The sequence below is a fragment of the Pedococcus sp. P3_C7 genome, from assembly GCF_056402615.1.
Genome location: NZ_JBFUHC010000008.1, coordinates 112,463 through 168,820 on the forward strand (window position 1 = coordinate 112,463; position 56,358 = coordinate 168,820).

Genomic DNA, 56,358 nt, shown 5'->3' on the forward strand with positions numbered 1-56,358 from the left:
TGCCGATGCCCCGGGTCGGTCCCGCGACCGACCTGGCACCCCAGCCGATCCGCGTGGTCCTCAACTGGGGCCGCCGCTACTCGCTGTGGGTCTTCAACTTCGGCCTCGCGTGCTGTGCGATCGAGTTCATCGCCGCCTCGATGGCCCGGCACGACTTCATCCGGCTCGGGGTGATCCCGTTCGCCCCCGGCCCGCGACAGGCCGACCTGATGGTCGTGTCGGGCACCGTGACCGACAAGATGGCTCCGGCCGTGCGACGGCTCTACGACCAGATGCCCGAACCCAAGTACGTCATCTCGTTCGGAGCCTGCTCCAACTCCGGCGGTCCCTACTGGGACTCCTACTCCGTCACCAAGGGCGTCGACACCATCATCCCCGTCGACGTCTACGTCCCTGGCTGCCCGCCCCGGCCCGAGGCTCTCCTCCAGGGCATTCTCAAGCTGCAGGAGAAGATCGCAGCCGAGACGTTGTCCACCAAGGGAATTCGCGCGAAGTATGCCGGGCACCGCCTCGCGTCCGCAGGCGAGGTCAAACGACCGTTGGTGCAGCCCCCGACGAAGGACGCCTCGTGAGCAGCCCGAGCGACCTGACCGGTGTGAGCGAACCCACCGCCCTGGAGCGCGCCGAGGTCGACCCGGCCGACTGGGTGGCGACGATCACCGCGGCCCGCGACGCTGGCTACACCTTCTTCGACTGGCTCACCGCCGTCGACCAGAGCGACGACGAGGCGGCACCCGGTCTCGACGTGGTGTGCCACCTCATGGACGGGTCCACGCCAAGGGCGTTGCGGCGCAAGCTGTTCCGCACCCGCGTCCCCAGCGGTGCCAGCCTCGAGAGCCTGACGGGAGTGTTCCGCGGGGTCGCGTGGCACGAGCGCGAGACGCACGAGATGTTCGGCCTCGACTTCGAGGGGTTCGACGACGGCACCGGTCTGGGGCTGCGCCCGCTGCTGCTCCCCGACGGGTTCGAGGGCACGCCGCTGCGCAAGTCCTTTGTGCTCGCGGCTCGAGCCTCCAAGCCGTGGCCCGGAGCCAAGGAGCCGGGCGAGTCCGAGCACGCCAGGCCGACCGGGCGACGCCGGGTGTCAGCGCCCGGTGTGCCGGACCCCGAGTGGGGGCCGCGATGAACGACGCCGTCGAGGTGACCCTGCGGGCGGTGGGGGTGCTGGCTGCCTTCCTCGTGCTGCCCCTCCTGGTGGGCCAGACCGAACACAAGGTGATGGCGCACATGCAGGGCCGCCTCGGCCCGATGTATGCCGGTGGCTTCCACGGGTGGGCGCAGCTGGTGGCCGACGGGGTCAAGTTCGTGCAGAAGGAGGACATCACCCCTGCAGCTGCCGACAAGAGGATCTTCCGGTTCGCGCCCGCGGTGGCGCTGGTGCCCTATCTCGTTGCGCTGGCTGCGATTCCGCTCAGCCCCGACTTGGTCGCCGCGGACCTCCCCGCGTCGGCCGTCTTCGTCCTGGCGGTGACCGCGGTGGGCATCCTCGGCACGCTCATGGCCGGCTGGGCCAGCGCCAACAAGTACTCGCTGCTCGGTGCGATGCGTGCCGCGGCGCAGCTGCTCTCCTACGAGCTGCCGATGGTGCTCGCCGTCGCCAGCGTCTGCCTGGCGGCCGGCTCGCTGTCCCTCTCCGGGATCGCTGCCGCCTGGTCTCCCTGGTGGCTGGTCTTCCAGCTGCCCGGAGCCATCGTGTTCCTCGTGTCGGCCGTCGCAGAGCTCCAGCGACCGCCGTTCGACATGCCGGTGGCCGACTCCGAGATCGTCTTCGGCGCCTACACCGAGTACACCGGGCTGCGGTTCGCGTTCTTCCTGCTGAGCGAGTACGCGGGGATCGTCGTCATGTCGCTCCTCTTCGCCGTGCTCTACCTCGGTGGCTGGCAGGGGCTGTTCAGCGACCAGCTCGGGTGGCTGTGGACTCTGCTCAAGGGGTTCTGCATCGCCGTTGTCGTCATCTGGCTCCGCGTCGCCTGGCCCCGGCTTCGTGAGGACCAGCTGCAGCGACTGGCGTGGCTGGTCCTCGTGCCCCTCGCCCTGGCCCAGCTGGCCCTCACCGGTGTCTGGGTGGTGACCACCGCATGAGCGAGCAGGAGAAGAAGCCGGGAGGCATCGGCATACCCGGCATCCTCAAGGGGTTGGCCACCACCGCTCGCACCATGTCGAGACCGACCCACACCGCCGAGTACCCCGACGCGCAGCCGCACCTGCCGCCGCGCAGCCGCGGGGTCATCGCGCTGCTCGAGGAGAACTGCACCTCCTGCATGCTCTGCGCCCGCGAGTGCCCCGACTGGTGCATCTACATCGACTCGCACAAGGAGACGATCCCCGCCACCACGCCTGGTGGCCGTGAGCGCCAGCGCAACGTCCTCGACCGGTTCGCGATCGACTTCAGCCTCTGCATGTACTGCGGCATCTGCATCGAGGTCTGCCCGTTCGACGCGCTGCACTGGAGTCCGGAGTTCGAGTACGCCGAGCTGGACATCCGGGACCTGCTGCACGAGAAGGACCGCCTCGGCCAGTGGATGCCCACTGTGCCCCCACCCTCGGCCCTGGACGAGCACTCGGCCGAGCCGGCCGAGATCGGAGCCACCACCCGACCCGGACGGCTGGTGCGCACGGCGCCGGCGCGTCCCGCTCCCACGCGGGTCACGCCGACCGGGCCGACCGAGCAGACGCAGCCCGTCACGGAGCCAGCGCCGGAGTCAGCCGCGAAGCCAAGCCCGGAGCCGGCCCCGAAGCCAAGTTCGGAGCCAGCCCCCGAGACGGCGCCGGAGACCGGGGAATGACGGCTCTGGACGTGGCCTTCGCCGCGGTCGGACTGATCACGGCGGCCAGCGGGCTGCTCGCCGTGACGACGCGCCACGTCGTCCATGCCGCCCTGTGGCTGGTGGTCTGCCTCGGAGCCGTGGCCGGCTGCTACCTCGTCCTGGGGGCGGAGCTGGTGGCACTGGTGCAGCTCCTGGTCTATGTCGGCGCGATCGTCGTGCTCGTGCTGTTCGCCCTCATGCTCACCCGCGCGCCGATCGGGCCCAACAGCGAGATCAGCACCAGCCGCCTGCACCGGGTGCTCGCGGCGGTGCTGGGGGCCGGCGTCACGGCGCTGCTCGCCGCCGCCCTCCTCCCCATCGCGGGCCCCGCGGTGGAACGGCACGAAACCTCGACCACGCGGGTCGCAGAACAGCTTTTCGGTACCTGGGTCTGGCCCTTCGAAGTCCTCTCACTGCTGCTCCTCGTCGCCCTCATCGCGGCCATGGCGGTGTCGCGGATGACCCGCCCCGACCCCGCCGCTGACCCGCTCGGCTCCGACCAGGCGGCCAGGGAGTCGGCATGATCCATCTCGCCGGGCCGTACCTGCTCTGCGCCGTGCTCGCCGGCATCGGGGCCTACGGCGTGCTGGCGCGACGGAACGCCGTGCTCGTCCTGATCGGGGTCGAGCTCATCCTCAACGCGGCCAACGTGCTGCTCGTGTCGGTCGCCGCCGCGGGTGCTGACCGCTGGGCCGCAGGCAACGTGCTCACGCTGTTCGTCATCACGATCGCTGCCGCGGAGGTCGTCGTGGCGCTCGCGGTGGTCCTCGCGGTCTACCGGCTGCGGGGCGACGTCGACCTGAGCGACCCCACCCTCAGCGACGCCACGGTCAGCGACCCCACGGTGAGCGAGGCTCCCCGATGAGCGCCGCTGCCGCCCGGCTCGTCGTCCTCATCCCTGCCGTCGCCGCATTCCTCGGGCTCCTGCTGGCCCGTCGCACCGACCCACGGCCGGCCCGCTTCGTCGCCGTCGGCACCTCCCTGCTCGCGGTCCTCGCGGCCCTCCTCCAGGTCGTCGCCGTGCACGGCTCGTCGAGGGTGACCATCGCCCGCACCATCCCCGCCCTCGACGCGGGCGAGCTGCGAATTCCCTTGCAGCTGCAGGCGACTACCGCGACTGCCCTCATCGCCCTGGTCGTCGCGATAGTCGGCTGGGCGGTGCAGGCCTTCGCCGGCTGGTACCTGCGCGAGGACGACCGCTACGGCATCTTCGCCGCCACGGTCTCGCTGTTCACAGCAGGCATGCTCCTCGTCGTGCAGTCCGCCGACCTCGTGCTCACCCTGGTCGGTTGGGAGGTGATGGGCTGGTGCTCCTACCTGCTCATCGGGCACTGGAGCCGCAAGGAGTCCGCCCGGCGGGCCGCGCTCAAGGCCTTCCTCGTCACCCGCCTCGCCGACGTCGGCTTCGTGCTCGGGGTGGTGATCCTCGCCGCGGGGGCCGGCTCCACGGCATACCCGCAGGTGCTCCAGGCGTGGGCCGCCACGGACTGCCCGGACGCCGGTGCATGTGCGGCGCCCAACGCAACCCTGCGCACGGCGGCGATGGTGCTGCTCGTGATCGGCATCCTCGGCAAGTCCGGCATGGTGCCGTTCCACGACTGGCTCCCCGACGCCATGGAGGGCCCGACCCCCGCGTCCGCCCTGATCCACGCGGCGACCATGGTCGCGGCCGGCACGTTCGTCCTCGCGCAGCTGTTCGACGTCCTCGCGGCCAGTGACGGTGCTCGCTGGGTCCTCGCGCTGAGCACCGCCGTGACGATGGTGTATGCCGCGGGGCTGGCGTTCGGGCAGAGCGACCTCAAGCGGCTGCTCGCCTACTCGACCCTCAGCCAGGTCGCCCTCATGCTCTCGGCGCTGGCGGTCGCCCCCGTCGACGAGGGACCGGGCGCCGGAGTGCTTCACCTCTACTCGCACGCGTTCTTCAAGGCGCTGCTCTTCCTCGCGATCGGGTGGCTGAGCGTGACGGTCGGCGGCACCGCGGCCGCGACGATGCGCGGTGGCCTGCGAGGACACCTGTTCATCAGGCCGGCAATGTTCGTCGGGCTGCTGGCGCTGGCCGGGGTGCCTCCGCTCGTCGGCTTCGTCTCCAAGGAGCACGTGCTCGCCGCAGCCGAGGCGGGCGCGGCCGACGGCCAGGCGCGGGCCTGGATCGTCCTGCTCGCAGGCCTGCTGACCGTCGTCCTCACCGCTGCCTACTGCATGCGCGCGTGGATCGTCCTCGACGACCTGGCCGCCGCGGACATCGAACGTCACGAGGCCGACACCGCCGGATTCCCCGTGACTGCGGCGGTGACGGTCCTGGCCATCCTGACCGTTGCCGGCGGGCTGGTCGCCTTCACCCCGCTGATCGACCTCGGCGGCCACATCGGGTGGCTGGTGGCGCTGCTGAGCATCCTGCTGATCGTCGGCGCCGGCCTGGCCGTGCGTTCACTGGCCCACGGTGCGGATCCCGCTGTGCGGATCGTCGGGGCACGGATCCCGTCGTTCGACAACGGTTTCGGGGTCGATCGCCTCTACGTCGACTACGTGGCGCGACCGGTCGTCGCCCTCGCGCACCTCGTCGTCTTCCTCGACCGCGAGGTCGTCGACGCCTACGTGCGCGGCGCGGCAGCCGCAACCCGGTTCGGTGGCGCGGGTGGCCAGCGGGCCCACCGGGCCGAACGCGCGGCGTCCGGGCTGGCCTGGGTCGTGGCCGGTGTCGTCGCCGTCGCCCTCGCGGGGGTGGCGCTGTGGTGACCGGAAGGCGTGGTGGAGGCAAGACCGCGGTGGAGGCGAGACCGTGGTGATCCTGTTGAGCCTCGTGGTCCCGGCGGCGGTGGCGGTCTGGCTGCTCACCGGTGGCCGCGCCGTCTCCCACCGCTCAGCCAACCTGCTCGCCAGCGCCGCGAGCGTGGTCACGCTGGCCGCCGTCATCGTGGCCGTGATCGCGCGTCCGACGGTCGACCGCGCGTGGGTGCCCTCACTCGGACTGCGCTGGCAGCTCGCTGTCGACGGGATCAGCGCGCCGCTGCTGCTGCTCACCGCTGTCCTGGGGGTGGGCGTGGTGCTGCACACCCTCGACCGACCTCCGCTGGGCGGGACCACCGCCGCCTTCCACGCCTGCCTGCTCCTCGTCGAGTTCGGAGCCCTGGCGACGTTCTACGCCCGCGACGCGGTCCTGTTCTTCGTCGCCTTCGAACTGGTCCTCGTGCCTATGTGGGTGCTGATCACCAGGTTCGGCGACCCCCACGATGCTGACGCCCGCGCCGACGCCGGTGGCCGGTTCGTCCTCTACACCGCGTTCGGCTCGACGCTGATGCTCGTCGGGATCCTGGCGCTCGTCGCCAAGGCGGGCACGTCCGACCTCGACGTCATCGCCCAGGGTGGCGGCCACGGCATACCCGTCGGCACCCAGACCCTGGTCGCGGCGCTGCTCGTGGCGGGGCTCGCGGTGAAGGTGCCGGTCTTCCCGGTCCACACCTGGCTCCCACCGGCACACACCACGGCTCCCACGGCCGGGTCGGTCCTGCTGGCGGCGGTGCTGCTGAAGATGGGCACCTACGGCCTGGTGCGGCTGCCGCTCGCCTCGGTCCCCGACGGATTCGCGAGGGTGGCGCCGGTGCTGGCCGTCCTCGGCGCCGTCGGCATCATCTGGGGAGGCTTGGCCTGCCTCGTCGAGCGCGACCTCAAACGGCTGATCGCCTACTCCTCGGTCGCGCACATGGGTTTCGTCGTCCTCGGCCTGTCCAGCGGCACGCGCACCGGACTCCAGGCGGCGTTGTTCGCCAACGTCGCCCACGGTGTCATCTCGGCCCTGCTGTTCGTCGTCGTCGGCGGGCTCAAGGAGCGGTGGGGCAACGCCGACCTCGAGACCGCCCGGGCCGCCTTGCGCGAGGTCACCCCGCGGCTCGGGTTCGCCCTCATCGTGGGCCTCGCCGCATCCCTCGGCCTGCCTGGCCTGGCAGGTTTCTGGGGCGAGTTCCTCAGCGTGTATGCCGCGTGGTCCCCGGCCGCCGACCGTCCCGAAGGGCTGTTCCGCACCCTGGCCGTCGTCGCCGCCGTCGGCACCGTCCTGGCTGCCGCCTACGCGCTGCGGGTGGCCCGCGCCGTCTGGGCGGGGGAGCGCACGACGCCCCCCATCGAGGACAGCCGCGACAGCGAGTGGGACGTCATCGCCGTCCTCGTCCTCGGGGTGTTGCTGCTCGGCATCGCACCCGGACCCCTGTTGGCCATGACCAGCGGTGCGGTCTCCACGATCATCGGGGCCGCACCATGATCGCCGCGATCGCGCACACGGCGGCGGCTCTGCCCACGGTGGTGCCCACGGTGGTCCCCGCGACGGTGCTGGCCACGACCGGCCTGGTGAGCTTCGACTGGGCAGTCCTCGGGCCGGTGCTCGTCCCCGCCATCGGTGCGGTGGCCGTGCTGGTCCTGGACGTCATCGCCCCGCGCCTGGTCCGGTTGCACGCCGCGATGGGCGTGTTCGCCCTCGCCGCCGGGTTCGCCCTGGCCGTCCCGGGCGCCCTGCGTTCCGGCGACGACCCGCTCCGATCGCTCTGCCTGCCGGCGCCCGACGGTGCCTGCCTCTTCGAAGCCGGCCCCCTCGCCAGTGCCCTGCAGCTCGGCGCCCTCGGGGCCGCGCTCGTGGTGCTGCTGCTGAGCTGGCCGGGCACCGATCCTCGAGAGGACCTGCGGGGTGGTCCGGCTGTCCTCGTGTCCCTCGTCCTGGCGGCCACGGCGGGCGCCGCAGGGGTGGCCGCGGCCCACGACCTCGGATCCTGGCTGGTCTGCCTCGAGCTCGCCACGTTGCCCGCCATAGCCCTGGTCGCCCTTCGGGGCGACGCCCCCGCGGGCCGCGGCGCGCTCGCGCTGCTCACCACGTCCCTGGTGTCGTTCGCGATGGTGGTGCTCGGCGCTGCCCTGTGGCTGGTGTCGACCGGCGAGGCGGTGTTCGCCCCTGGTGCCGCCGCCGATGCGCTGTCCCAGCCGGACCGGCGAGTGGTGCTGCTCCTCGCGGCCCTCCTGCTGCTCTCAGGGGTGGGCTTCAAGCTCAGCCTCGTGCCCTTCCACGTCTGGACACCGCAGGCCTATGCCGGCGCCACCGAACCGGTCGCGGCCTTCCTCGCTGCCACCTCCAAGGTGGCGGCGCTGGCCGCCCTGCTCGTCGTCGTCCAGGCCCTGGTGGGGGCCGGAGCCCCCGTCATCGTGGGCATCGGCCTCCTCGCAGCGGTGTCCATGACGCTCGGCAACGTCCTCGCCCTCGTGCAGGACGACCCGGTGCGGCTGTTGGCCTGGTCCACGGTCGCCCAGGCAGGGTGGGTGGTGCTGCCACTGTCGGCCCTCAACGGCAGGGCCACGGCCGCGTCAGGTGGCTATCTGCTGGCCTACGTCATCGCCACCCTCGTCGCCTTCGTCGTGGTGCACGTCGTGACGTCGACCCCCCGCCTTCGTGGCGCCGCGGACCTCGGACGCACGCTCACGGCATACACCGGCTTGTTGCGGGCCCACCCGCTGCTGGGCGGGGCGCTGGGGCTGGCCCTGCTCTCTCTCGCCGGGCTCCCGCCGGGCGTGGTCGGCCTCATCGCCAAGGTGGTCGCCCTGCGCCCCGTGGTCGGGGCGGGACAGTGGGCGCTGGCCGTGGTGGCCGTGCTCAACGCGGTGATCGGCGTCGCGGTCTACCTGCGCTGGTTCGCCGTGCTGCTGCGCGACCCCGAGGAGGGTCCCGCACGGCCGGTCATCCGCACCATCCCGCGTCCCGCGCTCGCCGCCCTGGTGCTCGCCGGACTCGCGCTCGTGGCCACCAGCGTGATGCCCCAGCTGCTGTTCGGCCTGCTCGGCTGAGCGGCGGGATGACGGGCTGACTGACGGGCAGGATGACGGGCAGGATGACGGGCCGGCTGGCCGGCCGGACGGCGCTGGATCGGGAACGCGAGCACGGAAGGGAGCGTTGAGGCAGGCATGCACAACCATTTCAACGGGCTCAAGACGGCAGCCCTCTTCGGCGGCATCTTCGCCCTCCTCCTGGCCATCGGCGGCGTCATCGCCAGCTCCACCGGCAGCCCGGCCTTCATCTGGCTGTTCGCCCTCCTGGGCGTCGGCATGACCGCCTACGGCTACTGGAACTCCGACAAGCTCGCGATCAAGGCGATGCACGCCTATCCGGTCAGTGAGGCCCAGGCGCCCGTGATGTACCGGATCGTGCGCGAGCTCTCCACCGCCGCCGGCAAGCCGATGCCCAAGCTGTACATCAGCCCCACCGCGGCGCCCAACGCCTTCGCCACCGGCCGCAACCCCGAGAACGCCGCCGTGTGCTGCACCGAGGGCATCCTCGGGCTGCTCGACGAGCGTGAGCTGCGCGGGGTCCTCGGACACGAGCTCATGCACGTGTACAACCGCGACATCCTCACCGGCTCGGTGGCTGCCGCAGTCGCCGGTGTCATCACGTCGGTGGCCCAGATGCTCATGTTCGCAGGCATGTTCGGCGGTGGCGGCAACGACGAGGACCGTCCCAACCCGATCGCCATGCTGGCCATGGCCCTGCTCGCGCCGTTCGCCGCGGCGATGATCCAGATGGCGATCAGCCGCACCCGCGAGTACGACGCGGACGAGGACGGCGCCAAGCTCACCGGCGACCCACTGGCGCTCGCGTCCGCCCTGCGCAAGCTCGAGACCGGGGTGGCCAAAGCCCCGCTGCAGCCGACCCCGGCCATCCAGAACTCGAGCCACATGATGATCGCCAACCCGTTCCGCCCCCAGGACGTGTCGCGCTTCTTCTCGACCCACCCCCCGATGACCGAGCGGATCGCCCGGCTCGAGGCCCAGGCCTACGGCTTCCGCCAACGCTGAGACGGGCCCTCCGCGTGCTCGGGAACGGGGTCTGGACGACCTCCTCCCGAGACTCGCGGAGGGCTGGGAATGAAAGTCGGCGCGATAGGCGTTACGATGGTCAGCAGTTGCAGTTCCTCGTGTGAGTGGGCCCGCCAAGCGCGGGCCTTTTCCGTAAGCGGTGTATTCCGTGTCGTGGTGATGTCGCAGCTGGTGGTCCGCATCCGCGGCCACATCGGCCAATTAGGAAAAGAGTTATCCCATGGCACAGGGAACAGTGAAGTGGTTCAACGCTGAGAAGGGCTTCGGCTTCATCGAGCAGGACGGCGGCGGCGCCGACGTCTTCGTGCACTACAGCGCGATCGAGTCCGGCGGCTACCGCTCGCTCGACGAGGCGCAGCGCGTGGAGTTCGACATCACGCAGGGCCCGAAGGGTCCCCAGGCGGAGAAGGTCACGGTCATCTGACCTGCCCCACCCTCTGAACAAGATCGAAGCCCCCGGCCATCTCGGCCGGGGGCTTCGGCGTTCTCCCCAGAGCGCAGCGAGGTATGCCGCGCGGCCGAGCCGGCCACGCGGCATACCAACGGTGTTGGTCTGTGCAGGGTCAGAGGCCGAGGGCCACCATCGCGCGCTTGGCCATCGCCGCCTCGCCGAGGGCGTTCGGGTGCACCGGCACGGTGTTGGTCCCGAACAGGATCGGCTCGACCCACCGCGTGCCGATCGGCTGGCACGCGTCGCGGCCGGTCGCCGACATGTCGACGAAGGTGGTGCCGGTCTCGGCGGCGGCTCGCCTGACCACCGCGTTCACGTGCGCCTGGATGTTGTAGACGTAGGGAACGTCGCCGTAGGCGATCGGCATCTGGGCGAAGCACCCCCGGGTGGGCGGAAGGATCGTGGGGTAGCCCAGGATCGCGACCTCGGCGTTCGGGGACTTGGCGTGGATGTCCCGCAGGGCCTTCTTCACAGCCGGGTGGGTCCTGGTCTCGATCAGGTCGTCGTAGTAGCTGCCGAACCAGTTCTTGCACGGGCTGCCGAAGCCGAGGGTCAACATGCCCTTGGTCCCGCAGGACACGATCGCGCCGAGGAAGACCTGGCTGTCGTTGCCACCGATGGTGAGGGTGACCAGGTCGGTGTCGGACCTCAGGGCGTTGAGCTGCGCCGGCACGCCGAGGTACTGCGAGGTGTAGAAGTGCCGGGTCTCGGCAGCCGAGCAGGTGACGTCCCTGAGGGATGCTCCCGTCGCCGACGCGATGAGGCGCGGATAGTTCTTGGTCGTGCGGATGCACAGCGGCGACGCCGAGAGGTCCTTGGGCAAGATGCCGGCCCCGGCGGAGTAGCTGTCCCCGAGAGCTACGTAGTGCAGTGGGTCGGTGATGCTGGAGGTGGCCGCGCTCGCTGGTGTGGCGGTGGCGACGACGGTGAGAGCGGTGGCAAGAGCGGCAGCCCCTGCCAGTCCCCGGCTCAAGGTAGGACGCATCGAGACAACTCCTTTGTTGTTACTGTTGGTAGGTTACTTTTGGGTAGGACCCTGGCGACGCCGCGCAAACCGGCAAGCAGTGCGGCTGGTTGAATCGGTCCCATGCCTTCCCTCACCCGGGCCGATGCCCGAGAGCGTTCTGCCCTCATCGACGTGACGCGGATGGAGGTCGATCTAGACCTCGACCGCGGTGAGCAAAGCTTCGGGTCGCGAGTTCGGATCTCGTTCTCCTGCAACACCCCCGGGCGCTCCACCTTCCTCGACGTCCATCCCTTGGAGCTGCGGTCGCTGACGCTCAACCGCACCCCCGTCGATGGTGAAGGCCTCCGGGACGGGCGCATCGAGCTCGCGGGTCTCGCGGCCGAGAACGTCCTCGAGGTAGAGACGCTGATGGCCTACAGCCGTGACGGTCAGGGGCTGCACCGTGCGGTCGACCCTGCCGACGGGGAGCACTACGTCTACGGTCACCTCTTCCTCGACGCCGGTCCGCGGGTGTTTGCCTGCTTCGACCAGCCCGACCTGAAGGCGCCCTATGTCGTCAAGGTCAGCGCCCCCGAGGAGTGGATCGTGCTGGGCAACGGCGCGGCTACGCGGGTGGGGCCGGGGAGGTGGGAGCTGGCCGAAACCCAGCCACTGGCAACGTATTTCGTGACGATCTGCGCCGGTCCCTACGCCTCCGTGCGCGACGAGCACGACGGCATACCGCTCGGGGTCCATGCGCGGGCCTCGCTCAAGGAGCACTTGGAGCGAGAGGCGCCGCAGATGCTCGAGGTGACCAGGGCGAGCTTCGACTACTACCACTCGTTGTTCGGGATCCGCTATCCCTTCGGGGAGTACCACCAGGTGTTCGTGCCGGAGTTCAACGCCGGAGCCATGGAGAACCCGGGCTGCGTGACGTTCCGCGACACGATGATCTTCAGGGGGGCTGCCGCGCGCGACGAGGTGCTGTCCCGCACCAACACCATCACGCACGAGATGGCACACATGTGGTTCGGCGACCTCGTCACCATGCGGTGGTGGGACGACCTCTGGCTCAACGAGTCGTTCGCCGAGTACATGTCGCACCGCACCTGCGTGGACGCCACGGAGTTCACCGATGCCTGGATCGACTCGACGATGGCCCGCAAGGGGTGGGGGTATGCCGCGGAGCGCACCCCCTCGACGCACCCCGTCGCCGGGTCTGCCGCGTTGGACACCCAGGCGGCGCTGCAGGACTTCGACGGGATCTCGTACGCCAAGGGAGCAGCCACGCTGCGCCAGCTGATCGCCCACATCGGTGACGACGCCTTCATCGCCGGGGTGTCGGCCTACCTGCGCGAGCACTCGTTCGGCAACGGGACGCTCGCCGACTTCCTGGGCTTCATGGAGCGGGCGTCCGGTCAGTCGCTCACCGCCTGGACGAAGGCCTGGCTGCTCACGGCCGGCCTCGACGTGATCTCGGTCGACCCGGTGACCGGGGTCGTCGACAGGGACGTGCCACCACGGTTTCCGGCGGACCGACCGCACACGCTGGACGTCGCAGGGTTCACCGAGGGCGCCGAGGTGTTCCGGGTCCCGGTGACGGTGACGCAGGACCGCACCAGTGTCGAGGCGCTGCGCGAGGTGCCGGCCGCCGACCTGGTCGTGCCGAATGCCTCCGACCTCACGTGGGCCACGGTGACCCTCGACCCGGCTTCGGTTGCCGCCGTGCCGACCGCCCTGGCGTCGGTGCCCGACACCCAGGCCCGGGCCGTCGTCTGGATCGCCCTCCTCGACGGGGTCTGCCTCGGCACCGTCGACCCACGGGTGCTCGTCCGGACCTTCGGCAACGCCTGGCCGGCCGAGGACAACGACTCGGTGCTGAGCCGGACGTCGCTCGCGCTGTCGGCCCGCTTCATCCCGACCTTCCTGCCGCCCGAGGAGCACGCCTGGGCCGAGCAGGTGGTTGCCGAGGCGGCCGGGCAGCTGCTGCGGTCGGCCGAGGCGGGCTCCACCCGTGCCCTGGTGGCGGCCCGGACAGTGGCGCGGTCCTCGGCCGACGAGTCCCTCCTGCGCGCCTGGGCCGCGGGCAAGGACCGACCTGCGGGCCTGGAGGAGGACTCGGACTTCGGCTGGATCGCGGTGCGCAACCTCGCCTCCCGTGGCCTGGTCGACCGCGCCTTCGTCGAAGCCCGGCACGCCGACGACGACACGCTCCAGGGCCGGCTCAACGCGCTGTTCGCCAGCGCCTCGATGCCGTGGGCCGAGGCGAAGGCCTGGGCCTGGGAGGAGCTGACGACCAACCGGTCGCGCTCCAACTACGAGCTCAACGCGCTGGCGCAGGGGTTCTGGCTCGCCGACGACCTCGACCTCGTGCGGCCCTATGCCGAGCGCTACTTCACGGAGGTCCCAGCCATGACCGCGTGGGTGGGGGAGGACGCGATCGCCCGGGTCGCGACGCTGGCCTACCCCGCGCGGATCGTGGAGGAGGCGACGGCCGAGCTGAGTGCTGCGGCGGTGGCGGGCGGCGGCCTCAGCGTCGGGGTGCGGCGCAGTGTGGTGGACGCCGAGTCCGAGCTCCGCGAGGCGCTGCGCTCGCGGGCCACCTTCGGCTGAGCTCGTCCGCGCGCCATGGAGTGCACGACACGCTGACCGACTCGTCGTCGGCCCAGCGTGTCGTGCGCTCTCGACCCACGAGCAGGTATGCCGCCGGCCCCGACCGGCCGGGCGGTGGGCAGGTAAGAAGTTGGTCTAGAACCCGTCGCCATGATCTCGGTCGCTGCTATGTTCCGCCGGATTGGCAGTCACAGACCGGCGGAAGGCAAGCGGCTCATGCGCGCAGCACTCGGGCGGGTCGGGGGGATCGTGCTGGCGGCTGCGCTGGCCACCGGGGTCCTTGCCGCACCCGCGCAAGCAGAACCATCGACCATCACGGGGACCATCACCGCGGCAGCCACGGGGGAGAACCTGCAGGGGTGCGTGAGCGTCTACGACCTCGGCTACTCCTTCATCGCCTCGGGCTGCACCGACGACAGCGGTCAGTGGACCGCCGAGGGAGTGGAGACGGGGGTTGGCTACAAGGTCGAGGCCTACGCGTTCGACTCGCTCTACAAGGGACAGTGGAGCGGCGGGGCGAGCACGTTCGAGGACGCCGCGGTCGTCGAGGCTCCCACCCACCTCGACTTCCCGCTCGAGTACTCCCGCGAGGTCGGCGACTCGACCCTGTCCGGGACGATCTCCGCCGAGGACACCGGTGCCCCGCTCCAGGCGTGTGTGACGCTGGCCGACGAGGCCGACGGCTACGTCGCCTCCACGTGCGCGGGGGAGGACGGCACCTGGGCGGTGGGCGGCCTGGTCGCTGGCGCGGGCTACAAGGTCGAGTTCGAGGCGTATGACGACGTGCACGTGGGCGAGTGGGCGAATGACGCCACGTCCTATGCGGACGCGGACCTCATCACCGCGCCAGCCACCGTGGATGCAGCCCTGGCCACCGGCGGGCACCTGCTGGGGACGCTCACCCGGGCGGACGGGCGGCCCGCCGAGGGGGCGAGCGTGGGCATCTCGAGCTCCACCGACGACGGGACCATCGCTGCGTTCGCCTCGACCGACCAGGACGGCGGCTGGAGCGCGCTGGTGCGGCCCGGCGAGTACGTCGTCAACTTCGACGCGTGGCCGGCGAACCAGTACGCCTTCGGGAAGACGTCCCGCGACGACGCGGCGCGCTTCACCGTCGCCGCGGGCGACTCCGTGCGGGTCGATGACCAGTTCCTCGCCGCAGCCAAGGTCCAGGGCACGGTGACCAGCGACGCGACGGGTGGCCCCGTGGAGGGCGCGTGTGTCGCGGTGCTCACGCCGACCCAGGACCCGGACAACACGATGCAGGCAGGCGAGGGCTGCACCGGACCCGATGGCACGTACTCGATCGACATCTCGGAGCCGGGCGAGTACATCGCCGCCGTCTCCGACCCCGAGGGGCGGTACGCGGGCGAGTACAGCGGCAACACCCAGGCCATCGGCTCCGCGCAGACCTTTGCCGTCGACAGGGGTGCCCCGGCCACCGTCAACGCCTCGCTCGCGAAGGGCGCTGTCCTGACGGGCCTCGCCGTCGACGCCAAGTCCGGCGCTCCGATCCGCGACGCCTGCCCGGGCGCGTACTCCGGCCATGCGGGAAGGTACGTCCAGTTCTCCGTCCCGGTGTGCAGTGGCGCCGACGGCCGCTGGACCATCAAGGGTTTGCCGGCGGGTGACTTCGCCGTGGTCCTGAGCGTGTACACCCAGCCACGCACCTACAGCGACACGTGGGCCTTCAAGGCGACCTCGCAGGCAACGGCCGACCTCATCACGGTCGGCGCGGGCCAGGTCAAGAAGGTCCGCAACACCCAGCTCAAGCCGGGCGGGCGCATCTCGGGTCGGATCACCGACTACCAGGGGCAGCCGGTCGAGGGTGCCTACGTCAGCATCGACGGGGGCTACAGCGGTCGGGCCGGAGGGCCGAACGGACCGACGTACGCCCAGACCGGTGCTGACGGCCGCTACACGATCTACGGCGTCCCTGCGGGCGACCACACGGTCTTCGTGGAGCCCAGCCAGTGGGGTGGGCTCGCGCCCCTGTGGTCCGGCAACGCCGACCGCCGCGAGGACGCAGTCCCGCTGCGGGTCAAGGCGACGAGGACGTCGTCCTACGACGCCGTCCTGCAGCCCGGCGCCCAGATCACCGGAAGTGTCGTCACGGCCGACGGCCAGCCCACGACCGACTACTGGGTGGGCATCATCCGCACCACGTCGGGCGACTACATCGGTGACTTCGACGTCTACAACGGGAACACGTTCAGCTCGACGTCCCTGCCTCCGGGCGACTTCACCTTGGCGTTGACCCGGTACTCCGAGGAAGGCCAGGGCGAGACGGTCTGGTACGACTCGGCCACCTCCGAGGCCGACGCCACCACGGTGTCGCTCGGCCGCGGCGAGCAGCGGGAGATCACGATCCACCTCCCCTGACGTCACCACCCACGACAGGTATGCCGCCGTCCCCGGCTCGGGGACGGCGGCATACCTCTGCGTGGGGGCCGGTGGGCCGGCCGCACGGATCCCGTCGCGCAGATCCCGCACGAATCAGGGATCCCGGTGCGTCGGTGCAGGTCAGAGGGTTGATTGCCCGAGGCGCAAGGGCGCACCGCGGCTGTTTCGGGGCTACCATCAGAGGTGGCGAGGGCTTTTGCGATGTCAGTTGACGTTCACCTCCGTCTGCGGAGGTATGAATGGACACGCCAGGATGAACCGACTCGAAGAGGGTGACACGCTCGGCGGTCGCTACGTGCTCGGTGCACGGATCGCGTCCGGTGGCATGGCGGACGTCTGGGCCGGCACCGACACGGTGCTGCAGCGCACCGTGGCCGTGAAGGTCATGCGACCGGACACCGGGCACGAGGAGCTCTTCGCCCTCCGGTTCCGTGACGAGGCCGTGCACTCGGCGGCTTTGCTGCACACCAACATCGCGACCCTGTTCGACTACGGCGAGGACGACGGCCTGGCCTTCCTCGTCATGGAGCTCGTCAAGGGTGAGCCCCTGTCCCTGCTCCTGAAGCGCCGCGCACCCCTCGACCCGGCAGAGGTGCGCTCCCTGGTCGGACAGGCTGCCCTGGCCCTCGGCGTGGCCCACGAGGCCCGGGTGATCCACCGCGACGTGAAGCCGGCCAACATCCTCGTGCGTCCCGACGGACTCGTGAAGCTGACGGACTTCGGCATCGCGCGAGCCCTCGACGCCGCGGGTCACACCCGGGCTGGAGAGATGCTCGGCACGCCGGACTACCTCAGCCCGGAGCAGGCAATGGGCGAGGCCGCGACCGGGGCCAGCGACCTCTATGCCCTTGGGGTGGTCGCGCACGAGATGCTTTCGGGGAGTAGGCCGTTCGACAGGGGGACCCCGGTGGCGACGGCCCTCAGCCACGTCAACGAACCACCCCCGCCGCTGCCCGACGGTGTCCCCGAGGACCTCGCGTCACTCGTGAGGGACTGCCTGGCGAAGAATCCCGCGGAGCGTCCCGCGAACGCTCGTGAGGTCGCCTCCCGGGTCGGCATCGGCGACCACGAGATGGCCGGGCTGGCGCTGGGTCTGGCCAGCGCCCTCGACAGCTGGACCGAGGACGACTCGCCCGACACCGACGGCTCGGTCATCCGGTTCCCCGACCTCGGTGGTCCGACGATGGCCCTGCAGGCCGAGCCCGGCAGCGCCTAGGTCCCGCACAGAAGCGCCCACAGCAGACAGGTATGCCGCCGTCCCTGGCTCGGGGCGGCGGCATACCTCTGCCGGGTGGCGGGTGAGCCGCCGCGGGCTCAGCGGTAGTTGGTGAACTGGATGGCGAAGTCCAGGTCGTCCTTGCTCTTGAGCAGTGCCTGCACGGCCTGGAGGTCGTCGCGAGACTTGCTGGTGACGCGCAGCTCGTCGCCCTGGATCTGGGACTTGACCGACTTGGGACCCTCGTCGCGGATGATCTTGCCGACCTTCTTGGCGTTCTCCTGGGAGATGCCTTCCTGCAGGCCGAGCTCGAGTCGGTACTCCTTGCCGGAGAGCTGGGGGCCACGCTCGGGGACGTCGAGGTGCTTGAGCGAGACCTTGCGCTTGACCAGCCAGGTCTGGAAGACGTCGAGCACGGCGTTGGCGCGCTCCTCGGTGTTCGCCTTGATGATCACCTTGTCCTCGCCGCTGGCCTCGATGGAGGCGCCGACGTTCTTGAAGTCGTAGCGGGTCGCCACCTCACGCGAGGCGCTGTTGAGGGCGTTGGCGACCTCCTGGTGGTCGATCTTGCTGACGATGTCGAACGAGCTGTCGGCCATGGTGGCGTGTCCTTCCTGGGCGTCACGCGGCAGCCGCTGCGTCGGGTGGCTACCGGTTTCGGCATTCGTGGGTGTCCTTGCTATCCTTCCACGCGCACCACGGCAGGTTGCCCGAGCGGCCAATGGGAGTGGACTGTAAATCCATCGCGAAAGCTTCGAAGGTTCGAATCCTTCACCTGCCACCCAGTGCACGAGAGGGCGTCTGACCTGCGTAAACGCGGATCAGATGCCCTCTGTCGTTACCCGGGAGGGGTATGTGGAGCAAGAAGATTTGCGGCCGGAGCGCCAGGCCTCTGACCTGCGGAAACGCGGCGCCTGTTTGGGCGCGCGGGGAATGGGCGGGGAAATGTGGGGTCCGGAGGCCGTGACAGTCGGACTCACGCGCCGCGTGACCTGCGCGGACACGCGGGGTGGGGGTATGTAATCGCGATGGAGTTGCGCACCCTCCCTATTCCGCGCCGATGAGGCGCTTGGCGCGCGCCGCGTCCTGCAGTACCCGCAGCGGCGAAGTGAGGACGGATCCGTGTGCCAACGCCTCGTCAAAGTCGAGCGCGTCCACGAGTAGACGTCTGGCTGGGGTCGGCCGCGAGCCCTCCGACAACTCATTCTCAGAAGTGGGCGGACGCGCAGGTCGGGACCTCTTTTGGAGGTGCGTGCGGCTTCACGTGCTATAGCTCGCCAACGGAGGATCACATGGACTCCCCGCGCTCCTGCCGGCGTCATTGGCCCCTCATCAGCCGTCCAGAGAGGCTGGCTGGGTGTGGCATCGCCGGTTATGTTCTCAGCCCTCGATGACGCGGCGGGCGAGGTCCTGCCAGCCGGCGACGAATCGGTCCACGGCGAACCCTTCCAACTGCACGGCCTCCTCGACGATCACGGACTCCAGGGGTGCCAGAAGGGCCTTCGCGAGGAACTGCACGTCTCCGCGCACGTCCAGCTCGCGCAACAGATGTATGACGTGAAGCGTGGTGAACGATTTGGCGGCGACGGAGCGGCGGCCAGGCTGCCCCGCCGCCTCAATGAGGCGGGCCGCCTGGAGGTTGTACTCCAGGCGAGTGCGGCCGAATGCGACCAGTCGCTCCCAGGGCTCAACGCCGGGACCCAGGGGCGGCGGACCGCTCATCACCAGGGCCTGAAACTGTGCCTCTCCATGGTTGAGAAGTGCCGCCATGAGGCCAGCCCTGCTGGTGAACCGACGGAAGACGGTTCCCTTGCCGACGCCCGCCTCCCGGGCAAGCGCATCCATGGTCACCGACTCGACGCCGTTGTCCTCGACCATCCGGCGGGCGGCCGCGAGCAATGCCTCGCGGTTGCGTGCCGCGTCAGAGCGCTCGGGTCGGGGGCCCTCGAGCAGCGGGAGCGGGTGGCCACTCATGGCCGCAGTGTAGGGGTGGGAATATAAGCGGACCACGGTCCGTTTAGGTAAAGCCAAACCCTCACACAGCCTTCAGGAGCCCACCATGACCACTAGCGCCGCCACCCGCCTTGTTGTGCTTGTCGGAAGCCTGCGGAAAGACTCGTTCAATCGCCGTGTCGCCGAGGCGGTCGTCGAGCGCGCACCGCAAGGCGTCGAGGTCGTGATCGCTGACGGGCTGGGCGAGATCCCGTTCTACAACCAGGACCTCGACGCCGCGTCCGTCCCGCCTTCTGCCCAGCGGCTGCGGGAGCTGGTGGCTGGTGCCGACGGGGTGTTGGCCGTAACGCCGGAGTACAACGGCACCATGCCAGCGGTATTGAACAACGCAATCGACTGGCTGTCTCGGCCCTACGGGCGCGGCGCAATCACCGGCAAACCGTTCGCGGCGGTAGGCACGACGTCCAGCCAGTACGGCGGTAGGTGGGCGCACGACCACGCTCGTCGGTCGGCAGCCATCGCGGGTGCGGTTGTGCCGGAGCACATCGAGTTCTCGCAAACCACCACGGACGTCGATGTGCTGGGCGATGAGCAGGTCGTCAGCCGCCTGATCGCGGCAGTGGAGGCGCTAGTGGCGGTCGAGCCTCGGGCCCGCGCCGTCGCCTAGMTGTGATGTCCAGGGAGGTTGTCCCGCCCGTCGGTGAGTCGACCTGACAGGTGAAGGCCTCCGGTTGTGAAGTGGAGCTGTCTAAGAAACCGCTTCACGACCAGGAGGCCTTCATGTCCCACGCTAACGCTGAACTGACCCCACGCGCCCGTCTGCGGCTCGCCCGGCTGGTTGTCGAGCAGGGCTGGACGTACTCGGCGGCGGCCAAGATGTTCATGGTCGCCGCGGGTACCGCCAGGAAGTGGGCCCAGCGCTACCGCACCGAGGGCGCGGCGGGCATGCTCGACCGCAGCTCACGGCCACGCCGGATGCCGTCCAAGACCCCGCCGCAGGTCGTCCGACAGATCGTGCGGCTGCGCTGGCGCCACCGGCTCGGCCCGGTTCAGATTGCCGGGCGTCTTGGCATGCCCGCGTCCACGGTGCACGCGGTGCTGGTTCGGTGTCGGATCAACCGGCTGTCCCGCATCGACCGGGTCACCGGAGAGCCGTTGCGCCGCTACGAGCACGACCATCCCGGCTCGTTGATCCACGTCGACGTCACCAAGTTCGGCAACATCCCCGACGGCGGTGGCTGGCGCTACGTCGGGCCCCAGCAAGGGAAACGGAACAAGGCCACGACCGCGTTGCGCACCGGCCGCACCGACAAGGGCCATCCCAACATCGGCACCGCCTACCTGCACACCGTCATCGACGACCACTCCCGGGTCGCCTACGTCGAGATCTGCTCCGACGAGAAGGCAGCCACCGCGATTGGCGTCCTGCAACGAGCCACCGGCTGGTTCGCCGCTCGCGGCGTGACCGTCGAGCGGGTGCTCTCGGACAACGGGTCCGCCTACCGATCCTTCGCCTGGCGCGACGCCTGTGCTGAACTCGGGGTGACCCACAAGCGCACCCGGCCCTACCGGCCCCAGACCAACGGGAAAATCGAGCGGTTCCACCGCACCCTGGCCGACGGCTGGGCCTACGCCCGGTTCTACGACACCGAAACCCAACGCCGAGCCGCGCTACCCGGCTGGCTGCACTTCTACAATCACCACCGAGCCCACTCCGCACTCGGAGGCAAGCCACCGGTCACCAGACTGACCAACGTCCCTGGACATCACACCTAGCCCCTGCATGGTCGCCACAAGACTCGACGTCGGCACCGCATCACCTAGGCAATTCTGCTTCTCTTGAGGTTGCGGCTACTCCCGCCTGGCCTGCCCGCCGCATAAGAGAAGGAAATGCTGATGAAGTACTCCGTCCTCGGTAAGACAGGTTTGAAGGTGTCCCGGATCTGTCTGGGAAGTGCCACTTTCGGGGTGGCTCCCGCCGCGAAAGACGCCGATCGGCTCGTTCGCACTGCGATCGACGTTGGCATCAACTTCGTCGACACCGCCGACGTGTACGGCAACATGCCGGTTTTCGACCGGCCCGGCGCCCCAGCCGCCGCCGATCGTGAACCGGCCGAACAGATCCTCGGCCAGGCCCTCCGCGGCCGCCGCGACGAAATCGTGATTGCTACCAAGTGCAACGGCATCGTCGGACTGAACATCAACGACCGAGGCCTGTCGCGGCGCCACATCTTCCGCCAGGTCGAGACCAGCCTGCGTCGCCTGGAAACGGACTACATCGACCTGTATTACGCCCACGACCCCGATCCGGACACACCGCTGGCGCAGACCCTTGGGGCGTACGACGATCTCATCAGGCAAGGCAAGATCCGCTATGTCGGCTTGTCCAACCATCCCGCCTGGCAGATCATCCAAGCTCTGTGGATCGCTGACGACCGGCGTCATCAGGCGCCCGTTGCCGCTCAGGTGAAGTACAACCTCATCGACCGGGCAGCCGAACGCGAACTCGCACCGGCCTGCGAGCAGTTCGGTCTGTCCCTCGTCCCCTACGCTCCGCTGCATGGCGGGCTGCTAGCTGACCTTGGAGTTCTGGACCGCGAGGTGGCAGGCGACCGACGCTTTTCCGGAGCAGGCTTCACCGCCGCCGAAATCGCTATCGGCCGCGAAGTCGACCGGCTCAGCCGCAACTGGGAGCTGCGGCCGTACCAGGTGTCGTTGGCTTGGTTGCTGTCCCGCCCGGCGGTCGCCTCTGCGATCGTCGGCGCGGAATCCATCGAAGAGCTGCAGGCCAACGCCACCGCAGCCGAAGTCGAGCTCGAACCAGCGCAGCTCGACGCGCTGACCGCACTGACCACTGAGGCGGCACCCTTCCATCATCGTGCGGGCGACGGACCTGAGCAGACGCCCCCAGCGGGCTCGGGCACATCCCACTGAGAACGCATTCCGTCGCGACCCCAACGACCCTCGAGCCGCCAGCCGAGGATGCCCCCATCGACCTATTGATGACCGGTGACGAAACGCCAAGGCACTCGCTCAGGCGCGGTACGCACTATCCAGCGGCCGGCTCCATGGAGGGATCATGAACGGCCGTCTGCCACGCCTCGAGCTGTTCGCCGGAAAGTAGCCCGCGGATCACCGTGTCGGCGCAACCAGCGACGCCAGCGATGTTGGCGTTCTGTGAACTCTCGATCTGCAGACTCTCCGTCGCGAGCGGAAATGAGCGCTTGTCGACAGATCGACGGACCGGTTCTGTCAGGAGGTGTCCTGCCTTGCCTCCTACGCGGCCCCCGATGACGATCAAGGCGGGGTTGAAAAGGTTCGTTGCGCCGGCGACAGCGAGGCCGAGTGCTTCGCCGGCCCGGGCCATGATCTGCACGCACGCTTCGTCACCAGCCAGCGCGCCGGCGACGATGTGTTCGTCCCGGATCTGACGTGGCGGCATCCCCTCGAGGAAGGGACTGTCTCCTCTGCGCATCGCGGCGACACCGAACTTGGTTATCGCCCGCCCGCTTGCCAGCGTGCCCAGGCATCCGAAGTTGCCGCACCAGCAGACCAGAGACCGATCGTTGGAGATCGTCATGTGGCCGATTTCACCGGCCACGCCTGAGGCGCCCCGGTAGAGGACTCCGTCGCTGATCAGTCCCGCACCGATTCCGGTGCCCATCTTCAGATAAAGCATGTTTCGACACTCCTGGGTGGACCGCTCGCGCGCCTCACCTGCGGCCATCATGTTGACCTCGTTGTCGACCCATACGGGAACGTCGTACTTGGCTGTGAACCAGTCGGCCACCGAGAAGCCACCCCATCCACCGTCGCGGGTCGTGTCCATAGTCAGGCCGTCGGGCCCAACCGGGCCTAGCACGCCGACACCGATTCCCCGCAGGGGTCCACGGGCTCTGGCCGTGCTGGCCTCAAGCAACCGCGTGAAGACGGCCTCGGCCGCTGCCAGTGCTACGTCCGGACGCGCTCCCAACGGCAACCGGCGATGACGCGCCACAAGGACACTGCCGGAGAGGTCGGTGATCGCTGCCGCCAGGCCGGTGGCGCCGAGCGAGACCGCGAGCACGCTACCCGCGTCGGCAACGAAGTCGAGCCGACCAGGCGGACGGCCTCCTGTGGAGGCGACCGTCGGACCCTCGCGGACAAGGTTCATCGCAATCAGCTGATCGACCCGCTGGATGACGATCTTCCGGCTGAGCCCAGTCACGCGGACAAGGTCGGGTCGGGTGCTCGCGGTGCCCTCGCGGATCAGCCGAAGCACTTGCTCGAGGTGGGTATCGCTCGACGCGACAGGCTCGGTACTGACGGGCCGTTTTGACACGTGTCCTCCGGGTGTGGTCAGGCGTATTCCAAGGTTACATCCCTCGGGGTTACATCCTTTGCGGATAAAACCTTGACTTTTGGCTCTGAGGTACATATGTTCAGCGTCACATGGCGAGTTGGTCACCTACACCGATCGCCCGAATGGAAGCCGACGCAACCCGCACGTCGCGACTCGCACCCTTCCTGGCGCAAGAACAAGGACACCGATGTCTGGTCAGACGATGAAGGTCGCCGTCAACCCGCTGCCTTGGGTGCTCAGCGACGGCCGGTTCCAGCTGAGCCGCGCAGTCGTGGTCGACGCTTTGGCTGACCTGCGTGAGGTGGGTTTCCGCGCGCTACACGCCCAGGTGCCTGACGACATGACGGTCGTGGAGTACCGCCGGACCCTCGCGGACTACGGGTTCGTGCCGGCGCCCGGGTACTTTTCCGAGGACTTCGCGGAAGCGGGTTCTAGGCAGGAGGTCCTTGAGCGGGCCCGCCGTGCCGCCGAAGAACACATCGAGCTCGGGCTCTCGGAGATATTCATCGCGTCCGATATGGCGACGGAGCGGATGGCCCGTCCCGCCGTCGGGCACCTTGCGGATGACCAACGATTGAGGCGTCTCACCGATGGCATGGTGGCGGCCGCCGAGGTCATGCAGGTGGAAGGAGTCACCGCTGCGTTGCACTCGCACGTCGGCTCGTGGGTGGAGACGGAGGAAGAGATCCGGGCGGTCCTCGACTGGTCGGAGGGTTCTGCGTTGGCGTTCGGTCCCGACACAGGCCATCTGTTCTGGGGCGGCGCGGACCCAGCGCGCCTGGTGAAGGCCTATGCGGCGCGGGTGGCTTGCGTCCATATCAAGGACGTTGACGCCGCCGCGGCCGCAGCCGCCCGCGAGCAAGGAGACGACTACCAAACTGCGACCTCCGAGCGGCACGTGTGGTCCGAGCCCGGACGTGGAGACGTCGACCTCGAGGCCGTCATCGCCGCCCTGGATGGCTTCGGCGGGTGGGCGGTCCTCGAGGTGGACGTGCCGAACCTGCCATCGCGGGTTGAGAGCGCCCGTGCCGGCCTGAGCTACTTCGAGGCCAACCCGGCGTTCGAGGTCTCCGCGTCATGACGGGTACCGCCACGCTCGGCGTCGGCTTCCTGGGAAGCGGGCCGGTCACGCAGGCCATCCACCTACCCGCATTGGCGCGGCTGACGGACTTGTTCACCGTGCAGGCGGTGATGGACGTCAGTGAGGCCACCGCCGACGAGGTCGCAGCTCGAGTCGGCGCTCGAGGAACCACGTCGGTCGACGACGTGTTGCAGGACCCCACCGTGGACGTCGTCGCGGTCTGCAGCCCGCACCAGTTCCATGCCGAGCAGGTCATCGCCGCCTGCCGGGCGGGTAAGCGAGCCGTGCTGTGCGAGAAGCCGTTCGCGACCACCACCGACGAAGCGTCACGGATCGCGCAGGTGTCCCAGGAGACCGGGGTGCCGATCATCGTCGGCGCGATGCACACCTACGACCCCGGGTGGGTAGCGTTCACAGAGGCCTGGGGAGCAACCCGAGGAAGTGCGTCTCACATCAGGTGCTCGGTGGTCCTGCCGCCTAACCCTCGCTTCGAGGACTTCGCCACGGAAGTGACCAACCGCCAGCCGCCCCAAGAGTCCTCACCCCCGAACTCGGTCGACGATCGCGCGAACCGACTCCGTGGCGGGATCCTGGGCCTCGCCATCCACGACCTGCCTTTGATCCGTGCGTTCCTGACCACAACGGACGGCATCGTCGTGCACACGGCGCAGACGCTGAGTCCGTTCGGGTATCTGGTCGTCTTCTCCTGTGGCGACCAGGTCGTTGAGCTGCACGCCCACATGTCCGAGAACTGGAGCCCGAACTGGTTGTTGGAGGTGTACGCCGGCGACAGGGTCGGCTCAGTCAACTTCACCCCGTCCTATGTCCAGGCCGGCTCCGCGGAGGCAGCCATCAGCTCAGCAGGCCAACAGGTGCTTTTTGGGCCCAGCGGGCGAAACGGATACGTCGAGCAGTGGCAACACCTGTACGACCTCGCTCGGGGCCAGGCGCCCCGCTATTCCCCGACGGATCTGATAGCCGACCTGACCTTCGCCCTCGATCTCTCCGCGAAGGCAACCAGCGCGTTGGCGAGCAGCCCTGAACCGGCCGGTGCCCGATGACCGCCCTGCGGGTCAACGCCGGAACCGACGACGCTGTCGCCGGCGACATCCTCCCCGTCATCGCCTCCCTGCCCATCTCCTTGGTGGCCGCTGAATCTGAGAATGCGGCCGACCTGTTCGCCGTCCACGGCGGTCCTGGTTGGCTACAGCGAACCGCCGAATGCCTCCTCCACGAGCCGCGTGGATTGCTGATCGTCCAGCCGACGCCTGTCCTGGCGAACCAGGTCCCCGACGTACTTGCCATACCGGTGGTCGTCGACTACCGGTTCGCGGGGAACCCGGCCCTGGCCGCGGCGGCTGAGGTGTTCGTCGGCTGGCCCGCGGACGCGATGATCGAGATCGCGGCAACGGACCACGAAGCGTCAAATTTGGGTGCCACCCTCATCGACCAGCTTGCCACGCTGCGCCGCCTCGGTCAGCCCTTGGGGGACCTCCACCGACTGAGCTGGAACGGCAACGGCTACTACCTGCGCGCTTCGACGACCGCAGGATCCCCGGTACTTCTCAGTGCCCACGTCACCTCCGGCGCTCCGGCCTCCGTTCGAGTTAGGGGACTGGCCGCCACCGCCGCCATCGAGCTGGTCCTGCCGGACCCCGCCACCGCCCGACCCGCTGTGCTCGTCAGCACCACGCCGGGCGGCGCCACCACCATGCCCACCCTGTGGGAGACCTCCCACCGTGCGGCATGGCGCCGACTACACGCCGCCGTCAATGACGCCCGGCGGACGACCGACCTGGTCGAGCTGCGGGCGGACCTGACCTTGGTCAACAACGTTCTTCCAACGCCATGACCCCTGCCATGACCCAACTGGCTCAACACAATCCACATCCACGAGAGGACCAATCATGACCAACCCGAGCATTCCCAACTTCTCCCGACGCGGCTTTCTCAAGGCCACCGGCGCAGCTGCCGGCCTGGCCCTCGTCCCCGGTTTGGCGGCCTGCGCCGAGTCGAAAACCCAGACCGGCACAGGTGGCGCCGCCGGGACATTGAAGTTCTGGGACATGCCATGGTCCACCGGGACGTACGACAAGGCCTCGCAGGCGCTGGTCGCCGCCTACAAGCCGGCGAAGGGACTGCCGGGCGCGGCGTTGCAACGAATCCAGTGGAACAACTTCACCACCACCTTCTCCTCGGCGCTGGCATCCAAGACCGGTCCCGCGGCTAGTTCCGGCGGCGGGTTCCAGGCCTTCCAGTTCGCCGACCAGGGCTACATCGCCATGGCCGACAACCTCATCTCGACGTGGGAGAAGGAAGGCTTCAAGAAGGACTTCCTCCCCGGCACGATCGAGGCGATGAAGACCGACAAGGGCTACGTCGGCGTCCCTTGGCAGTCCGACTACCGGGTGTGGTGGTACCGCAAGTCCCTGTTCGACGACGCCGGCGCGACGATCCCCACAACATGGGATGAGCTGATGACCGCCGGGGCCGCACTGAAGAAGAAGGGCTACTTCGGTTTCGGTTTGGGGGCGGGAGCAGGCAACAGCTTCGGTGTCCAGGGAATCGTCATGATGATGATCAACAACGGCGGCGGCATCTTCTCGCCCGACGGCAAGCTCGACCTGCTCAACGAGCGCAACGTCGAGGCCATCGACTTCGTCGTCGAGCTGGTCAAGGCCGGCATCAGCGACCGCGCCTCAGTCAGCTATTCGGCGGACAATCTCCTTGCCCAGTGGAAGAACAAGAAGAACGCGTTCGGCATTCACACTGCCGGCCTCAACGAGTCGATCGGAGACACCACCGGAGACTTGGTGGTTGCCAGCCCGTTGACAGGTCCGCACGGCGACAAGGCAATCCTGGCGTACGTCAACAGCATCATGATGTACACCAACACCCCGTCCCAGCAGGCGACGGAGGCGTTCGTGTCCTACTACATCAAGAACATGAAGTCTTACTGGCAGCAGGGCGTCATCAGCGCCCTCCCCGTTCTGCAGTCCATCGTCGACCTGCCCGAGTTCCAGAAGGACGAGGCCAAGGCGAAGGTGGTCAAGGAGTACCAGCCGGTTGCCAAGACCTTTGGCGCACGTTCGGACAAGCTGTTCGGCGCGATCGGCCAGGTCGACGGCAGCCAGCCGCTGAACCAGTTCGCGCAAGCGGTCCTCGGCGGGCGGGACGACGCCAAGTCGGCGCTGACGACCCTGCAGCAGGGCCTGTCCAGCATCGTGAAGTCGTGACATGACGTCCACGACCACGGCCGCGTCGACCCGGGAGAGGCGTGCCCCTGGGACGCCGGGCGGGCGACGGTTCAAGCCCGGTACGTGGACCATGTTCTTCCTGGCTCTGCCGTCCATCGTGCTGCTGCTGCTGATCCATGGGTGGCCGCTCATCCAGGCGTTCCGGCAGTCGCTGCACGATGGCACACTGATCAACCCGGGGCAGTTCGTGGGGCTGCAGAACTACATCGACAACCTGAACAGCCCCACGTTCTGGAAGGCCGCCGGATTCACCGTGGTCTTCACCGTGGTCGGGGTCTTCGGCAGCTGGGTCATCGGGCTTGCGCTGGCGCTGCTTCTGCGCACCCGCATACCGGCCGGTGGCATCTTCAAGGTGCTGCTGCTGCTGCCTTGGGTCGTGCCAATCGTCGTCTCCTCGACAGCGATCAACTGGCTGGTCGCTACCAGCTCCAGCCCAATTCCCACGCTGTTCGAGAACCTCGGCCTCGCCCCGCCGCTGTTCCTCGCCGATCCGACCTGGGCTCGGATTCTGGTCTGCGTGTTCAAGGTGTGGGTCAGCTTTCCGTTCATGATGTTGATGTCCAGCGCAGCCCTGGCGAGTGTCGACGAGACCGTCTACGAGGCGGCCCGCATGGACGGCGCGAGCAGTTCACAGCAGCTGCGCTGGATCACCTTGCCGATGATCGCCCGGTCCACGTACATCTCGTGGATCCTCATGACGATCTTCTGCGTCAACGACTTCCCGACCATCTTCTTGCTCACCGGCGGCGGCCCGATCGACGCCACCAACTCCCTGGTCGTCCTCGCCTACAGAACCGTCTTCCAGAACCAGCAGGTCGGCCTCGGAGTCGCGGTCGCGTTCATGATGACCGTCGTGCTGGTGTTCATCGCCACCCTCCTCTACCGGCAGATCCGAAAGGCAGCGATCTGATGGCTATCGTCCACCACACGGCCGAGATCGGTCAGGTCACCGAGAAGCAGCTGCTGACATCAAGGGACAAGGGCACCGGCGGTCAGTGGTGGCGCTTCGTTCTCGTCCTGCTCATCGTGGTCGTTGCTCTGGTACCCATTGCCGTCGTGCTGTTCCTGGCGTTTACCCCAACGGTGACCTCCACCAACAGCGGCGGGTTCACCCTCGAGAACTTCAGCAACGTCTTCGCCAACAGCGACGTCATTCTGTGGTTGCAGAACAGCCTGCTCGTCACTCTCGGCACGGTCGTGGTCTCGGTCGCTGTCGCGGCCCCGGCTGGCTACGTCCTCTCCCGGGGCCGCAGTAGGGCCGTCTCTGGGTACTCCCTCTTGTTGTTCGTCTTCCAGAGCCTGCCCGTGGTCACGTCGGTCATCCCCCTGTTCATCCTGTTTGCCAAACTCGGCCTGATCGACAACCTGTTCGGAGTCACGATCGTCTACGTCGCCTCCGCCATGGCGGTCGCGACCTGGATGATGGCCGCCTACATGGACTCGATCCCCATCTCACTCGAGGAAGCCGCCTGGATCGACGGCGCGTCACTCTTCCGCGGCTTCGCCCAGGTCGTGCTGCGCAACTCCCTGCCCGGCGTCCTGTCCACCGCCATCTTCACCTTCCTCGTCGCCTGGAACGACTACCTCGTGGCCATCGTGTTTCTGCGCTCAGCCGTCGCGTTCACGCTGCCCCTGGGCGTGCAGTCCTTCTTCCAGCAGAACACGACCGACTGGGGCGGAGTCATGGCCATCGCCGTCGTGATGATGATCCCGCCCGTCCTCATCTTCGTGCTGCTCAACAAGTACTTCAGCGTGGGAGGAATCGGCGGCTCACTCGCCGGCCAGTAGCCCGCCCACGCCCACCAGCACCGAAGCGTTACGGATAGGAGAACGCCATGACGCGACCCTTGACCCTGTTCACCGGCCAATGGGCGGACCTGCCGTTCGAGGAGGTATGCCGGCTGGCCTCCTCATGGGGGTACGACGGACTGGAGATCGCCTGCTCCGGAGACCACCTCGACGCCGAACGCGGTGCGGTCGACGACGCCTACATCGCCGAACGGCGGGAGACCCTCGACAGCTTTGGCCTACGCGTGTACGCGATCTCCGCGCACCTCCAAGGTCAGGCCGTCTGCGACGACCCGATTGACCAACGCCATCAAGGCATCTTGGCTCCTTCCGTCTGGGGTGACGGCGACCCAGAGGGAGTTCGTCGTCGCGCGGCCGAGGCGGTCAAGAACGCGGCACGCACAGCCGCGCGGCTGGGCGTTACCACCGTCGTCGGCTTCACCGGCTCGTCGATCTGGAAGTACGTCGCGATGTTCCCGCCGGCTTCCGCCGCCATGGTCGAGGCGGGCTACGTCGACTTCGCCGCGAGGTGGAACCCAATTCTCGACGTCTTCGACGAGGTCGGCGTCCGGTTCGCACACGAGGTCCACCCCTCCGAGATCGCCTACGACTACTACTCCACCCAGCTCGCCCTCGAGGCAGTCGGCCACCGACCCGCCTTCGGCCTCAACTGGGACCCCTCGCACATGGTGTGGCAGGGCATCGACCCGGTGAACTTCATCTGGGACTTCCGCGACCGGATCTACCACGTCGACTGCAAGGACACCAAGATGCGGACCCCTGACGGCCGCCGCGGCATCCTCGGGTCGCACCTGGCCTGGGCCGACCCCCGCCGCCGATGGGACTTCGTGTCGACCGGGCGCGGCGACGTGGACTGGGCCGACTGCTTCCGCATGCTCACGACCATCGGCTACGACGGACCCATCTCCGTCGAGTGGGAGGACGCCGGCATGGACCGGCTGCACGGCGCCGCCGAGGCAGTGATCTTCCTGCGCAGCCAGCTGTTCGAGGCGCCCGAGATGTCGTTTGACGCCGCCTTCTCCGCCGCCGCGGGGCTGACGTCATGAGTCGCCCCTTCGCCACGTCAGCCCCGCGTTCGGTCATCGTCGGTACCGGGTTCATGGGCGACGTCCATGCGCGGGCGGTGCGCGCTGCCGGCGGCACAGTAGCGGGGGTTGTCTCGCGCAACGCCGACCAGGCGGCCGCCGCGGCGGCACGGTTCGGCGCGGACTCCGCATACACCTCACTCGAGCGGGCACTGACCGACGGCAACGTCGACGTCGTCCACATCTGCACCCCCAACCACACCCATCTGGAACTGGCGCACGAAGTGATCGCCGCGGGCGTGCACGTCATCTGTGAGAAGCCATTGGCCACGAGCGCCTCGGACGCCGAGAGCCTCGAGGCGGCCGCAACCGCGGCTGGCGTGGTCCACGCGATCCCATTCGCGTACCGCTTCTACGGCTCGGTTCGCGAAGCCCGGGCACGTGTCCTCGCCTCCCCGAAGAGCAGCGTCCGGATCATCCACGGCAGCTACCTTCAAGACTGGTTGTCACGTCCCGACGACACGAACTGGCGGGTCGACCCCGCCCTCGGAGGACACTCACGAGCCTTCGGCGACATTGGCGTCCACTGGTGTGACCTGGTCGAGTTCGTGACCGGCCACCGCATCGCGCGGGTCAGTGCGCAACTGTTGGCGTTACCGCGAACAGGAGCCGGGGGATCGGGCACTGAAGACGCCGCAGTCATACAGTTCGTCACCGACCACGGGGCGATCGGTTCGAGCGTCATCAGCCAGATCTCACCCGGTCGCAAGAACCGGCTGTGGTTCTCCATCGACACCGCCGACGCCTCGTACCAGTTCGACCAGGAAGACCCCGACTCACTCTGGATCGGCGGACGGGGCCACAACGTGGAACTGCCACGCGCCGCGGAGGACCAAGTCATCGGCCCCCATTACGACCTGGTCCCCGCAGGGCACCCCCAGGGATACCAAGACTGCTTCACCAACTTCGTCAGAGACGTCCATCGGGCGATGCGCGGCGAGCAACCCGACGGCCTACCCACCTTCGCGGACGGGCTTCGCGCAGCCGCACTGATCGACGCCGTTCTGGAGTCAGCGCGCACCGGCGCCTGGGTCGAGCCGACGACGCCCCGGCAGAGGGTCGTCGGTGCCACTGCCTGGCGTTGATCTTCAGCCCCCATCAAGCCCAAAGGCCGTCCTCGGACGCCTTCGGAATGTCACATCCGTCAGTGCCGACCGGAAGCGAGTCAAGCCATGAAAGATCCAACCTTCTCCAGAAGCCGGAGCGCCCGCAGGCGCCGGGCGGCCCTTGCTGTCGCAGTCGGCATAGCCGCCACCGGCATCGCACCAGCCCTAGCCTCGGGGCCGCTGGCGCCAGCCGCGCAACCGGCGAAACACACCCCCCTTGGCGACGCGGCATACCAGCGACCCCTCGGAGTCATAGGCAGCGTCCCATGCAGCGTTCACGACTGGCAGCGGTGCGCCGGGGATGCCTCCGCACCCGACACCGTGCCCTTCGCCCTCGGCAACCCCATGGCGCAGCCCGGCCTTGGCATCCCGCTCGGTGGACTCGGAGCGGGCTCCTTCATGATCAACCAAGCTGGGACCTTCGGTCCCTGGAGTATGGGCGGAGCCACAAACTCCAACTACGAGAAGCGCATCCTTCCTCAGGCTGCCATCCACATCCGCGAACAGCAGCAAGGCCGAACCGCCTCGACGAGGACGCTCGCCGTCAACAGCTCCGAGTTCGGTTCCGTCCTTCCTGCCTGGTCGACCCTGGATGCTGGCAAGGGGACCTACAGCGCGCTCTACCCCTTCGGCCGTATTGACTACACCGACGCTGTGCCCTCCACCTCTGTGTCGACCACATTCTGGTCTCCCATCGTGGCCGGCAACGACGAGTCCTCGTCCCAACCGGTGGCCTACTTCGACGTGCAACTCACGAACAAGACGAGCAAGGCGACGAAGGTGTCGACGATGTTCACCTTCCCGAACGCTCCAACCCACGTGGCCAGCACTGTGCAGAACACTCCCAGCCCCGTGTCCAGTGTCCGCACGGGCTACACCAGCCACAAGACAGTCGATCACCGCAACAAGATCACCGGCATCACGCTGGGGGCCTCCAGCCCCGCCAACACCGCAGACTCGCAGAACAGCGAGTGGACCACCGCCGTTCGCAGTGAACCCGGACAGCGAGTCACCTACGCAACTTCCTGGGACGCCGACGGCGACGGCTCCGACGTCTACACCCCCTTCAAGGCAACCGGTCACCTCCCCAACGCTGCCCTCGACGACAGCAGCTCCGCCAGCGCCCTCGCAGTCGCGATGAACCTGCCTGCTCATCAGACGCAAACCGTCCACTTCGTCCTGGCCTGGGACTTCCCGCAAATCACTTTCGGTACTGCTGGCGACACAGTCTGGATGCGGCGCTACACCTCCTACTACGGAGCCCGTGAAGACGCACGAAACAACTACATCCCGGGCAGCTATGCCGGCAACCAGGGCTTCGCCATCGCGGCCCGGAACCTCGCCCGCGAAGACAAGGCAGCGAAAGCCGTGGCAGGCTGGTGGAAGCCGGTGGCATTCGACAACACGGTGTCGCCCGCAATCCGCATGGCCGCTCTGAACGAACTCGGACAGCTCCCGTTCAACGGCTCCTTCTGGGAATCCGGCCTCGTCTCCAGTCCACACCTGACCGGCGCACCCCGGATAGGCTCCGCGGTCCCTGGCACCCACCTGTTCCACACGGTCACGGGTGGCGGCTGGGCCGACGCCGGCGAGACCGACGTCGCAGGGCAGATGGCGATCGCCCTGCGCGAGTTGTTCCCCTCCACCGAAGCCGCCTGGGTACGCGCAACCTCCGAGATGGTCACCCAAGACCCGAACGGCCGAGTACCCGGCAGCCCGGGCTTCAACGGCCAGGTCGGCACCTACCTTTGGTGGCACCTGACCGCACCGTGGCTGCTTTGGGAGCACTCCACCAGTCCAGCCGTCCCCGAGACCACCTTCTTCGACCGTCCGGCTAAATACCTGATCCGCTCGTACGGCGCGTATCACAGCTCCGGCAACGACGCACTGTTGCGCGACATCTACCCTGCGATGCTCCGCGCCTGGACGCACGACGTCCAATCTCGCATACCGCAGGGCGACACGCTGCCCACGGAGCCGGCCGCCTTCGCCAGCACCTACGACATCATGGGGCAGTCCGGTGGAGTGCACGGTGTCTACAACTCCGGCCTGTACGTCTTGGCTGCAGACATCATGGCAGCCGCTACAAAGGACGCAAAGCGGCTCGGGATCCCCGCAGCCTCGACGGTGGATCTCGCCGCCCTCGACCACACGCGGGCCACTTCCCGTGCTGCGTATGAGGCGGCCTTCTGGACCGGGAGCTACTACAAGTTCACTGATGCAGGGGCCCGGTCCACGGATGCCTTCGTCGACGTGTTGTGGCCTCAGCACGTGGCAGAGCAGCTCGGCCTGCCGGACATCAATCCGCCTGCACATGTGGCCGCCCACCTGACCAACACCTTCGACCTCATGACGCAGCTGAAGGACTCCACGGGGCACATGCTCGGGGCGCCGAATCTCGTCCCATACGGTGGCAAGCCCTACCCGTTCCTGCTCAACCGGCCGCTGGAACTCGGGTTCCAGGCCGCGGAGGTGTGGACCGGGACGAACTTCGAGCTCGCCGGGACGCTCATCCGGGAAGGCCGACGGCTCGGACTACCCGACCTGGTCGCCGACGGCAACGAGCTCGCGGAGGGTCTGGTGCACCAGATCTACAGCCCCACTGCCGCCGCAGGTGGTGCATACGCCTTCAACACCCCCGAGGCGTGGAACGGCTACGACCCCACCACCTACCGGGCGGCCTACTACGTGCGAGCCCTAGCCGCCTGGGACACGTACGCATCGGCCCGACGCCAGTGACCGCGCAGACCTAACGCTCGTGCACCAGATGAGGACGCAGGGTCAGCCCGTGACCCTGCGTCCTCATCACGTGCGTAAGTCAGCGTCCGTCGACCCCTCTGATGCAGCGTGGTTCCTCCATCCTCGCCAGCCCCGAAAGGCCCACGCCATGCCTTGGTTTGACCTACCCGAGGACCAACTGCGCACGTACCGCACGACCACGGTTGAGCCTGAGGGACTCGACGCGTTTTGGGACGCCCGGATCGACGAGGCGCGGGCAGCGGCCCGGCCGACGACGATGACGCGTCACCGCCCCGAGGTCTATGGAGACCTGCCAGTCTGGGACGTCGAGTTCTCCGGCGCTCGCGGTGATCGCGTACGCGGCTGGTACCTGCGCCCAGCAGGGTCGGGCGACACCCAGCTGCCGCTGGTCATCACCTACATCGGCTACGGAGGTGGGCGCAGCGTCCCGAGCGACCACCTCGCGCTCGCTGCCGTCGGCTTCGCCAACCTCGTCATGGACACGCGTGGGCAAGGCGGTCGCTGGTCAACCGGAGCGACGCCGGACGGGACAGGGACCTTCGCGGAACGAGCCGAGGTCATGACGAGAGGCATCACCCACCCCGAGGACTACTACTACACCCGGCTCTATGTCGACGCCGTTCGTGCAGTCGAGGTCGCCGCTCAGCTACCCGGCGTAGATCCTGATCGCATCGGCGTCACCGGCAGCAGTCAAGGCGGAGCGCTCGCCCTTGCGGCGGCAGCCCTTCTGCCACCAGCAGTGCGGGTCTGCGCGGCAGACGTACCTTTCCTGTGCGACATCCAACGCGCGATCACACTCTCGGACGAGTACCCGTACGGCGAGATTTCCGACTTCCTCGCCATGCACTTCGACCTGGTCCAGGCCGCCCGCGACACGCTGCGTTACATAGACAACGCTCTACTCGCACGCCGCATCACGGCAGACACCACGATAGTTGTGGGCCTGATGGATCGAGTGTGCCCGCCATCAACCGTCTTCGCTGCCTATAACGCCATCACCGCGCGAAAGCGCATAGAGGTCAATCCATTCGGCGTGCACTCTCACAGCAGGCAGCACGACGAAAGCAAGGTTCAATTCCTCCGCGAGCGTCTGGTGGCACCCCAATGAGCGACCAGCCAGATGTCGCCCTTGGCATCGACATCGGGGGCACCGGAACCAAAGGCGGTTTGGTCGACATCTCATCAGGCTCCCTGGTTAGTCAGCGGTACCGGCTAGATACCCCACAACCAGCAACGCCGACCGACGTCTCCGACGTCGTTGCCGCCGTTGCCGCCCGCTTCGACTTCGCCGGCCCTGTAGGCGTCGCTTTCCCCGGCGTCGTCCTCGACGGCGTAGCTCACACCGCCGCCAACCTGGACGACAGCTGGATCGGTTCCTCCCTGCACCAGCTCATCGGTCTCCGGCTGGATGGACCATCGACCTATCTGAACGACGCCGACGCCGCCGGCCTCGCCGAAGCTCACTACGGCGCAGCCCGGGGCCAGCAAGGCGTCGTCGTTGTCGTCACCTTCGGCACCGGCATCGGTGTCGCCGTGATCAACAACGGCGAGCTGGTCGCCAACTCTGAACTCGGCCACATTGAGATCGACAACGTTGAGGCCGAACGCCGCGCGGCCGCGTCAGCCCGCGAACGCGACCAGCTGACCTGGGCCGAGTGGGGCGCTCGCGCCGACACCTATCTGAAGGCCCTGGAAAACCTCGTCTGGCCCAACCTGATCATCCTGGGCGGCGGCATCTCCAAGAACCCCGAAAAGTGGCTTCACCACCTCAACCCGCGAACCCCGGTCCGGCTCGCTCAGTCGACCAACAACGCCGGCATCATCGGTGCAGCCGACGCCGCCTGGATGCAGCACCGCGCCGAGGCCACGCAGCTGATCCAACACCGCGCCGGGCGCGCCATCCAACCCCCAGCAGAACCATCCCCGTCATGAGCGCGAGATCTTTGAGTGCGGGCTGGAACCCGCCGACCACCGCCTGGGCCGAGATCCGTGACCCCGGCCGACCAGACCCCGGCGGCGCGACTGCTCATAGGACTGCGTGTCGGGTCGCCCGCCCCCACCACATCGTGGCGGATTCCTGGGCCTTCGTGAATGGAGGGCAACCCTCATGACGGACGCCTCAGCCGCGCGCCGAAATTCCCGTGTGTCGAATGTCGAGGTTGAGGGCACCCATGCCAACGGGACTGCGGACCGAGGTGACGCTCCCAGGCCCCCGACCATCAAAGACGTCGCTCGCATGGCGGGGGTGAGTTTCGCGACGGTGTCCCGGGTTATGAATGCCGAACCGCATGTCCGCGAGGAGACCCGGCTGCGGGTGAAGCGCGCCGTCGCGCTGCTCGGCTACGAGAGGAACGAGGCAGCTGCCCAACTTCGTCGCGGCGCCGGGTCATAGGGCCGGCAACAGACTCGGAACCAGACAACGAACCCGCGTCGATGGCGGCGGTGTGCGACACCAATCGTGGGCGGAGCGCCTCATGCCCAGGGCATGACCTAAGGGTCCGGGTGTGGTCGAAAGTCGACGTCTGATGTCGAGTGTCTGTGGGGAAATCGCGGCGAAATTCGCTGGCGAGCCGAGAAGGTCCAGGCGAGCGGGCGGCATACGTCGGTCTGTAAATCCATCGCGAAAGCTTCGAAGGTTCGAATCCTTCACCTGCCACCACGTGCACAGAGGGCGCCTGACCCGCGGAAACGCGAGTCAGGTGCCCTCTGGCATTACCCGGCAGGGGTATGCCACGCAGGAAGATTCACGGCCACTTCGTCAGGCTTCTGACCTGCGGAAACGCTGCGCCGATTGGGCGCGCGGGGAATCCGCGGCCAAGTCCGGGGTCCGAAGGCCGCGACAGTGGGCCATGGTGGAACCTCCTGTTCTTCACGCAGGCGGGCGTTCTCTCCCTCCAGGGCGAGGACCACGCCGATCCCCGCCAGGTTGAGACCGGCCTCGAGCAGGTCCGCGATCCGGCGGAGGCGGTCCAGGTCGTTCGCGCTGTACCGGCGGGTGCCGCCACTGGTGCGCTCGGGTTCGAGCAGGCCGCGCGCCTCGTCGAGGCGCAGGTTCTGCACACCCATGCCGACCAGGTCGGCGGCTACGGAGATGCCGTACACGGCCCGGTCACTGTCGGGAGCGTTCAAGGTCACCGGGGCGCCTCGGACCTCGAGAATTCTTGGATTTGCCCCTTGCATCAGTATGCCCTTGGTGCTACATAAAACCTATAGCGAACGCCACAGATCCGCGACGGCTGTGGCGACGCTCGGAGCATCAGGCAACACGATGGAGGTGAAGACGATGCTGATGCGCACCGACCCTTTCCGTGAGCTGGACCGGCTCACCCAACAGGCTCTTGGCACGATGGCCCGGCCCTCGGCAATGCCGATGGACGCATGGCGCGACGGAGACGTGTTTCACGTCGAGTTCGACCTGCCAGGGGTCAGTCACGACTCGATCGACATCGACGTTGAGCGAAACGTGGTCACCGTCAGGGCCGAACGGCCGGCACGGGCCAGTGACGCAGAGCTGATCGCCGCGGAACGTCCCCGAGGGGTGTTCAGCCGGCAACTGGTCCTGGGGGACACCCTGGAGACTGAGCGCATCGAGGCCAGCTACGACGCCGGGGTGCTCACGTTGAAGATCCCGGTCGCCGAGCAGGCCAAGCCGCGCAAGATCGAGATCAGCAGCCGGAACGAAGGCCAGCAGGCCATCACCGCCTGACCCCTGGGGTGGTGAGGCTCATGCTCGCCGTTGTTGCTGCCCAGGCCGACGCCTCCGCCATGCAATCCGGCGCCGTGCGAGGCGTGGACGAGGAGTTCCTCGAGCTGATCTGCGCGGACGAGGAGCTGCTGCGGGCCGAGTTCGACGCAATCATCGACCAAGAATGGTCAAGCCGTCCCCCTCCGGCTGACCCACCGGCCGCGTCACCTGGACCCGGCCCTGGGCCGCGGCGGCATCGGCCGCCGGCCGGTGGCGCGGCGTCCCCGCGTCGACCACACCACCCCGGTGCCGACGGTTGGAGCCGGCAACGCTCGCCCCCGCGGCTCAGCCGCAACCATCAGCTGAGACCGAACGAAAAAGTTCGAAGAAGGTAGGTGATCGCCCGACACCCAGCACCCCACAGGATGAAGCATGCGAACAGACTCTCGCCGGGGCCGCGCTCGTGCCATCGCGCCTGACGCAGGCTGCGCGACGCCCACGCCTTGACGGCGTACCAGTTCGCGGCCCAGGCGAGGCCCATCAGCAACAACCTCACAATGGTGTCGCCAACCGTGCCACAGCGACGGGACCACCCATCAATGATCTGAACCTTCCGGCGTAGCCATGACCGTTGACCCCGCCGACCCCTACGCCGTTTTGGGCCTGACCCCGAAGGCCACCCAAGGCCAGATCCGGCGCGCGTACCTCACCCTCTTGCGCCGGCATCACCCCGACACCCGCGTGCGGGGCAACCCCGACGACAACGCAGCCTCAGACAGGACCCTGCAGCAGGTCATCGCGGCATACGCGCTCTTGGGCGACCCGGCCCGCCGAACCGGCCTCGACCACCCCATAGGCGCGCCCCAAACCACCAGCCCAACCCCGGTCCGCCCCCGAATGCCTATCCCACGCACCGCCCCTGACCAGCCACCCATCCAGGCCGGTCCGGTGCGTTGGCACGGTTCTCGCTCCTAGTCCGACCCCGTGGCCAAGGGCCTTGCCCAGACTTGGGAACATTCGATCCAACTCCGCAAACTCGGCACAAGTCGTTTCGACCTGGATAACAGGTCGAGCCTCCGGTGCGAGATGTCGTGCCGGGTGATGGTGACCATCAGCGGGAACTGCCCGTGGGCGGTCTGGAAGTCCCGGCTGTGACTCCTGTCCTCGCGGACCACGAGGACATGGTCTCCTAGCTCATGGCCCTTGCCGCCATGACCTCCAAGAAGCGGCCACTCAGGTCGGGTCCTCAGGAAGTGCCCATGGGCTTGAGGCGCTCATCGCGTGGAGATCCTGGGTGAGGGTGAGGATTTCGCTGGCTAGGACGAGCAGCGTCTCGTTCTGCTGCTCCTCCTCCTGGACCGTCCGCCAAGCCTCGTCCGCGATCACCTGCCGCTTCTCGTCGGCGCGGTTCTGGCTGATCATGACGAAGGTGGACAGGAAGATGGCCTCCAACGACACGATCATCGTCAGCAGTCCGAACGGGTAGTCCTCCGCGCCAAGGCCGACCCACAAGCTGAACCAGATGGCATGCAGGTAGACGAACTTCATCGAACCCGAGAACCGCGTGATCTGGTCCGCAACTCGGTTCTCCCGGCGCTTGCTGCGCTCCCGGAGATGCCGCAGCAATGCGGGGCTGGCCGGATCCGGAGGAATGGCCTTCACCTCTGCCCCTGGCTGCGTGTCTGGCGGCTTCCCGCGTGGGACGCGGGCGTCGCGGCATCGTCCCTTGGTCCTTCGCGGCGAGCGCTGGCGGGACTCGCCGCTCGGCTGGCGCTCACGCGGCTAGCCGGTCCGCCTGCTTGCCGACCCTGCGCAGCGTGAGGTCGGCAAACATCTCGTTCACCCCGCGACTGATGGCGCACCATCCGACCAAGGAGACCAGGGTGACCAGCGAGTGATCCCACGAACGGGCTGCCCACACTCCGAGCGCCAGCTCGACGACGCCGAGCAGCAGCCCGGTCCACCACCACGACAGCTTGGGGCCCGCCAGCGCGCTGACGAGGTGGATGGCGCCGAAGGCCATCAGGTACCAGACCACCATGGATGACACGACAAAGAGGGTGATCGCTGGCCAGACGAAGGTGGCGATGCCGGCAGCGACGCCCAACACCCCGCCGACGATCGACAGCCAGCGCATCGTGGGCACCCGACTGGCGGCGACGAGCTGAGTGACCCCGCCAAGGAGCAGGGTCACGCCAACCATGGTCGCTACCGCGACCAGGCTGCCCTCGCTGTAGGACAGCACGAACAGGCCGAACACGATCCAGAGTGCCCCCAGGGCCACCATCGACCACCCGGCTGCCGACGCAACGCGGGCGCCCGACCGAATCGTGTCGCGCAGCGGGTTCGGCGTTTTCAGGTCAAGAGTCATTGCGAATTTCCTTTCATGGTGCCGCGGGCAGGGCGGAGATGGTTCCTGCCCGCGGCGCGAGTGTGTGTGGAGACTGGGACTTCCGCGCACCAGTCCGATGGGCCGGACTGTCAGCTGGCCGCGGCCCTGACGAGCTTGTCCGCGTTGGCGCGGGCGTGGGTGGCGTCGAGGATGGCCAGCTGGGCGTTCTCGACAGACCACTCGGCGAAGTCGAGGGCTTCGGCCGCGTCGGCGTCTGCCCAGTCCGCGTCGTTCGCGGCGACCTTGGCGTCCATCTGGCGGGCCCGCTTGTCGATGTTCGCCTTGACGTCGTTGCGCTTGGCTGCGGCGTCTGCCTTCAGCTGTGCCCACTTCGCCCGAGCGCTGTCGGCTGCCTGCGAGGCGTCAGCGCGAACGCTCTGGACCGACTGGTCCAGGTCGGCCTGCGCCCGATGGATCCTGTCCTCGAGCTGAGCGTCGGACTCGGTTGCGGCTGTCTGCACCGCCGACTTGGCCGTCGTAACCCGCTGCTGGAGGTCCTCCATGCGTGCTGAGAAGTTCGTGTGTTGCGTCATGTGTTGTCACTTTCGTTGAGTCGACCCCGTGTGGGATCTGTCGGAATCTGCAGTACTGACGATATCGTCAGTACTGCAGATCAGCAACCTCACGATGTGCAATGTGACGCAGCCCTCAGCTCCGGACGTGCCTAGGACGTCAGGAATCGCGAGACGAGCGGGCCGAGTTCGTCGGCGGCGGTGAGCAGCCCGAGGTGGCCGTCGTCGTAGACGTGGAGGGTGGCGTTGGGTAGCAGCGCGCACATGATCCGCGCGTTCACCACCGGGATGATCGGGTCGTCGTTTCCTGCGAGGAGCAGGGTGGGCTGCCGGATGAGTGGCAGGACCGGCAGGCTTGTCCAGCCGATCCCGGCAACGAGTTGGAGGAAGTATCCGGTGCTGGAACCCAGGCGTTCCTGCTCGTAGGTCACGTGTCCCACCTCCTCGGGACGCCGGCGCATCCGCCCGCCGTACAGCTCGGGGGCAATGGCTTTGGCGTATGCCGGGTCGCGGTAGCGCCTCGGGGTCAGCATCTTGCTGAGAACGCTGAGGCGGGCCGGCACCATGAACATGCCGGTCCCGGTGCTGGCGAGTACCAGTCGTCGGCAACGGTGCGGGTACTGGAACGCCAGCTGCTGGGCCAGGCCGCCGCCCCAGGAGATGCCGAGAGCGTCGAACTGGTGGTGGCCGAGCCGGTCTACCAGCGTCGCGACGAACCGCGCCAACAGCGGGAAGTTGTACGGAACCTTGGGCGTGGGGGAGCCGCCCACTCCTGGGACGTCGAACGCGATCACCTCGATCCGTGGGTCGAGGTGATCGACGAATGGTCGGAGCAGCTCAAGGCTGGCGCCGATGCCGTTGCAGAGCACCAGCGGCGGGCCGGGTCCGGTGCCGCGCCGGACCGCCACGTGGACGTCGTGGCCGAGACCGAGAACCCGGATCCGCAGGAACTGGGTCACTGGTCGAAGACGTAGGTTCCGGGCGCCTCCGCCAGGACACTCAGGCGGCGTGATCCGAGCTCCTGCGGCGCCGGACGCTGCGAGCCGCAGCGCTCGTCGAGCCACAGCCCGAGGTCTGTCCACCAGGTGCCTTCGTGGACATCGGATCCCGCCAGCCACGCCTTGGCATCCGATGTCAGGTCGTCACGGGTATGGAAGGAGGATCTGGGGTTGCCCGGCGGGTTCACCAGGGCGGCGATGTGACCGCTGGTGGACACCACGAACCGGGTCGTGCCACCGAAGAGCTGGGCGCTGCGGTAGCAGTTCTCCCACGGAGTGATGTGGTCGGCGATGCCGGACACCACGTAGGAGTCCACCGTGATGGTGCCGAGGTCGATGGGCACGCCAAGGACGGTGAGGGCCCCGGGCCGGGTGAGTGGGTTCTTCATCGCCAGGTCGACGAAGTCGGCGTGCAGTGCAGCGGTCATCCGGGTGGTGTCGGAGTTCCAGAACAGGATGTCGAACGCGGGGGGTCGCTTGCCAAGCAGGTAGTTGTTGACCCAGTAGTTCCAGACCAGGTCGCGTGGCCGTAGCCACGCGAAGACCTCTGCCAGGTCCCGTCCGTCGAGGTACCCCTTGCGCGCGGACTTCGTCTTGGCCCGGGCTGCCAGCCGATCGTCGACGAGGGCGGACACCGTTCCCGCGCCGTCGTTGTCGATGACGGTCACCGCCAGGCCGAGCGCAGCCAGTCGGTCCTGCCGACCGATGCCGGCCAGGTAGGCCGCAGTCAGGCTTGCGAGAATGCCGCCGGAGCACACCCCGCCGAGCACGGTCTTGGCGCTGCCCGTGATCTCCTCGACGGCCTCGAGGGCGTCAAGGACGCCCCTGACGTAGGTGTCGAGGCTCCAGTGAGCGTGCCTCGTGTCGGGGTTGCGCCAGGAGATGACGAACATCTGCCTGCCCTGCCGGACACCGAACTCCACGAGGCTGCGCTCCGGGGCGAGGTCGAGGGCGTAGAACTTGTTGATCGTCGGCGGCACGATCAGCGTGGGCACCACGTAGACGTCCTCGGTCTGCGGCGCGTACTGGATCAGCTCCAGCACCTCGGTGCGGAACACCACGGCACCCGGCGTGGCGGCGATGTTCCCGCCCACGATGAAGCCGCTGCCATCCACCATCTCCGGCACCCGGGGGGCAGAAGTTAGATCCTTCACCAGTTGCCTGCCCCCGCGCACCAGGCTCAGCCCGGCGGTGTCGATCGCTGCCTTCGCTGACTCGGGGTTGACCAGCGGGACGTTGCTGGGAGCAGCCGCCTCCACGAGGTTCTCGAGGAAGAACCGCACCCGCTCGCGTTCGCGGGGGTCGAGGTCGGCGTCAACCGCCAGCTGCTGCACGGTGTGCCCGCCCGTCAGGTAGAGCTGGACCAGGCGCCTCAAGAGCGGGTTCTCGGTCCACCCGGCATCGGCGAACCGTCGGTCCTTGGGGTCCGGCGCCACGGTGGAGGTGCCGGCCAGGATGCGCCCGGCGTCAAGGCCCAGCCCCCACAGCCGGCGCGCAGTGCGCTCCGGCCTGCGGGCGAGAGCGACCGCCCACCTAGCCGTCGACGTGTCGGGGACGAAGCGGCGCACCGGCCCCAGGGCAGGGTCGATCAACAGCACATCGAGGGGAGCGGCGCCCTCGTCGGATCTGGAGGCGGTGATGGTGCTCACGGAGGTCTCCTCACGGTCACGGGCGGTCACGTGTGCTGGCCCTGGACGGGGGGTGGCCTGCACCGGTAACTGAACGATACGCCCATACTGACGAATTCGTCAGTTCTAGTGATCCGCGCAACACGGGAGATTGTGGCCGGTTGAAGCCTCGCTGGCGGTTTGACCGGCCGTCAGGCCACCGAGCTGTTGCCGACGGCATCGTGGTCCGGTAAGGGGAGCGAGCAGATTCGCTGAGCCTGCCGCCGGGGCAGCCCGAACATGCGCAGCAGGTCCTCGGTCACCCGGTCCGTGGTCTCCTCGACGTCGCGGTCCGGCTGGTCGTGCAGCAGCTGGCCGAGGGCAAGCAGGGCTCCCGCCGCGATCGTGACGGCGACGTCCAGATCGTCGATCTCGAACCGGCCGGCCTCCACCGCGGCCTGCAGGTCGCGTCGAGCGCGAGGGGCCAGCCCGTTGTCAGCGCTGAGCAGCCGGAGAACGTTGTTGAGGAGAACCCGGCTGAGCTCGGGCTCCCGGCGGCTGAGCCGTCCGGTAAGCCTGAAGCTGCAGGCAAACACCTCTGCAGGGTCCTTGATCTGGGAGGTCAGGTTGTCGAGCAGCTGACCGTAGCCGTCCATCACCTCCTCGACGGCTGCCTCGAACAGCTCCTCCTTGGTCTGGAAGTGGTTGTAGAAGGAGCCCATCCCCACGTCGGCCGCCTGGGTGATCTCCAGGATCGGGACGTTCGTCCTGCCCTCGGCGATGAGGGTCTGTGCGGCCCGGATGAGGGCTGCTCGGGTCCGGGCCTTCCTGCGGTCGAGTCGGTTGCTCGGCTGGGTTGGTGCGGTGCTCATGAGCGCTCCTGGGGCGGTCCGACAACGGGTTGCATGGATCCACCTTAGCTGCAAGCGCTCAGAATTGACGGATTCCTCATTTGCTCTTGACTGAATAGATAGTCATGAGTGACGATTACGTCAGAAGAGGAAGGAGTAGCAGATGACCACTCATCACGGGACACACAACGACCTGCACAGCGAGCAGGGCGGACTCCGTTCCGAGCACCCTGGACGCGCGCGGAACCCGATCATCAAGGTGGTCGACCTGGCTTGGCTCGAGTTCGTCAAGACCGACCTGGGTGCCTCAGAGCGGTTCGCGCACGCGTTCGGGTTCACCACGGTGAGCAGGACGACGGATGAGCTGCAACTGCGCGGGACTGATGCGGGCGCCCCGTGCGTGATCGTGCGTCGGGGGACACGCTCGAGATACCTCGGCGCTGCCTTCCGGGCCGCGGAGCCCACCGATCTGGCTCGGCTCGCCGGCGCAACCCGGACAAACGTAGAAAGGCTGCCCGACAGTCTTGGCGGGCTCACCGTGGACCTGACCGACCCGAGCGGCGCCCTGGTCCGAGTGGTGGCCGACACCCACGAGCTGGCAAGCATGCCCAGCCAGCCGACGCCGGCGTTCAACTTCGGGCACGAAGTGCGCCGGGCGAACGCGACGCAGCGCCCGAACCGAGAGCCCGCGAGGATCCAGCGACTGGGCCACGTCGTGCTGCAGACCACGAGGTACTTGCAGACCCTGAACTGGTTCCTGGAGCACCTTGGCCTCATTGTCAGCGACTTCAAGTTCTACGAAGGGCAACGTGAGCGCGGCCCGACCATGAGCTTCATCCGCTGTGACCGCGGCACGACCCCCACCGACCACCACACGCTGGCCATGATGCTGGGGCCCAGCAACCGCTATGTGCACTCGGCGTACCAGGTGGGAGACCTCGACGCGCTGGCCGCCGGTGGGCAGCACCTCCAGGCGCTGGGGTTCCAGCGCTCCTGGGGAATCGGACGTCACATCGAGGGTAGCCAGATCTTCGACTACTGGCGCGACCCGGACGGACTCCTGGTCGAGCACTTCGTGGACGGAGACCTCTTCGACTGCACCCTGGAACCCGGCTGGTCCCCGATGACAGCCTCCGGGCTGGCCCAGTGGGGGCCACCGGTGACCAAGGACTTCCTGGGCCTCAGCCCGGGACGAGAAGTGCTGCACGAGCTGGTGTCAATGGCTCGTTCGCTGCACGAAGACAACGAGTTTGACCTCACCCGCCTTCGCGGCCTCCTGAAAGTGACGAGCTCATGAGCACCACCATCCTGCGCACCGCCGATGCCTGGTGGGTCAGCGCACCCGGCGGCGCCGCCCGCATCGAAACCGACGCCACCAGCACCAGAGGTCTGTTGGCCCAGCCCCAGCAGATCGAGGCCGCCCGAGGCAGCGAGGAGACCGTCGACCCGGCCACCCTCGACCTGGTGTCCCCGGTGACGGCACCGTGCCGGGTCGTGGCGCAGATGACCAACTTCGCAAGCCACGTGAAGGATGCCGGCCTGAACCCCGATTCGATCCCCCTGACGTTCTTCCGCAAGACGTCGGGCTCGATCAGCGGCCCCTTCGACGACATAGTCCGCCCCGGGCACGTGCGCTTCCTCGACTACGAGGTGGAGATCGGCCTGGTCATCTCCCAGGAGCTGGCGGTTGGCACACAGGTCACCGCGGACAACTGGACCTCCTTCGTGGCCGGCCTGGTCGTGACGAACGACGTCTCAGCCCGGGACGTACAGCTGCCCAAGACCCAGTTCTACGAATCCAAGTCCTATCCGACGTTCACGCCGGTGGGTCCATCACTCGTGCTTCTCGACGACGACGAGCTGCGACGGTTCGGCGCCCTGCGCCTGCGCCTGTGGGTCAACGGCGAACGGCGCCAGGACGCGGCGGTCGAGGACGACATGATCTACTCCCCGCTGGAGGCACTACAGGCACTGAGCCGGTTCCAGCGCCTCGACCCCGGTGACCTCCTGCTCACCGGGACCCCGAAGGGCACTGCGCTGAGCGCGCCGCCGAAGCCGGCCGAGGTCATCGCAACCCTGCTTCCGCCGGCCCTGAAGTGGAAGCTCTTCTTCAAGCGGCAGGCGCAGAACCCCAAGTACCTCACGGACGGCGACACCGTCGAGGTCGCCATCGGCACGGCTGACGGTGCGATCGACCTCGGTCGGCAGCGCACCGTGGTGAGGACCTCCTGATGGGCGACCTCCTTTGGCCGACCTACGACGGGCCCGCCGACCTGCCGGTGATCGAGACCGTTCCGCTCGCAGACCGTGGGCTGCCGGAGACGACGTACGAGCTCCTCGTCAGGGCCGCCGAGCTGTGGCCGCAACGCGTTGCCCTGTCACTGCTTCCCGAAGGGCAGAGGTGGGATCAGCCGGCTGAGCGCACGTACGCCGAACTGCTGGCGGACGTGCACCAGTACGCCAACGCACTGCACGCGTTGGGGGTGCGCCGGACCGACGGCGTGGCGCTGCTCGCTCCGAACTGCGACGAGCTCGTCACCGCAACCCTGGCGGCGCAGCTCGCCGGTATCGCGGCGCCGATCAACAGCGGGCTGTCCGCGCAGCACATCGCCGAGTTGCTCCGCAGGTCGGGCGCCCGGGTCCTCGTGGCAGCGGGTCCCGATCTTGCGCCGCAGGTCTGGGAGAGCGCACGCGAACTCGCCGTCCAGGGCGGGATCGATGCTCTGCTGTCGCTGAGCCCGACGGGCGTCGATCCCGCCGTGACGGAGCTCCCCACTGTCGACGGGGTGCGGGTGGGCCACCTGCATGTGCTGGCGGCAGAGCAGAAACGCGACGTGTTCGTGGGTGAGAAACCGTCGGCCAGCGACCTCGCCGCTCTCTTCCACACCGGCGGCACCACCGGCACGCCGAAGCTCGCCGCCCACACTCACGCCAACGAGGTCACCGACGCCTGGATGATCGCGGCCAATGGACTGCTGCGGGAGGGCGCGGTGGTCTTCGCCGCGCTGCCGCTGTTCCACGTCAACGCACTGCTCGTCACCGTATTGGCCCCACTCTTCCGCGGCCTCCATGTCATCTGGGCAGGCCCTCAGGGGTACCGCGACCAGGCGCTCTACCTGCGCTTCTGGAAGCTCGTCGAGCGCTACGAGATCACCACGATGAGCGCGGTGCCCACCGTCTACTCAGTCCTCGCAAGATGCCCTGTCGACGCCGACATCAGCAGCCTCCGCTTCGCCGTCGTGGGCGCCTCCCCCCTGCCCCAAGCGGTCCGCGCCAGCTTCGAGTCCGCTACCGGCATCCGGCTGGTCGAAGGCTATGGGCTCACCGAGGCCACGTGCGTCAGCGCCCTGAGCTTTCCCCACCATCCGCGACCCAGGTACGTCGGCCAGCGCCTGCCCTACCAGCGGGTGAAAGCCGTGCAGGTCGCCGCCGACGGTGAATGGCTCGACCTACCTACGGGTCAGGTCGGACTGCTCGCCATCAGCGGACCTACTGTTTTCCCCGGCTACGTCACGGACCATGGTCCCGACGGGCCCGTGCTGGACGGACTGGGCAAGCTGCGGGACGGATGGCTGGACACCGGAGACCTGGCCTGGGTCGACTTCGACGGCTTCATCCATCTCGCCGGCCGAGCCAAGGACCTGATCATCCGGGGTGGCCACAACATCGAACCCGCGCTCATCGAGAGTGCACTGCTGGCTCACCCAGCGGTCACCTCCGCGCAGGCGGTCGGTCGTCCCGACGCGCACGCTGGCGAGGTCCCGGTTGCGTTCGTCACCCTCGCCCCCGGCGCCACCGTCGCCCCCGACGAACTTCGTGCGTGGGCGTTCGACCACGTGCCCGAACAGGCGGCAGCGCCCAAATCCGTCACCGTCCTGGATGCACTCCCCGTCACCCCCGTGGGCAAACCGTTCAAGCCTGCTCTCCGTGCAGAGTCCACCCGCGAGGCCGTCGCCGACGCGCTTCACCACATTTCCTCCGTCACCCGCGTCCGAGGAGCCGTCGAGGACGGCGCAGTCGTCGCCGTTGTCGGTCTCACCCCCGGCTCCGACAGCACGCCGGTCAAGGAAGCGCTCGAGCGCTTCGCCATCCACTGGAGATTGGAAACGTCATGACCACCACCATCCTTGCGAGCCTCCTGGTCGTCGCCTTCACCGGCCTGGGCTCCGCCAAGCTCGCCGCAGTGCCCGCCATGCGCGCCAAGGCGCACCACGTCGGCTTCAGCGTCACGGCATACCGAAGGATCGGGCTCCTTGAGGTCCTGGGCGTTCTCGGCCTGATCGTCGGCACCTTCGTCCCCGTGATCGGCGCCTTGGCCGCAGCCGGACTCCTCATGCTCCTCGGTGGGGCGATCATCGCCCACCTGCGCAACGGCGACGGCCTGCGCGCGGTCGCCCCGGCCGTCGTCCTGAGTCTGATGACCCTGAGCTTCCTGCTTCTCGTGGTCCCAGACCTGCGATGAACAATCCTCAGCGCACTGACCCAGTCCCCGTCGTCATCGTCGGCGCCGGCCCAGTCGGCGTCACCGCCGCCACCTTGCTCGGGCAGTACGGCGTCGACTGCCTCGTCCTGGACCGGTGGGACGGCGTCTACCCCCAGCCGAGGGCCGTGCACCTCGACGACGAGATCTACCGGATCTTGAGGCGGCTCGGCATCGCCGAGCAGTTCGCGGCACTATCCCGACCCACCCGCGGGCTGCAGCTGATCGACCGGAACCATCGGGTGTTCGCCACCATCGACCGAGCGGGCGAACGCGGCAGGCATGGGCACCCCCGCGCCAACATGTTCGACCAGCCGGAGCTCGAAAACCTGATGCGCACCAATCTTGAAAAGCAGACCACCGTCAGCCTGCGGGGAAACGTCGAAGTTCTCGGTGTCACCCACGACGATCTGGGCCGAGCCCGGGTGAGCTTCACCGACAGGCTCACTGGCGAGCGCGAGTCGGTCCTGGCCACATACGTGCTGGGGTGCGACGGAGCCAACAGCGTCGTGCGCGCAGCCATCGGCGCGACGATGGAGGACCTCAAGTTCGAGCAACGCTGGCTCGTCGTCGACGTCGCATGCCCCGCCGAGCTCGAGCAGTGGGAAGGCGTGCACCAGGTCTGCGACCCGGACCGCGCTGCCACGTACATGCGGATCGGCGACACCCGCTACCGCTGGGAGTTCCGGCTACTGCCTGGAGAGACCGCCGCCGACTTCCAGTCCATCGGCGCCCTCCAGCCGCTCATCGGACCGTGGGTCCAAGGCATCCCGAACGCGCAGCTCCAGCTGATGCGCGTCGCCGAGTACACCTTCCGCGCGCAGCTGGCCGACCGCTGGCGCGATCGCAGTGTCTTCCTCCTCGGCGACGCCGCCCACCTGACACCCCCCTTCGTCGGACAGGGCCTGTGCTCGGGACTGCGCGATGCGATGAACCTCAGCTGGAAGATCGCCGGCGTCCTCGCCGGAGACCTGCCCGAACCGGTGTTGGACACCTACGAGCGCGAGCGCAAACCCCACGCTCGCGCCCTGATCAGGCTGGCAAGACTCATCGGCGTCTCGATGACACGGGGCGGCAGAGGCGGTGACCTGCTACGCAAGGCCATCGCCCCCCGGCTGCACTGGATCCCAGCCCTACGCAACCGTCTCCTCGACAGCGAGACACCTCCGCTGCGCCGGTCCGCACTCGTGGAAGGAAGCGGCCTTCGCAAGTCCCTCAACGGACGGTTGTGCCCGAACTACGTCGTGACCGACGACCTCCGGTACGACGACGTGACCCACGCCGGGTTCGTGCTCGTGACGGCCACACCCCTCACATCAGATCAGCGGACGCTGCTGGCCGACCGCGGGACAGAGGTGCTCGAGGTGGCACCCGGTTCACTCTTGGGCATGTGGCTCGCCGACGGCAACGCGGCGGCCGCACTGGTACGACCGGACCTCACTGTGCAGCGGGCCGGCCCGGACGCCGCAGCGCTAGGCCAAGCAGCACCGAAGTTCCTGGTGGCCTGACGAAGATGCTCTGGGGATCGGGGAGTCGGGTCAGTGCACGGACAGCTCGACGACGAGCGCAGCCAGGCCGAGCACCGAGACGCCGGCGAGGACCAGGAGCTTCTGCACCGGCTCCGCATGTAGGCGCCGCACGGCGAACAGCCCCACCACGACCAATGTGGCCGAGAGCGTCACGACGATCGCGCGGAGCGCCGTCGCCACCGCCAGCAGGCCGATCGCACTGAGTCCGAGGAGCGCCAACGGTACGACAACCACGGTCAGGGACCCGAAACTCACGTACACCAGGTGAGCGAGCTCGGCCCGGGTGGGGAGCGCGCCGGCCAGAACCATGTGGGCGAGGACGTCCGCGACGAACACCGCCAACAGAGTCCCGACAACGGTGAGCAGCAGCGTGAAGGCCGCGTCGGCTACTGAGGCGTGGGCGGTGTCGCGCTCGTAGGCGATCGCGACGGCCAACGCCGTGAACGTCACATAGATGCGCTCTTTGAGCGCCTCCGAGCGTTGCCGTGCATTCGGCGAAGGGACGTGACGCGTGGGGGGCCACGCCCGCTGCTCGTCGGCCATGACATCAGATTAGGGTGCGGCGGTTCCGGAGCAACGCCGCGCAAGCCGTGACCGAACTGATCCAGGCAGTCCTCGAGGCTGAGCATGTGGACCGATTTCAACGTGCATCCCGGCAACCCCGACGCCACCGGCCTCCGCCCACCCCCGATCTTGGCGTCGGAGGGTCCGGGTGTGCTCGAAAGACGGCGGCGGGCGGGGTATCTGAGACTGGATGATTTGCGTCCCAGACCTCAGGCCTGTGACCTACGGAAACGCAGTTATCCAATCGAGGTGGACTCCCAGACCGCTGCGATGGCGAGCTGCAGTCCTTGTCTTGCTCGCCGCGGACTCGGATGCCCGAGGGCTACGAGCGGGGCGCAGTGATGGATTGGCGAAGTTGAATCGGCATGTCGATGAGCTGGATTCCCCGGGGGGCATCGGGATCCAGGACCTGTGTCATCGCGCGTCGACCCATCTCTTCATAGGGGAGCTTTGCGGTGGTGAGGCCCGGTCGCATGTAGGAGGCGAGTTCGTCGTCGTCGAAAGAGGCGATGGACACATCGTCGGGAACGGTCGCGCCATCTTCCGTCAGCGCCTGGTGCGCGCCGAAGGCGACGCGATCATTGAGACAGATCAGGGCGGTGACCTGCACGCCCGAATCGAGGATGCTCCTGGTGGCGTCGTACCCATTCCAGGGCTCCCACACTTCGAATTCGGCCGTGACGGCAGGCGTAACCCCTGCCTCGTCGAGTGCTTGGTAGATGCCTGCGAACCGGCTGCCGATGGTGGCCGAGATGGTGGGGCTGGCGATGGCCTTCGGGGCGTATCCGACGATCCCAATTCCGTGGCGGTGGCCGGCGTCCAGCAGCTGCCGGGTCACCCGGTAGCCCGCCTGTTGCTCCGCCGGTAGGACGGCTGAGTGAGCACTGGTGCTGGTGGCGTTTGCAGTGACCGCGCGGAGGCCTTCGGGAAGGTCCGGCAGCTCAAGCAGCCGTGCGGTGAGCGAGCCGAAGACGATTCCATCGACCTGGCGGTCGATCATGAACTCCAGGGCCTTCTCCAGCTGGAGGGGGTGGTTTCCCGTCTCCGCGATCAGCACCCCGTGGTCGCGCTCGTCGGCAACGTCGAGCAGCCCCCGGATCATGGCCGAGGCGAACCGCGTGATGGTCACCTCGTCGGAGATGAAGCCGACCGTGTGCGTCTTGCCGATCCTCAGGGACCGCGCGGCGGGGTTGGGCCGGTAGTTCAGCTCGCGCGCCGCCGCCTGGATCCGCTCCATGGCATCCGCGGACAGCCGCGACCCGGGACGGTTGTTGAGCACCAGGCTGACAGCGGTTTTTGACATCCCGGACTTGGCTGCGACATCAGCGAGGGTGACGCGCTTGGTCATCCGCTACTCCCTCCTGGCTGTGACGCGCTCGGCCACGTAGGCCTGATCCTATCCACAGGGACCAGTACTCAGTCACGAAGTTGCACTTGAAAAGGTTTTAGCAAGCCCTTGTGGTGTCATCTCGACGCTGCTAGCCTGCAGTATGCTGAATCAATTTAGCACAAGAAGGGCCCTCCCACCCCAGGGGTCCCTCGGCAGCCCCAACGACGAGGCCGTGGCCCGCACTTTCGTCGCTGAGGCCCGGCCTTGAAACGTCGGTCATCACACGATGGAGTCGGCACGACCGTGCGCACGGGCACTGACCCAGACAACCAACGGAGCCCGTCATCCCGGCTCTGCACATCCATATCTGCACATCCTCATCTGCACCTGGACCCCTCGGAGGACTTCCGTGAATCTCAACCCAACCAAACGCATCGTCGTCGGCCTGCTTGTCGCCGCCCTGCCCCTGTCACTCACCGCCTGCGCCAAGGGCGGCAGCTCCAGCGGTGGCGGCAACGGCGAACTCGCCATGTGGACGCACAACGCCGGAAACAAGGAAGAGCTCGCCGCGATCACCAAGATCGTCGACGACTACAACGCCAGCCAGACCAAGTACAAGGTGAAGATCCAGGCCTTCCCACAGGACTCCTACAACCAGTCCGTCGTCGCCGCGGCCGCGTCGAAGAAGCTGCCCTGCATCCTGGACATCGACGGCCCCAACGTCCCCAACTGGGCATGGGCCGGCTACCTCGCCCCCCTCGAAGGCCTGGACAGCACGCTCTCCAAGTTCCTGCCCAGCGTGCTCGGCAAGTACAACGGCAAGACCTACTCCTACGGGTACTACGACGTCGCCCTCGTGATGGTCACCCGCAAGACGATCCTCGAGAAGAACGGCATCCGGGTCCCCACCATCGACCAGCCTTGGACCAAGGACGAGTTCACGGCCGCACTTCAGAAGCTCAAGGCGTCCGGGAAGTACCAGAACCCCCTCGACATCGCGACCAGCTTCACCGGTGAGTGGTGGCCGTACGCCTACTCGCCGATGCTGCAGAGCTTCGGCGGTGACCTCGTCAACCGGACCGACTACAAGTCGGCGGACGGGACCCTGAACGGTGACAAGGCGGTTGAGTGGGCCAAGTGGTTCCGCGGCCTGGTCACCGACGGACTGGTGCCCCTCAAGTCCGGCGCCGACCCGGCCAAGGACTTCGTCAACGGCAAGACCGCCATCCTCTACAACGGAACCTGGACAGCGACGGACACCCGCAAGGCATTCGGCGCTGACACCCTGTTCCTGCCGCCGCCGGACCTCGGCAACGGCCCCAAGATCGGGGGCGGCTCGTGGCAGTGGGGCGTTTCGACCGGCTGCGCCGAGAAGGCCGGTGCGCAGGACTACATGAAGTTCGCCGCCCAGGACAAGTACGTCGCGTCGGTGGCGGCGGGAACCAAGAACATCCCGGCGACGGATGCAGCCGCCGCCACCGTGCCCGGCTACCAGGCTGGTGGTGAGAACGACGTCTTCCGTCAGTACGCCAAGAAGTTCGCGGTGCTGCGTCCCATCACCCCCGGCTACCCGTTCATCGCGACGGAGTTCACCAAGACTGCCCAGGACATCCTGACCGGTGCCGACCCCAAGAAGGCGCTCGACCAGGCCGTCAAGGACATCGACGCCAACCAGAAGGGCAACGGCTACTTCAAGTGAGGCCGTGACAGGACCCGGTATGCCGCGGCGAGTGTTCCACCCGCGGCATACCGACCTGACGACCTGACCTCACAACCTCGGCCTGACATCAAACCGAACGTGCGTGACCCGTTGTGCACATCAAAGGAGACGGACAATGACGACCATCTCGACGCCTCGAGCCGACAAGCGCGGGAAGCCGGCCGCGACCGGCAAGCGCGGGAGGCCAACGGCGACCGGCAAGCCTCGACGGCCCGGGCAGGCGACCGGCACCGCAGTGCTCATGCTGCTGCCCGCTGCTGTCCTGTTGATCACCTTCCTGCTGATCCCGATCGGCCTCACCTTCATCCTCGCCTTCACCGACGCGAGACTGATCTCTCCCAGGCCCGCCCAGTTCACCGGCTTGGACAACCTCACCCGGCTCTTCGGCGATGAGACCTTCTGGAAGTCGCTGCGCAACACGATCATCTTCGCCATCGTCATCGTGCCGTTGCAGTCCGCCTGCGCCCTCGGGCTGGCCTTGCTGGTCAACGTCAAGATGCGCGGAGTCAACTTCTTCCGGACCGTGTACTTCCTTCCGGTCGTCACCTCCATGGTGGTCGTGTCGATGCTGTGGCTGTTCCTCTACCAGAAGAACGGCCTCATCAACCAAGCACTGTCGAACTTCGGGATCGCCGGGCCGGACTGGCTGGGCGACCCGCACACCGCGCTCATCGCCATCATCCTCATGTCCGCCTGGCAGGCCATGGGCTTCCACATGGTCATCTGGCTCTCCGGCCTCCAGACGATCCCGGGCGACCTGTACGAGGCCGCCGACCTGGACGGCGCCGGAACGTGGCAGAAGTTCCGCTACGTGACCTGGCCGGGACTTCGGGCAACCCGGACCTTCATCCTGATCACCATCACCATCTCGGCGTTCTCGCTGTTCACCCAGGTCAACATCATGACCGAAGGAGGACCCTTGGACTCGACCTCCACGCTGGTGCTCATGGCGGTCCGGACCGGGTTCCAGCAGCAACAGACGGGCTATGCCTCCGCGATCTCGCTGGCCTTCTTCGTGCTCGTCCTCGCCGTCACTCTTGTCAACCGTTACCTCACTCGTGAGAAGGCCTGACCATGACCACCCTGCCCCACGTCGCCGAGACGGCGGCCCCCGCAACCCACCGCCCCGACCAGGGCCCCAGCCGGATCAGCGTCGCCCTGGGCGTCCTCCTTCGGGCGGCCCTGTGCCTGGTGTTCGGTTTGCCCCTGGTGTTCATGATCATCTCCAGCTTCAAACCCGACACCCAGATCTTCGCCGACCTCACCGGCCCGAAGGCGTTCCTGCCCGTCGGTGACCTGTCCTTGGACAACTACACGGGAGTCTTCAACAGGGTCCCGTTCGCTCAGTTCATGATGAACTCGATCCTCATCACGGTCGTCACCGTGGTGCTCGGGCTCATCGTCAACTCGATGGCGGCCTTCTCACTGGCCCGGATCAAGTTCCGCGGCGGATCCTTCGTCCTCGGGATCATCCTCGCCACCCTCATCGTGCCGTTCGAGACCCTGGCCCTGCCCTTGCTGTGGTGGTCCAACAAGCTGCCCTTCTTCGGACCGGGCGGCTTCAGCCAAGGGTGGTTGGACACCTACCAGGTGCAGATCGTCCCGTTCATCGCCAACGCCTTCTCGATGTTCCTCTTCTACCAATACTTCGACAGCATCCCCAAAGAGCTGGACGAGGCTGCCATGGTCGACGGGGCGAGCTGGTTCCGCATCTATCGCAGCATCATCATGCCGCTGTCAGGCCCAGCCATCGCCACTGTCGCGATCCTGACGTTCCTGCCGATGTGGAACCAGTACCTGTGGCCGCTGATGTCCGTTCAGTCCGAGGAGCTTCGCCCGGTGATGGTCGGCATCGGCTACTTCAAACAGCTCAACGTCGCCTGGGGCCAGATCATGGCGTACGCGACCATGATCACCGTCCCGGTGCTGATCCTGTTCATCGCCTTCCAGCGATCGTTCATCAACTCGATCGCATCCTCCGGCGTCAAGGGCTGAGAGCTTGGTGCTCCAACTTC

At 67.8% G+C, this 56,358-nt stretch carries 52 protein-coding genes and 1 tRNA gene (1 of these 53 running past the window's edge); 40 read left to right on the forward strand and 13 right to left on the reverse strand.

Annotation, left to right across the window (positions count from 1 at the left end; genetic code table 11):
- The 11 genes from AC1DS4_RS12360 to AC1DS4_RS12410 all read left to right on the forward strand — a co-directional run.
- A protein-coding gene (locus tag AC1DS4_RS12360) for an NADH-quinone oxidoreductase subunit B (protein WP_477633209.1) crosses the window boundary here: on the forward strand, nt 1-572 show its 3' portion. 25 nt of this gene lie to the left of the window's left edge; 572 of the gene's 597 nt are visible here — the last part of the coding sequence; the start codon falls outside the window, past its left edge; the stop codon is at nt 570-572.
- Nucleotides 569-1,126 (forward strand): NADH-quinone oxidoreductase subunit C, encoded by a 558-nt coding sequence (locus AC1DS4_RS12365; protein WP_477633208.1) that lies wholly within the window; start codon nt 569-571, stop codon nt 1,124-1,126. The genes AC1DS4_RS12360 and AC1DS4_RS12365 overlap by 4 nt, the downstream gene beginning before the upstream one ends.
- Nucleotides 1,123-2,082: an NADH-quinone oxidoreductase subunit NuoH gene (gene nuoH, locus AC1DS4_RS12370; protein WP_477633207.1), complete on the forward strand. Its 960-nt coding sequence runs from the start codon at nt 1,123-1,125 to the stop codon at nt 2,080-2,082. The genes AC1DS4_RS12365 and nuoH overlap by 4 nt, the downstream gene beginning before the upstream one ends.
- The gene (locus AC1DS4_RS12375) at nt 2,079-2,786 is read left to right on the forward strand and encodes a 4Fe-4S binding protein (protein WP_477633206.1); all 708 of its coding nucleotides are present in this window, start codon (nt 2,079-2,081) and stop codon (nt 2,784-2,786) included. The genes nuoH and AC1DS4_RS12375 overlap by 4 nt, the downstream gene beginning before the upstream one ends.
- Nucleotides 2,783-3,331 carry an NADH-quinone oxidoreductase subunit J family protein gene (locus AC1DS4_RS12380; RefSeq protein WP_477633205.1) on the forward strand — a complete coding sequence of 183 codons (549 nt, stop codon included), beginning with the start codon at nt 2,783-2,785 and terminating at the stop codon, nt 3,329-3,331. Before AC1DS4_RS12375 ends, AC1DS4_RS12380 begins: the two co-directional genes overlap by 4 nt.
- Entirely contained in the window at nt 3,328-3,672 is a 345-nt protein-coding gene (nuoK, locus tag AC1DS4_RS12385; RefSeq protein ID WP_477613671.1) for an NADH-quinone oxidoreductase subunit NuoK, read from the forward strand. The genes AC1DS4_RS12380 and nuoK overlap by 4 nt, the downstream gene beginning before the upstream one ends.
- Nucleotides 3,669-5,543, forward strand: a complete 1,875-nt coding sequence (locus tag AC1DS4_RS12390; protein WP_477633204.1) for an NADH-quinone oxidoreductase subunit 5 family protein — start codon at nt 3,669-3,671, stop codon at nt 5,541-5,543. The genes nuoK and AC1DS4_RS12390 overlap by 4 nt, the downstream gene beginning before the upstream one ends.
- Before the next feature lie 43 nt (nt 5,544-5,586).
- The gene (locus AC1DS4_RS12395) at nt 5,587-7,062 is read left to right on the forward strand and encodes a complex I subunit 4 family protein (protein ID WP_477636391.1); all 1,476 of its coding nucleotides are present in this window, start codon (nt 5,587-5,589) and stop codon (nt 7,060-7,062) included.
- Nucleotides 7,059-8,627: a proton-conducting transporter transmembrane domain-containing protein gene (locus AC1DS4_RS12400; protein ID WP_477633203.1), complete on the forward strand. Its 1,569-nt coding sequence runs from the start codon at nt 7,059-7,061 to the stop codon at nt 8,625-8,627. The genes AC1DS4_RS12395 and AC1DS4_RS12400 overlap by 4 nt, the downstream gene beginning before the upstream one ends.
- Before the next feature lie 117 nt (nt 8,628-8,744).
- The gene (htpX, locus tag AC1DS4_RS12405; RefSeq protein WP_477633202.1) at nt 8,745-9,632 is read left to right on the forward strand and encodes a zinc metalloprotease HtpX; all 888 of its coding nucleotides are present in this window, start codon (nt 8,745-8,747) and stop codon (nt 9,630-9,632) included.
- A gap of 241 nt (nt 9,633-9,873) precedes the next feature.
- Nucleotides 9,874-10,077, forward strand: coding sequence for a cold-shock protein (locus AC1DS4_RS12410; RefSeq protein ID WP_056924211.1), 204 nt, complete (start codon nt 9,874-9,876; stop codon nt 10,075-10,077).
- A 139-nt stretch (nt 10,078-10,216) separates the two neighbouring features.
- Here the strand turns inward: AC1DS4_RS12410 and AC1DS4_RS12415 are convergent, their stop codons facing one another.
- Nucleotides 10,217-11,089, reverse strand: coding sequence for an SGNH/GDSL hydrolase family protein (locus AC1DS4_RS12415; protein WP_477633201.1), 873 nt, complete (start codon nt 11,087-11,089; stop codon nt 10,217-10,219).
- Nucleotides 11,090-11,191: 102 nt separating this feature from the next.
- On the opposite strand from AC1DS4_RS12415, the gene pepN reads away from it, so the two are divergent.
- From pepN to AC1DS4_RS12430, 3 genes are all read left to right on the forward strand, one after another.
- The gene (gene pepN, locus AC1DS4_RS12420; protein ID WP_477633200.1) at nt 11,192-13,663 is read left to right on the forward strand and encodes an aminopeptidase N; all 2,472 of its coding nucleotides are present in this window, start codon (nt 11,192-11,194) and stop codon (nt 13,661-13,663) included.
- 216 nt (nt 13,664-13,879) lie between these two features.
- Nucleotides 13,880-16,045 carry an MSCRAMM family protein gene (locus AC1DS4_RS12425; protein WP_477633199.1) on the forward strand — a complete coding sequence of 722 codons (2,166 nt, stop codon included), beginning with the start codon at nt 13,880-13,882 and terminating at the stop codon, nt 16,043-16,045.
- Between the two features lie 274 nt (nt 16,046-16,319).
- On the forward strand, nt 16,320-17,282 hold the full coding sequence (locus AC1DS4_RS12430; protein WP_477613663.1) for a serine/threonine-protein kinase: 963 nt from the start codon (nt 16,320-16,322) through the stop codon (nt 17,280-17,282).
- 98 nt (nt 17,283-17,380) lie between these two features.
- Here the strand turns inward: AC1DS4_RS12430 and AC1DS4_RS12435 are convergent, their stop codons facing one another.
- Nucleotides 17,381-17,881, reverse strand: coding sequence for a YajQ family cyclic di-GMP-binding protein (locus tag AC1DS4_RS12435; protein ID WP_477613910.1), 501 nt, complete (start codon nt 17,879-17,881; stop codon nt 17,381-17,383).
- A gap of 101 nt (nt 17,882-17,982) precedes the next feature.
- Here AC1DS4_RS12435 and AC1DS4_RS12440 point away from each other — a divergent pair.
- A tRNA-Tyr gene (locus tag AC1DS4_RS12440) sits at nt 17,983-18,063 on the forward strand.
- Between the two features lie 599 nt (nt 18,064-18,662).
- Here AC1DS4_RS12440 and AC1DS4_RS12445 read toward each other — a convergent pair.
- Nucleotides 18,663-19,256 (reverse strand): TetR/AcrR family transcriptional regulator, encoded by a 594-nt coding sequence (locus AC1DS4_RS12445; protein ID WP_056924151.1) that lies wholly within the window; start codon nt 19,254-19,256, stop codon nt 18,663-18,665.
- Nucleotides 19,257-19,341: 85 nt separating this feature from the next.
- On the opposite strand from AC1DS4_RS12445, the gene AC1DS4_RS12450 reads away from it, so the two are divergent.
- From AC1DS4_RS12450 to AC1DS4_RS12460, 3 genes are all read left to right on the forward strand, one after another.
- A complete protein-coding gene (locus tag AC1DS4_RS12450; RefSeq protein ID WP_056924150.1) occupies nt 19,342-19,902 on the forward strand; it encodes an NADPH-dependent FMN reductase in 561 nt (186 codons plus the stop codon).
- 113 nt (nt 19,903-20,015) lie between these two features.
- A complete protein-coding gene (locus AC1DS4_RS12455; protein WP_477633198.1) occupies nt 20,016-21,011 on the forward strand; it encodes an IS481 family transposase in 996 nt (331 codons plus the stop codon).
- A 120-nt stretch (nt 21,012-21,131) separates the two neighbouring features.
- Entirely contained in the window at nt 21,132-22,169 is a 1,038-nt protein-coding gene (locus AC1DS4_RS12460; RefSeq protein ID WP_477633379.1) for an aldo/keto reductase, read from the forward strand.
- 115 nt (nt 22,170-22,284) lie between these two features.
- Here the strand turns inward: AC1DS4_RS12460 and AC1DS4_RS12465 are convergent, their stop codons facing one another.
- Nucleotides 22,285-23,442, reverse strand: coding sequence for an ROK family protein (locus AC1DS4_RS12465; RefSeq protein WP_477596969.1), 1,158 nt, complete (start codon nt 23,440-23,442; stop codon nt 22,285-22,287).
- Between the two features lie 367 nt (nt 23,443-23,809).
- Between AC1DS4_RS12465 and AC1DS4_RS12470 the strand changes: the two genes are divergently transcribed.
- The 12 genes from AC1DS4_RS12470 to AC1DS4_RS12525 all read left to right on the forward strand — a co-directional run bounded on the left by AC1DS4_RS12470 (nt 23,810) and on the right by AC1DS4_RS12525 (nt 37,067).
- The gene (locus AC1DS4_RS12470; protein ID WP_477646046.1) at nt 23,810-24,658 is read left to right on the forward strand and encodes a sugar phosphate isomerase/epimerase family protein; all 849 of its coding nucleotides are present in this window, start codon (nt 23,810-23,812) and stop codon (nt 24,656-24,658) included.
- Nucleotides 24,655-25,719, forward strand: a complete 1,065-nt coding sequence (locus tag AC1DS4_RS12475) for a Gfo/Idh/MocA family protein (RefSeq protein ID WP_477633380.1) — start codon at nt 24,655-24,657, stop codon at nt 25,717-25,719. Before AC1DS4_RS12470 ends, AC1DS4_RS12475 begins: the two co-directional genes overlap by 4 nt.
- On the forward strand, nt 25,716-26,510 hold the full coding sequence (locus AC1DS4_RS12480) for a hypothetical protein (protein ID WP_477633381.1): 795 nt from the start codon (nt 25,716-25,718) through the stop codon (nt 26,508-26,510). Before AC1DS4_RS12475 ends, AC1DS4_RS12480 begins: the two co-directional genes overlap by 4 nt.
- A 55-nt stretch (nt 26,511-26,565) precedes the next feature.
- A complete protein-coding gene (locus AC1DS4_RS12485; protein ID WP_477633382.1) occupies nt 26,566-27,894 on the forward strand; it encodes an ABC transporter substrate-binding protein in 1,329 nt (442 codons plus the stop codon).
- Between the two features lies 1 nt (nt 27,895).
- Nucleotides 27,896-28,825: a carbohydrate ABC transporter permease gene (locus AC1DS4_RS12490; RefSeq protein ID WP_477596974.1), complete on the forward strand. Its 930-nt coding sequence runs from the start codon at nt 27,896-27,898 to the stop codon at nt 28,823-28,825.
- The gene (locus AC1DS4_RS12495) at nt 28,822-29,703 is read left to right on the forward strand and encodes a carbohydrate ABC transporter permease (protein ID WP_477633422.1); all 882 of its coding nucleotides are present in this window, start codon (nt 28,822-28,824) and stop codon (nt 29,701-29,703) included. The genes AC1DS4_RS12490 and AC1DS4_RS12495 overlap by 4 nt, the downstream gene beginning before the upstream one ends.
- A 47-nt stretch (nt 29,704-29,750) precedes the next feature.
- Nucleotides 29,751-30,770, forward strand: a complete 1,020-nt coding sequence (locus AC1DS4_RS12500; protein WP_477633383.1) for a sugar phosphate isomerase/epimerase family protein — start codon at nt 29,751-29,753, stop codon at nt 30,768-30,770.
- Nucleotides 30,767-31,894, forward strand: coding sequence for a Gfo/Idh/MocA family protein (locus tag AC1DS4_RS12505; RefSeq protein WP_477633384.1), 1,128 nt, complete (start codon nt 30,767-30,769; stop codon nt 31,892-31,894). Before AC1DS4_RS12500 ends, AC1DS4_RS12505 begins: the two co-directional genes overlap by 4 nt.
- A gap of 342 nt (nt 31,895-32,236) precedes the next feature.
- Nucleotides 32,237-34,654 (forward strand): GH116 family glycosyl-hydrolase, encoded by a 2,418-nt coding sequence (locus AC1DS4_RS12510; RefSeq protein ID WP_477646047.1) that lies wholly within the window; start codon nt 32,237-32,239, stop codon nt 34,652-34,654.
- A 148-nt stretch (nt 34,655-34,802) separates the two neighbouring features.
- On the forward strand, nt 34,803-35,783 hold the full coding sequence (locus tag AC1DS4_RS12515) for an acetylxylan esterase (protein ID WP_477596978.1): 981 nt from the start codon (nt 34,803-34,805) through the stop codon (nt 35,781-35,783).
- Nucleotides 35,780-36,607, forward strand: coding sequence for a polyphosphate--glucose phosphotransferase (gene ppgK, locus AC1DS4_RS12520; RefSeq protein WP_477633385.1), 828 nt, complete (start codon nt 35,780-35,782; stop codon nt 36,605-36,607). Before AC1DS4_RS12515 ends, ppgK begins: the two co-directional genes overlap by 4 nt.
- A 175-nt stretch (nt 36,608-36,782) precedes the next feature.
- Nucleotides 36,783-37,067, forward strand: a complete 285-nt coding sequence (locus AC1DS4_RS12525; RefSeq protein WP_477633386.1) for a LacI family DNA-binding transcriptional regulator — start codon at nt 36,783-36,785, stop codon at nt 37,065-37,067.
- Nucleotides 37,068-37,387: 320 nt separating this feature from the next.
- On the opposite strand, the gene AC1DS4_RS12530 is transcribed toward AC1DS4_RS12525, so the two are convergent.
- On the reverse strand, nt 37,388-37,810 hold the full coding sequence (locus AC1DS4_RS12530; RefSeq protein WP_477646048.1) for a MerR family transcriptional regulator: 423 nt from the start codon (nt 37,808-37,810) through the stop codon (nt 37,388-37,390).
- Nucleotides 37,811-37,958: 148 nt separating this feature from the next.
- Between AC1DS4_RS12530 and AC1DS4_RS12535 the strand changes: the two genes are divergently transcribed.
- Nucleotides 37,959-38,381 (forward strand): Hsp20/alpha crystallin family protein, encoded by a 423-nt coding sequence (locus AC1DS4_RS12535; RefSeq protein WP_477633424.1) that lies wholly within the window; start codon nt 37,959-37,961, stop codon nt 38,379-38,381.
- Between the two features lie 603 nt (nt 38,382-38,984).
- Nucleotides 38,985-39,335: a J domain-containing protein gene (locus AC1DS4_RS12540; RefSeq protein WP_477633388.1), complete on the forward strand. Its 351-nt coding sequence runs from the start codon at nt 38,985-38,987 to the stop codon at nt 39,333-39,335.
- Between the two features lie 258 nt (nt 39,336-39,593).
- Here the strand turns inward: AC1DS4_RS12540 and AC1DS4_RS12545 are convergent, their stop codons facing one another.
- The 6 genes from AC1DS4_RS12545 to AC1DS4_RS12570 form a co-directional block, all read right to left on the reverse strand.
- A complete protein-coding gene (locus AC1DS4_RS12545; RefSeq protein WP_477633389.1) occupies nt 39,594-40,022 on the reverse strand; it encodes a DUF1003 domain-containing protein in 429 nt (142 codons plus the stop codon).
- A 112-nt stretch (nt 40,023-40,134) separates the two neighbouring features.
- Nucleotides 40,135-40,731 carry an HdeD family acid-resistance protein gene (locus tag AC1DS4_RS12550; protein ID WP_477633390.1) on the reverse strand — a complete coding sequence of 199 codons (597 nt, stop codon included), beginning with the start codon at nt 40,729-40,731 and terminating at the stop codon, nt 40,135-40,137.
- Between the two features lie 110 nt (nt 40,732-40,841).
- Nucleotides 40,842-41,285, reverse strand: a complete 444-nt coding sequence (locus AC1DS4_RS12555) for a hypothetical protein (RefSeq protein WP_477633391.1) — start codon at nt 41,283-41,285, stop codon at nt 40,842-40,844.
- A 131-nt stretch (nt 41,286-41,416) separates the two neighbouring features.
- Nucleotides 41,417-42,223, reverse strand: a complete 807-nt coding sequence (gene phaZ / locus AC1DS4_RS12560) for a poly(3-hydroxyalkanoate) depolymerase (RefSeq protein ID WP_477633392.1) — start codon at nt 42,221-42,223, stop codon at nt 41,417-41,419.
- Nucleotides 42,220-43,911 (reverse strand): PHA/PHB synthase family protein, encoded by a 1,692-nt coding sequence (locus AC1DS4_RS12565; RefSeq protein ID WP_477633393.1) that lies wholly within the window; start codon nt 43,909-43,911, stop codon nt 42,220-42,222. The genes phaZ and AC1DS4_RS12565 overlap by 4 nt, the downstream gene beginning before the upstream one ends.
- A 170-nt stretch (nt 43,912-44,081) precedes the next feature.
- On the reverse strand, nt 44,082-44,741 hold the full coding sequence (locus tag AC1DS4_RS12570) for a TetR/AcrR family transcriptional regulator (RefSeq protein ID WP_477633394.1): 660 nt from the start codon (nt 44,739-44,741) through the stop codon (nt 44,082-44,084).
- Nucleotides 44,742-44,883: 142 nt separating this feature from the next.
- Here AC1DS4_RS12570 and AC1DS4_RS12575 point away from each other — a divergent pair, with 142 nt between their 5' ends.
- The 5 genes from AC1DS4_RS12575 to mhpA are packed head-to-tail and all read left to right on the forward strand — an operon-like array spanning nt 44,884 to nt 50,708.
- Nucleotides 44,884-46,017, forward strand: a complete 1,134-nt coding sequence (locus AC1DS4_RS12575; protein ID WP_477633395.1) for a VOC family protein — start codon at nt 44,884-44,886, stop codon at nt 46,015-46,017.
- Nucleotides 46,014-46,952 carry a fumarylacetoacetate hydrolase family protein gene (locus tag AC1DS4_RS12580; protein ID WP_477633396.1) on the forward strand — a complete coding sequence of 313 codons (939 nt, stop codon included), beginning with the start codon at nt 46,014-46,016 and terminating at the stop codon, nt 46,950-46,952. The genes AC1DS4_RS12575 and AC1DS4_RS12580 overlap by 4 nt, the downstream gene beginning before the upstream one ends.
- On the forward strand, nt 46,952-48,835 hold the full coding sequence (locus tag AC1DS4_RS12585; protein ID WP_477633397.1) for an acyl-CoA synthetase: 1,884 nt from the start codon (nt 46,952-46,954) through the stop codon (nt 48,833-48,835). The genes AC1DS4_RS12580 and AC1DS4_RS12585 overlap by 1 nt, the downstream gene beginning before the upstream one ends.
- A complete protein-coding gene (locus tag AC1DS4_RS12590; RefSeq protein WP_477633398.1) occupies nt 48,832-49,182 on the forward strand; it encodes a DoxX family protein in 351 nt (116 codons plus the stop codon). Before AC1DS4_RS12585 ends, AC1DS4_RS12590 begins: the two co-directional genes overlap by 4 nt.
- Entirely contained in the window at nt 49,179-50,708 is a 1,530-nt protein-coding gene (gene mhpA, locus AC1DS4_RS12595) for a bifunctional 3-(3-hydroxy-phenyl)propionate/3-hydroxycinnamic acid hydroxylase MhpA (RefSeq protein ID WP_477633399.1), read from the forward strand. The genes AC1DS4_RS12590 and mhpA overlap by 4 nt, the downstream gene beginning before the upstream one ends.
- Before the next feature lie 30 nt (nt 50,709-50,738).
- On the opposite strand, the gene AC1DS4_RS12600 is transcribed toward mhpA, so the two are convergent.
- Together AC1DS4_RS12600 and AC1DS4_RS12605 are read right to left on the reverse strand one after the other, a co-directional pair.
- Nucleotides 50,739-51,272 (reverse strand): hypothetical protein, encoded by a 534-nt coding sequence (locus AC1DS4_RS12600; RefSeq protein WP_477633400.1) that lies wholly within the window; start codon nt 51,270-51,272, stop codon nt 50,739-50,741.
- A gap of 343 nt (nt 51,273-51,615) precedes the next feature.
- The gene (locus tag AC1DS4_RS12605) at nt 51,616-52,641 is read right to left on the reverse strand and encodes a LacI family DNA-binding transcriptional regulator (RefSeq protein ID WP_477633401.1); all 1,026 of its coding nucleotides are present in this window, start codon (nt 52,639-52,641) and stop codon (nt 51,616-51,618) included.
- Nucleotides 52,642-53,032: 391 nt separating this feature from the next.
- Between AC1DS4_RS12605 and AC1DS4_RS12610 the strand changes: the two genes are divergently transcribed.
- The 3 genes from AC1DS4_RS12610 to AC1DS4_RS12620 all read left to right on the forward strand — a co-directional run bounded on the left by AC1DS4_RS12610 (nt 53,033) and on the right by AC1DS4_RS12620 (nt 56,338).
- The gene (locus AC1DS4_RS12610; protein WP_477633402.1) at nt 53,033-54,322 is read left to right on the forward strand and encodes an ABC transporter substrate-binding protein; all 1,290 of its coding nucleotides are present in this window, start codon (nt 53,033-53,035) and stop codon (nt 54,320-54,322) included.
- Between the two features lie 136 nt (nt 54,323-54,458).
- Entirely contained in the window at nt 54,459-55,415 is a 957-nt protein-coding gene (locus tag AC1DS4_RS12615) for a carbohydrate ABC transporter permease (RefSeq protein WP_477613625.1), read from the forward strand.
- Between the two features lie 2 nt (nt 55,416-55,417).
- Nucleotides 55,418-56,338: a carbohydrate ABC transporter permease gene (locus AC1DS4_RS12620; protein WP_477613624.1), complete on the forward strand. Its 921-nt coding sequence runs from the start codon at nt 55,418-55,420 to the stop codon at nt 56,336-56,338.
- Nucleotides 56,339-56,358: the final 20 nt, after the last annotated feature.

Coding starts and splice junctions, on each gene's coding strand:
- nuoH (WP_477633207.1), top strand. CDS start 1,123: ATGAACGACGCCGTCGAGGTGACCCTGCGGGCGGTGGGGGTGCTGGCT.
- AC1DS4_RS12375 (WP_477633206.1), top strand. CDS start 2,079: ATGAGCGAGCAGGAGAAGAAGCCGGGAGGCATCGGCATACCCGGCATC.
- AC1DS4_RS12380 (WP_477633205.1), top strand. CDS start 2,783: ATGACGGCTCTGGACGTGGCCTTCGCCGCGGTCGGACTGATCACGGCG.
- nuoK (WP_477613671.1), top strand. CDS start 3,328: ATGATCCATCTCGCCGGGCCGTACCTGCTCTGCGCCGTGCTCGCCGGC.
- AC1DS4_RS12390 (WP_477633204.1), top strand. CDS start 3,669: ATGAGCGCCGCTGCCGCCCGGCTCGTCGTCCTCATCCCTGCCGTCGCC.
- AC1DS4_RS12400 (WP_477633203.1), top strand. CDS start 7,059: ATGATCGCCGCGATCGCGCACACGGCGGCGGCTCTGCCCACGGTGGTG.
- htpX (WP_477633202.1), top strand. CDS start 8,745: ATGCACAACCATTTCAACGGGCTCAAGACGGCAGCCCTCTTCGGCGGC.
- AC1DS4_RS12410 (WP_056924211.1), top strand. CDS start 9,874: ATGGCACAGGGAACAGTGAAGTGGTTCAACGCTGAGAAGGGCTTCGGC.
- AC1DS4_RS12415 (WP_477633201.1), bottom strand. CDS start 11,089: ATGCGTCCTACCTTGAGCCGGGGACTGGCAGGGGCTGCCGCTCTTGCC.
- pepN (WP_477633200.1), top strand. CDS start 11,192: ATGCCTTCCCTCACCCGGGCCGATGCCCGAGAGCGTTCTGCCCTCATC.
- AC1DS4_RS12425 (WP_477633199.1), top strand. CDS start 13,880: ATGCGCGCAGCACTCGGGCGGGTCGGGGGGATCGTGCTGGCGGCTGCG.
- AC1DS4_RS12430 (WP_477613663.1), top strand. CDS start 16,320: ATGAACCGACTCGAAGAGGGTGACACGCTCGGCGGTCGCTACGTGCTC.
- AC1DS4_RS12435 (WP_477613910.1), bottom strand. CDS start 17,881: ATGGCCGACAGCTCGTTCGACATCGTCAGCAAGATCGACCACCAGGAG.
- AC1DS4_RS12445 (WP_056924151.1), bottom strand. CDS start 19,256: ATGAGTGGCCACCCGCTCCCGCTGCTCGAGGGCCCCCGACCCGAGCGC.
- AC1DS4_RS12450 (WP_056924150.1), top strand. CDS start 19,342: ATGACCACTAGCGCCGCCACCCGCCTTGTTGTGCTTGTCGGAAGCCTG.
- AC1DS4_RS12455 (WP_477633198.1), top strand. CDS start 20,016: ATGTCCCACGCTAACGCTGAACTGACCCCACGCGCCCGTCTGCGGCTC.
- AC1DS4_RS12460 (WP_477633379.1), top strand. CDS start 21,132: ATGAAGTACTCCGTCCTCGGTAAGACAGGTTTGAAGGTGTCCCGGATC.
- AC1DS4_RS12475 (WP_477633380.1), top strand. CDS start 24,655: ATGACGGGTACCGCCACGCTCGGCGTCGGCTTCCTGGGAAGCGGGCCG.
- AC1DS4_RS12480 (WP_477633381.1), top strand. CDS start 25,716: ATGACCGCCCTGCGGGTCAACGCCGGAACCGACGACGCTGTCGCCGGC.
- AC1DS4_RS12485 (WP_477633382.1), top strand. CDS start 26,566: ATGACCAACCCGAGCATTCCCAACTTCTCCCGACGCGGCTTTCTCAAG.
- AC1DS4_RS12490 (WP_477596974.1), top strand. CDS start 27,896: ATGACGTCCACGACCACGGCCGCGTCGACCCGGGAGAGGCGTGCCCCT.
- AC1DS4_RS12500 (WP_477633383.1), top strand. CDS start 29,751: ATGACGCGACCCTTGACCCTGTTCACCGGCCAATGGGCGGACCTGCCG.
- AC1DS4_RS12505 (WP_477633384.1), top strand. CDS start 30,767: ATGAGTCGCCCCTTCGCCACGTCAGCCCCGCGTTCGGTCATCGTCGGT.
- AC1DS4_RS12515 (WP_477596978.1), top strand. CDS start 34,803: ATGCCTTGGTTTGACCTACCCGAGGACCAACTGCGCACGTACCGCACG.
- ppgK (WP_477633385.1), top strand. CDS start 35,780: ATGAGCGACCAGCCAGATGTCGCCCTTGGCATCGACATCGGGGGCACC.
- AC1DS4_RS12525 (WP_477633386.1), top strand. CDS start 36,783: ATGACGGACGCCTCAGCCGCGCGCCGAAATTCCCGTGTGTCGAATGTC.
- AC1DS4_RS12535 (WP_477633424.1), top strand. CDS start 37,959: ATGCTGATGCGCACCGACCCTTTCCGTGAGCTGGACCGGCTCACCCAA.
- AC1DS4_RS12540 (WP_477633388.1), top strand. CDS start 38,985: ATGACCGTTGACCCCGCCGACCCCTACGCCGTTTTGGGCCTGACCCCG.
- AC1DS4_RS12550 (WP_477633390.1), bottom strand. CDS start 40,731: ATGACTCTTGACCTGAAAACGCCGAACCCGCTGCGCGACACGATTCGG.
- AC1DS4_RS12555 (WP_477633391.1), bottom strand. CDS start 41,285: ATGACGCAACACACGAACTTCTCAGCACGCATGGAGGACCTCCAGCAG.
- AC1DS4_RS12570 (WP_477633394.1), bottom strand. CDS start 44,741: ATGAGCACCGCACCAACCCAGCCGAGCAACCGACTCGACCGCAGGAAG.
- AC1DS4_RS12575 (WP_477633395.1), top strand. CDS start 44,884: ATGACCACTCATCACGGGACACACAACGACCTGCACAGCGAGCAGGGC.
- AC1DS4_RS12580 (WP_477633396.1), top strand. CDS start 46,014: ATGAGCACCACCATCCTGCGCACCGCCGATGCCTGGTGGGTCAGCGCA.
- AC1DS4_RS12585 (WP_477633397.1), top strand. CDS start 46,952: ATGGGCGACCTCCTTTGGCCGACCTACGACGGGCCCGCCGACCTGCCG.
- AC1DS4_RS12590 (WP_477633398.1), top strand. CDS start 48,832: ATGACCACCACCATCCTTGCGAGCCTCCTGGTCGTCGCCTTCACCGGC.
- mhpA (WP_477633399.1), top strand. CDS start 49,179: ATGAACAATCCTCAGCGCACTGACCCAGTCCCCGTCGTCATCGTCGGC.
- AC1DS4_RS12600 (WP_477633400.1), bottom strand. CDS start 51,272: ATGGCCGACGAGCAGCGGGCGTGGCCCCCCACGCGTCACGTCCCTTCG.
- AC1DS4_RS12605 (WP_477633401.1), bottom strand. CDS start 52,641: ATGACCAAGCGCGTCACCCTCGCTGATGTCGCAGCCAAGTCCGGGATG.
- AC1DS4_RS12615 (WP_477613625.1), top strand. CDS start 54,459: ATGACGACCATCTCGACGCCTCGAGCCGACAAGCGCGGGAAGCCGGCC.
- AC1DS4_RS12620 (WP_477613624.1), top strand. CDS start 55,418: ATGACCACCCTGCCCCACGTCGCCGAGACGGCGGCCCCCGCAACCCAC.